Source organism: Pseudomonas sp. NFIX28, from assembly GCF_900107395.1.
GTDB lineage: Bacteria > Pseudomonadota > Gammaproteobacteria > Pseudomonadales > Pseudomonadaceae > Aquipseudomonas.
This window is the reverse complement of sequence record NZ_FNPW01000009.1, coordinates 176,419-230,941: the sequence shown is the minus strand read 5'-3', so window position 1 is coordinate 230,941 and position 54,523 is coordinate 176,419. Positions and strand designations below refer to the sequence as shown.

Below are 54,523 nucleotides of genomic sequence, written 5' to 3'. Positions count from 1 at the left end.
CTGTACGCCGAGGTCGAAGTCGACAAACCCCATGCCCTGCGTTTCGCCGAGTCGGTGTCGATCACCCTCGCGGCCAGCCGCTGATATCATCCGCGCCACATTTGATCGCACAGAGCCGAACATGACCGAGCAACAACGCCTGGAACTCGAAGCCGCCGCCTTCCGCCGCCTGGTCGCGCACCTGGACAGCCGCAAGGACGTGCAGAACATCGACCTGATGAACCTTGCCGGCTTCTGCCGCAACTGCCTGTCCAAGTGGTACAAGGCCGAGGCCGACGAGCGCCAGATCGAGGTCAGCCTCGATGACGCCCGTGAAGTGGTGTACGGCATGCCCTACGCCGAGTGGAAGAATCTCTACCAGAAAGAAGCCAGCGCCGAGCAGCAAGCGGCGTTTGCCAAAGGAAAACCCCATGACTGACCTCAACACCCTGCGCGCCCGCCTCAAGAGCGGCGAGCATGCTTTCGCCGACACCCTGGCCTTTATCGCCGCCGGCTACGACTACCAGCCACAGGCCTTCAACAACGGTGGCGTGGAGAACGCCGCCGGGCAGAACGAAGGTTCGTGCAAGACCCTGGGCCTGGCCCTGCTGGAAGGCTTGAGCGACGAAGAAGCACTGCTGGCGTTCGGCGAGCATTACCGCTCGGTGCTGGCCACCCCTGAAGGCAGCGACCACGGCAACATCCGCGCGCTGATCGCCCATGGCCTGGCAGGCGTGAAGTTTGCGCAGCAGCCACTGACCCGCCGCTGATCTGTAGGAACGAGGCTCGCCCGCGATCCAGACAACGCGGTGCTGCAGGTAGACCGCAGGGTGCCGGATCGCCGCCCGTTCGCTCCGACAGAAACAACAGATACAAAAAAACCGGCCTGGGCCGGTTTTTTCATTTCAACGGTCTCAGAACGAAGCGTTCTGCAAGCCGTCCAGGTAACGCTCGGTGTCCAGCGCGGCCATGCAGCCGGCGCCAGCCGAGGTAATGGCCTGGCGGTAGACGTGGTCGGCCACGTCGCCGGCGGCGAAGATGCCTTCGACGCTGGTGGCGGTGGCGTTGCCTTCACGGCCGCCCTGCACCACCAGGTAGCCGTCCTTCAGCTCCAGCTGGCCTTCGAACAGCGAGGTGTTCGGGGTGTGGCCAATGGCGATGAACACACCATCGACCTTGATTTCGTCGAAGCTGCCATCGTTGTTCTTCAGGCGCGCACCGGTGACACCCATGTTGTCGCCCAGCACTTCGTCCAGGTTGGCGTTCAGCTTGAGCTCGATCTTGCCTTCGGCAACCCGGGCATTGAGCTTGTCGATCAGGATCTTCTCGGCGCGGAAGGTATCGCGACGGTGGATCAGGGTGACCTTGCTGGCGATGTTGGCCAGGTACAGGGCTTCTTCGACAGCGGTGTTGCCGCCACCGACCACGGCCACTGGCTTGTTGCGATAGAAGAAACCGTCGCAGGTCGCGCAGGCCGAGACGCCTTTGCCCATGAACGCTTCTTCCGAAGGCAGGCCCAGGTACCGGGCGCTGGCGCCGGTGGCGATGATCAGGGCGTCGCAGGTGTAGGTCGCGCTGTCGCCGGTCAGGGTGTAAGGCTTGGCGGCAAAGTCCACGGCATTGATGTGGTCGAAGACGATTTCGGTCTCGAAACGCTCGGCGTGTTCGCGCATGCGCTCCATCAGCGCCGGGCCGGTCAGGCCGTGGACGTCGCCCGGCCAGTTGTCGACTTCGGTGGTGGTGGTCAGCTGGCCGCCGGCCTGCATGCCGGTAATCAGCAGCGGCTTCAGGTTGGCGCGGGCGGCATAGACCGCGGCGCTGTAACCGGCAGGGCCGGAACCGAGAATAATCACACGCGAATGACGTACATCAGACATGACTCACTCCTATCGACCGGCCCGGAACACTGGCGCGGAACGCCGGATTGCCGGCTGGAATAAAAAAGGACGGCGAAAGCACTTGGGGAAGGCTTCAGGTTCGCCGGTCCGAAAATAATGGGTGCAGCGTATAGAGGGGGCGAAGATTAAGGAAATACGGTTTAACAATCCAGCTCATAGGAGGTCTCTATTCGGGATCGGTGTATTAACCGGCGCCTTTGTTACAGTTGATGTCGACCTTGCGACCGCGCTTTCGCCTGTAGGGCAAAGCCGGTAAGGTCGGCGCGTTTCCCCCTTGCACGGAGCTCTTTATGCCCGCCCCCGTCCTGTCCGGCCCGCAATACCTGCGCGAAGGCCTCAAGCTGGTGCTCAGCCCCGGCCTGCGTCTGTTCGTCCTTTTGCCCCTGGCCATCAACCTGGTGCTGTTCGTCGGATTGATCTATTTCGCCGGCCATCAGTTCAGCCTGTGGGTCGACACCCTGATGCCTTCCTTGCCGGACTGGCTGAGTTTCCTCAGCTACATCCTCTGGCCGCTGTTCGTGGTGCTGGTGCTGCTGATGGTGTTTTTTACCTTCACCATGCTGGCCAACGTGATCGCCGCGCCGTTCAACGGCTTTCTCGCGGAGAAAGTCGAAGTGGTGGTGCGCGGCACCGATGATTTCCCGCCCTTCAGCTGGGCCGAACTACTGGCCATGATCCCGCGCACCCTGGCCCGGGAAATGCGCAAGCTGGGCTACTTCCTGCCGCGGGCCATCGGCCTGTTCATCCTGTCCTTCATTCCGGTGGTGAACCTGGTGGCCGCGCCGCTGTGGCTGCTGTTCGGCGTGTGGATGATGGCGATCCAGTACATCGACTACCCGGCGGACAACCACAAGCTGGGCTGGAACGAGATGCTCGCCTGGCTGCGGGAAAAGCGCTGGCAGAGCATGAGCTTCGGCGGGATCGTTTATCTGGTGCTGCTGATCCCGGTGGTCAACATCCTGATGATGCCGGCGGCGGTGGCCGGGGCGACGCTGTTCTGGGTGCGTGAGCGCGGCGCGGAAACCCTGGTGACCCAGCAAGGCTGAGCGGGTCACAAATCCATCATCGCAACGTCACAATGACGACATGGCCTCAGCTGACACTGAGGCCATGACGACAGCTCTGCATATCACCCTGATCACCGAAACCTTCCCACCGGAAATCAATGGCGTGGCCAATACCCTTGGCCGCCTGTGCGACGGGTTGCGCGCCCGTGGCCACCAGGTGGAGTTGATCCGTCCGCGCCAGGGCTGCGATCAGAGCCGGGCCAGCGACGACGGCCTGCTGCTATGCCGTGGCTGGCCGCTACCGGGTTATCCCGGGCTGCAATGGGGCCAGTCGTCGATGCACAAGCTGCTGCGGCGCTGGAAACGCCATCGCCCGGATGTGCTGTACATCGCTACCGAAGGCCCGCTGGGCCTGTCCGCTCTGCGGGCGGCGCGGCGCCTGGGGATTTCCGTGGTCAGCGGTTTCCACACCAACTTCCAGCAGTATTCCAGCCAGTACGGGCTGGGCCTGCTGACGCGTCTGCTGACTCATTACCTGCGCTGGTTCCACAACCGTTCCAAGTTGACCCTGGTGCCCAGCGCCAGCCAGCGCCTGGAGCTGGAGCGGCGCAACTTCGAACGCCTGGCGCTGCTGTCGCGCGGGGTCGACAGCCAGTTGTTCCACCCGGCCAAGCGCGGCAACGAATTGCGCCAAGGCTGGGGCCTGGGCAGCGACGATATCGCGGTGATTCACGTTGGGCGCCTGGCGCCGGAAAAGAACCTGGGCCTGCTCAAACGCTGCTTCGCCCAGCTCCAGGTCACTTATCCACAGCAGTCGATGAAATTGATCGTGGTCGGAGATGGCCCGCAACGCGCGGTACTGGAAAAGGAATTGCCGGATGCCGTGTTCTGCGGCTCGCAGCGCGGCGAAGCACTGGCCAGCCACTATGCGTCGGGGGATCTGTTTCTGTTCCCGAGCCTGACCGAGACCTTCGGCAATGTGGTCCTCGAGGCCCTGGCCTCGGGGCTGGCCGTGGTGGCTTACGACCAGGCCGCGGCGGCCCAGCATATTCGCCATGGCTACAACGGAGTACTGGCGATGCCCGGGGACGAATGTGCGTTTTGCGATGCCGCCAGTTGGCTGCTGGAGGAGCGCGAGACCTTGCGCCGGGTGCGCCTCAATGCCCGCCAACATGCCAGCCGCCAGGGCTGGGCGGCGATCATCGAGCAGTTCGAAAACCAGTTGCGCGGCGCCTGCCGGGAAGAAGTGGTGGTGCCTGAGGGGCGTTTGTTGCCCTAGCGCTAGCGGCAAAAGCGTCGCGGGCAAGCCTCGCTCCTACAGGAATGAGGCTTGGGGTTTCCGGATCAGACCAGCGTCATCAAGGCCTCACGGCTAAACGGCAGGATGTCCTGCTCGCGACCGTCACGCACCTTCTGCGCCCAATCCGGGTCCACCAGCAGCGCACGCCCTACCGCTACCAGGTCGAATTCGTCGTTGTTCAGGCGCTCCAGGAGTTTTTCCAGGCTCGCCGGCTGCGCCACCTTGTCGGTGTTGACCATGAACTGCAGGAATTCGCCGTCGAGGCCGACGCTGCCCACGGTGATGGTCGGCTTGCCGGTGAGCTGGCGGGTCCAGCCGGCCAGGTTCAGCTCGGAACCCTCGAACTCCGGCTCCCAGAAGCGGCGGGTCGAGCAATGGAAGATATCCACACCGGCGTCCGCCAGCGGCTTGAGAAACTCGCCCAGTGCCTCGGGGGTTTGTACCAGGCGGGCGCTGTAGTCCTGCTGCTTCCACTGCGAGAAGCGGAAGATGATCGGGAAGTCCGGGCCCACCGCGGCCCGCACCGCCTGGATCAGCTCGACGGCAAACCGCGAACGCTGGGCCAGGTCGCCGCCGTATTCGTCGGTGCGCTGGTTGCTGCCTGCCCAGAAGAACTGGTCGATCAGGTAACCGTGGGCGCCGTGGATCTCCACGCCGTCCATGCCGATGCTCTGGGCATCCTTGGCAGCCTGGGCGAAGGCGGCGATCACTTCGCCGATGTCGTCCCGGGTCATGCCGTGGACCACCACCTGGCCGTCCTTGAGTTTCTCCGACGGGCCGTAACCCGGCACGCTGGCGTCCGGCTCGGTGCCCAGGCGACGCACATTGCCCACGTGCCACAGTTGCGGAACGATCTTGCCGCCCTCGGCGTGCACTGCGTCCACCACTTTTTTCCAGCCGGCCAGGGCCGCTTCGCCATAAAAGCACGGCACGTTCGGATAACCGTTGGAAGCCTTGTGCCCGACGGTGGTGCCTTCGGTGATGATCAGGCCGACCCCGGCCGCGGCGCGACGACGGTAGTACTCGATGACTTTCGAGTTCGGTACCCCGCCCGGGGAAAACGAACGGGTCATCGGCGCCATCACCACGCGGGTCGACAGCTCCAGGGCACCCAGCTGAAAGGGTTTGAACAAGGCTTGAACGGGCATGCTGTAACTCCAGGGCTGACGGTCTGAATCGCGGGAATCGGCAGATCGGACGACTGTGCCGACGGCCTTATGATGGCGATAATATTCCGTACCCCAGACGACGCCCAGCACTATTGATCAGGGTGATTAAGGTGCCAAAGCGCAGAGAAGCGAGGGTGCGCGAACGCGCGGTAAAACCAGCCGGGCAGCGGCGCCCGGCATAAAGATTCAGCTCAAGGCTTTTTCGATGGCCTGGACCACAGTCGGATCATCGGGCGCGGTGCGCGGGGAGAAACGCGCCAGGACGCGGCCGTCCTTGCCCAACAGGAACTTCTCGAAATTCCAGGTAATGTCGCCGGGAAATTCCGCCCCTTCACCCGCCAGCAGACGGTACAACTGATGGCGCTCCGGACCGTTGACTTCCAGCTTGCTGCTCAACGGGAAAGTCACCCCGTAATTCAGGCTGCAAAATTCCTGGATTTCCTGTTCAGAGCCCGGCTCCTGCCCGGCGAACTGATTGCACGGCAGGCCCAGCACACTGAATCCCTGGCCTTTGTATTGCTGGTAGAGGTTCTCCAGCGCCGCGTATTGTGGTGTCAGACCACACTTGGAGGCGACGTTGACCACCAGCACGACGTGCCCCTTGAAAGGCGCGAGCGGTAGCTCCTGACCATCCAGGGCTTTCAATTTAAGGTCGTGAAAAGCACTCATGACGAACTCCAAATTCCCGTGTTCTTACAGAAAACAGCCATCCGACCGTATCGCCCGTTGCCCGGCGATAAAAGCCGCTGACTAAAAAGGCGCCCTAGGGCGCCTCTCCAGTCAGATTTGAGCTTAGCGCAGAAATCAGTGGTGATGGCCACCTTCGCCATGGACGTGACCATGAGCGATTTCTTCCTGGCTGGCGTCACGGATGTCGACGACCTTGACCTTGAAGTTCAGGCGCTGGCCAGCCAGCGGGTGGTTGCCGTCGACGGTCACGTCGTCGCCGTCCAGATCACGGATGGTAACGATTTGCATCTGACCGTCCGGAGCGGAAGCGTGGAACTGCATGCCCACTTCCAGTTCGTCGACGCCTTCGAACATGCTGCGGCTCAGGGTGCTGACCAGTTCAGCGGCGTATTCGCCGTAGGCATCTTCCGGCTCAACGGCAACGCTCAGCTCGTCGCCGACGCTCTTGCCTTCCAGGGCCTTTTCCAGGCCTGGAATGATGTTCCCTGCGCCATGCAGGTAGACCAGCGGCGCGCCGCCGGCTGAGCTGTCGATGACCTCACCAGCGTCGTTGGTCAGGGTATAGTCGATGGAGACAGCCTTATTGGCGGCGATCAGCATGGGGCGAGACCTTTTGCATAAGAATGAAGAACGTCCAAGTTTAGCGAAGCAATCGCCCGAAAGCGAACGGAACCCGGATAAACGGAGTGCGGCGCCAGGCTCGACGATCATCGGTTTTCATCAGGACGAAGACGGCCATTGGGTGGTCGAGCTGTCCTGCGGCCATACCCAGCACCTGCGCCACCAGCCGCCCTGGCAATCGCGGGCGTGGATCCTGGATCCGCGCCAACGCATGGAAAAAATAGGCCAGCCCTTTGCCTGCGGTTGGTGCGCACAAGGCTCGGTTAGCGCTAACCTTGGCGCCTGAATTTTCGGTAGAGCAGTAAACATAAGCCACTCACCGTCGCCATGCACCCGTCGAGAATCCGCATGCAAACTTTTTTTATCGCGCCCACCGATTTTGGCGTGGGCCTGACCTCCATCAGCCTCGGGCTGGTGCGCACCCTGGAACGGGCCGGCCTCAAGGTCGGCTTCTTCAAGCCCATTGCCCAGCCTCACCCTGGCGATACCGGCCCTGAACGCTCGACCGAACTGGTGGCCCGCACCCATGGCCTGAAACCGCCGCAACCGCTGGGCCTGGCCCATGTCGAACGGATGCTCGGCGACGGTCAGCTGGACGAGTTGCTGGAAGAAATCATCACCCTCTACCAGCAGGCAGCCGTCGGCAAGGACGTGCTGGTGGTCGAAGGCATGGTGCCGACCCGCAGCGCCAGCTATGCCGCGCGGGTCAACCTGCACCTGGCGAAAAGCCTGGATGCCGAGGTGATCCTGGTGTCCGCCCCGGAAAACGAAGTGCTCACCGAGCTGTCCGGCCGCGTGGAGTTGCAGGCGCAGCTGTTCGGCGGTCCGCGCGATCCGAAAGTGCTGGGGGTGATCCTCAACAAGGTGCGGACCGACGAAAGCATGGATGCCTTTTCCGCTCGTCTGAAAGAGCATTCGCCCCTGCTGCGCAGCGGCGATTTCCGCCTGCTCGGCTGCATCCCTTTCCAGCCGGAACTGAACGCGCCGCGCACCCGCGATGTCGCCGACCTGATGGGCGCCCAGGTGCTCAATGCTGGCGACTACGAAAGCCGGCGCATGACCAAGATCATCATCTGCGCGCGCACCATGCGTAACACCGTGGAGCTGCTCAAGCCCGGCGTGCTGGTGGTGACACCCGGCGATCGCGACGACATCATCCTCGCCGTGAGCCTGGCGGCGATCAACGGCGTGCCCCTGGCCGGGCTGCTGCTGACCAGCGATACCCTGCCCGACCCACGGATCATGGACTTGTGCCGGGGCGCCTTGAATGCCGGCCTGCCGGTGCTGTCGGTGAGCACCGGATCCTACGACACCGCCAACCAGCTGAACGGCCTGAACAAGGAAATCCCCATCGATGACCGCGAACGCGCGGAGATCATCACCGACTTCGTCGCCAGCCACCTGGACGCCAAATGGCTGCACCAGCGCTGCGGCACGCCGCGGGAAATGCGCCTGTCGCCGGCGGTGTTCCGCTACCAGTTGATCCAGCGCGCCCAGGAAGCCAACAAGCGCATCGTCCTGCCCGAAGGTAGCGAACCGTTGACCGTGCAGGCCGCGGCGATCTGCCAGGCGCGCGGTATCGCCCGTTGCGTGTTGCTGGCCAAGCCGGCGGACGTCGAGGCGGTCGCCCGGGCCCAGGGCATCGAGTTGCCGCCCGGCCTGGAAGTGATCGACCCGGACCTGATCCGCGAACGCTACGTCGAGCCGATGGTGGCGCTGCGCAAGAGCAAGAGCCTCAACGCGCCAATGGCCGAACAGCAACTGGAAGACCCGGTGGTGATCGGCACCATGATGCTGGCCCTGGACGAAGTCGACGGCCTGGTGTCCGGCCTGATCCACTCCACCGCCAATACCATTCGCCCGGCCCTGCAGCTGATCAAGACCGCGCCGGGCTGCACCCTGGTGTCGTCGGTGTTTTTCATGCTGTTCCCCGAGCAGGTGCTGGTCTACGGCGACTGCGTGATGAACCCGCACCCAAGCGCCAGCGAGCTGGCCGAGATCGCCCTGCAAAGCGCCGACTCGGCGGCCGCGTTCGGCATCACCCCGCGGGTGGCGATGATCAGTTACTCCAGCGGCGAGTCGGCCAGCGGTGAAGAAGTGGAGAAAGTCCGCGAAGCCACCTTGCTGGCCCATGAGGCGCAGAACTCGCTGCTGATCGATGGCCCCCTGCAATACGACGCCGCGGCCAACGAGGCCGTGGCCCAGCAACTGGCGCCCAACAGCCAGGTCGCGGGCAAGGCCACGGTATTCGTGTTCCCCGACCTGAACACCGGCAACACCACCCATAAGGCGGTGCAGCGCAGCGCCGATTGCGTCAGCCTCGGCCCGATGCTGCAAGGCCTGCGCAAGCCGGTGAACGACCTGCCGCGCGGCGCCCAGGTCGACGATATCGTCTACACCATCGCCCTGACCGCGATTCAAGCCGCCAACCGACCTCTGGATGTGTAAATGCTGGATTTTCTACCTGCACCGCTGCGAGGCGTGATCGCCTCGCTGTTGTTGGCGCTCAACACCATCGTCTGCTGCACCCCGCTGTTCGTGGTGGCGATCTTCAAGCTGCTGCTGCCCTTCCCCGCTGCCCAGCGCTTCACCGACTGGCTGATGAGCCATATCCATGAAGCCTGGATCAGCAACAACAAGGCCTGGATGAACCTGCTCGGGCACACCCGCTGGCACCTCAGCGGGCTTGAAGACCTGGACTACCGGCATTCGTACCTGATCACCAGCAACCACCAGAGCTGGGTCGATATCATGGTCCTGCAATACGTGCTCAACCGGCGCATCCGCCCGCTGAAGTTCTTCCTCAAGCAGGAGCTGATCTGGGTGCCGGTGATCGGCCTCGCCTGGTGGGCCCTGGGCTTTCCGTTCATGAAGCGCTACTCCAAGGCCTACCTGGAAAAACATCCGGAGAAAAAGGGCAAGGACCTGGAGACCACCCGCAAGACCTGTGCGAAATTCCGCGACAACCCGGTGGGCATCTTCAACTTCGTCGAGGGCACCCGCTTCACCCAGGCCAAGCACGCGCAACAGGCCTCGCCGTTTCGCTACCTGCTCAAGCCCAAGGCCGGCGGCATTGCTTTCGTGCTGGACGCCATGGGCGAGCAACTGGAATCCATCGTCAACGTCACCATCCACTACCCGGCAGGCCAGCCCGGTTATTGGGACCTGCTGTGCGGCAAGGTCAACGAGGTGGTGGTGCATTTTCAGGAGCTGCCGATTCCACCGCAGTTCATCGGCAAGAACTATGACCAGGACGGCGCGTACCGCCTGGAGTTCCAGGGCTGGATCAACCAGCTGTGGCACGACAAGGATGCGCTGCTGGGGCAGATGCACCGGGAGTATCCGGGGAAGTAACGGGGGCGCCTGCAAGGGCCTTATCGCGGGCAAGCCTCGCTCCTACGCAAGGGGCTCTTCGTAGGAGCGAGGCTTGCCCGCGACAGCTTTCTCAAGGCCACAAAAAAAAGCCCGCCGTCGATCACTCGACGGCGGGCTTTTTTGTGGCCACCAAGGCTTAGATCAGGCCACGCGTGCGCAGCAGTTCCAGCACTTGCTTGACGCCTTCTTCCAGCGACACGGACTGGGTGTCGACCACCAGGTCGGCATCCAGCGGCACGTCGTACGGGAAGGACTCGCCCGGGATGTTATCTCCACCGGCGGCGTACAGCCCTTGCGGGTCACGCTCGGCGCAGACCGCCGGCGAAGCCTGGACGTAGACCGTCAGCAGACGCTCCTTGCCGATCAGCTCCCTGGCCTGTTCACGACCCTCCGCACTCGGCGCGACGAACGCCGCCAGGGTCAGCAGGCCGGCTTCGTTGAACTGACGCGCCACGTGCGCGGCACGACGCCAGTTCTCGGTGCGCCCGGCGCGATCCTGCGGCAGCCCCTTGTTCAGGTCATGGCGCAGGTTTTGGCCGTCGAGGACGAACACCGCACGGCCCATGTCGAACAGCTTGCGCTCCACGGCATAGGCCAGGGTGCTCTTGCCAGCGCCGGACAGGCCGCTGAACAGCACGGTGGCCGGCTGCTGGCCGAAGCGCTGGGCACGCTCTTCAGTGGCGACATGGGCCAGCTTGCCATGGTGCGCGCTGCTGCCATGCACCACCGGCTGGGCGACGATCATGCCGGCGCCGACAGTGCCGTTGGTCAAGCGGTCGATGACGATGAAGGCCCCGGTGGTGCGGTTGCTTTCATAACCGTCGAGGGCGATCGGCGCGTCGAGGGCGATCTTGACCTTGCCGATCTCGTTCAGCTGCAGAGCGCTGCCCGGACCTTCTTCAAGGGTGTTCACATCAACCTTGTTGACGATGCTGGCGATGGAGCCCGGCACGTAACTGGTGGCGCGCTTGATGTCGTATTTCTTGCCCGGCAGCATCGGCTCTTCAGCCATCCAGACCAGCATGGCTTCGAAGCTGTCGGTCACCGGCGGTACGTTGTCGGCATGCACCAGCAGGTCGCCACGGGAGATGTCGATCTCGTCTTCCATGGTCAGGGTCACGGCCTGGCCCGGGCCGGCATGCTCCAGCTCGCCTTCGAAGGTGACGATGGACTTCACCCGGCTGCTCTTGCCCGACGGCAGCACCACGACTTCGTCGCCCTTGTGCACGATGCCGCTGGCCAGGGTGCCGGCAAAACCGCGGAAGTTCAGGTTCGGGCGGTTGACGTACTGCACCGGGAAGCGCAGGTCGGTGAAGTTGCGGTCGCCCGCCACTTCCACGGTCTCGAGGATTTCCATCAGCGACTGGCCGGTGTACCACGGCGAGCGCTCGGACTTGTTCACCACGTTGTCGCCCTTGAGGGCCGACATCGGCACGAAGTGCAGGCTGGTGGTCTGCATCTTCAGGCCTTCGGCGAACTTCAGGTAGTCGGCCTTGATCGACTCGAACACGCCCTGGTCGAAGTCCTTGAGGTCCATCTTGTTGATGGCCACGACTATGTGCTTGATGCCCAGCAGCGAGGCGATGAAGCTGTGGCGACGGGTCTGGGTCTGCACGCCGTAGCGGGCATCCACCAGGATGATCGCCAGGTCGCAGGTGGAGGCACCGGTGGCCATGTTGCGGGTGTACTGCTCATGGCCGGGGGTGTCGGCGATGATGAATTTGCGCTTGGCGGTGGAGAAGTAGCGGTAGGCGACATCGATGGTGATGCCCTGCTCACGCTCGGCCTGCAAGCCATCGACCAGCAGCGCCAGGTCGATGTCGTCGCCGGTGGTGCCGACTTTTTTCGAGTCGCGGGTAATGGCTTCCAGATGGTCTTCGTAGATCATCTTCGAGTCGTGCAGCAGGCGCCCGATCAGGGTGCTCTTGCCGTCGTCGACGTTACCGCAGGTCAAGAAGCGCAGCAGTTCTTTGCGTTCGTGCTGGGCCAGGTAGGCGAGGATGTCCTCGCTGATCAATTCGGATTGATGCGACATGTTAGACCCTACTTAGAAATAGCCCTGGCGTTTCTTGTCTTCCATGGAACCGGCGCCATCGTGATCGATGACCCGGCCCTGGCGCTCGGAAGTTCGCGTCAGGAGCATTTCCTGAATGATGTCCGTCAGGCTCTCGGCCTCGGACTCCACCGCGCCCGTCAACGGGTAGCAGCCCAGGGTACGGAAACGCACCTTCTTCTTGACGATGCGGGCCTTCTCCTCGTCGGAGAGATGCTCGAGGATGCGCTCGTCGTCGATCATGATCAGGGTGCCGTTCTTCTCGATCACTTCGCGCTCGGCGGCGAAGTACAGCGGCACGATCGGGATGCCTTCGAGATAGATGTATTGCCAGATATCCAGCTCGGTCCAGTTCGACAGCGGGAAGACGCGGATCGACTCGCCTTTGTTGACCTTGCCGTTGTAGACGTTCCACAGCTCGGGACGCTGGTTTTTCGGGTCCCAGCGGTGCTTGCTGTCGCGGAACGAGTACACGCGCTCCTTGGCGCGGGATTTCTCTTCGTCGCGACGGGCACCGCCGAACGCCGCATCGAAGCCGTACTTGTCCAGCGCCTGCTTGAGGCCCTCGGTCTTCATGATGTCGGTGTGCTTGGCACTGCCGTGGGTGAAGGGGTTGATGCCTTGCGCGACGCCGTCCGGGTTGACGTGGGTGATCAGCTCCAGGCCCAGCTCCTCGACCATGCGATCGCGGAACTTGTACATCTCCTGGAATTTCCACTGGGTGTCGACGTGCATCACCGGAAACGGCAGCTTGCCCGGGAAGAACGCCTTGCGCGCCAGGTGCAGCATCACGGCGGAGTCTTTACCGATGGAGTACAGCATCACCGGGTTGTCGAACTCGGCGGCCACCTCGCGGATGATGTGGATGCTTTCCGCCTCCAGCTGTTTCAGATGCGTCAGTTTGTCGACCATGGCTACTCACGAAAGCTTTCTTATGGACGGCCTGCGGGCCGTGTTCGAGCGGGGCATGCTAGCACAGCGACCTCTTCTAATCAGGACGCCAGCTAGATCGAAACGGTATATGAATATACCCGCCTGTTTGTTGTATTTACGCCTCTCTGTAGCCGCTGGCGCAGGCTGCGATCGACTGCGCGGCAGGCGTGCTCTTGAAGGCCCTGCGGGCTTTGTCGCAGCCTGCGGCAGCGGCTACAGGATCGCCATCAGCAATGGGTCAAATCGGGTTCGGGCAGTCGATGAACAGATGCTCGAGGGCAAAGCGGCGGGCCAGGTAATCTCCCAGCGCCTGCACGCCATAACGCTCGGTGGCGTGATGGCCGGCGGCGATGAAACTGATGTCGTTTTCCCGGGCGCTGTGGAAGGTCTGCTCGGACGCCTCGCCGCTCAGGTACAGGTCGACGCCGGCCAGCACTGCCTGGTCGATGTAACCCTGGCCGCCACCGGTGCACCAGCCGACACGCCGGATCATCTTGCCGCCTTCGACCACCAGCGGCTCGCGCCCCATGGTTTCCTGGACCTTGCGCGCGAAGTCGCGGGCGGTCATGGGTTCGGCCAGGGAACCGACCAGCCCGATAATCTTCAGGTTGTCCGGGTCCAGCGGGCCTTCGACGGTGATATCCAGCTGCCGCGCCAGTTGCACGTTGTTGCCGACGTCCGGGTGCAGGTCCAGCGGCAAGTGATAGGCCAAGAGACTGATATCGTGCTTGAGCAAAGTCTTCAGCCGACGCTGCTTCATGCCAGTGATGCACGGGTTCTCGCCTTTCCAGAAATAGCCGTGGTGCACCAGCACCAGATCGGCATTGGCCTCGACGGCGGCATCGAGCAATGCCTGGCTGGCGGTGACGCCACTGACGATGCGCATCACCTGCGGCCGACCTTCGACCTGCAGGCCATTGGGGCAGTAATCGGCAATTCGCGAACTGCCCAGGTAGCGGTCCGCCTCCTCTACCAGAGTGCTCAGGGCAACGGCCATAAAAGACTCCTAAATATCCCGTTCAGAGGCACGCGCGGCCTCGTATAATGCGCGACATTATGGGCCGTCCCGGGCGGCCTGCAACCTCTCAGGACTTGCTCAATGCTCAAGGCTCTGCGTTTTTTTGGCTGGCCATTACTGGCCGGCGTGCTTATCGCGTTGCTGATAATTCAGCGTTACCCGCAATGGGTCGGCCTGCCCAGCCTGGACGTCAACCTGCAGCAAGCCCCGCAAACCAAGGCGCTCCGGCAAGGCCCGGTGTCCTATGCCGATGCCGTGGCAATCGCTGCGCCGGCGGTGGTCAATCTGTACACCACCAAGGTCATCAATAAACCGGCGCACCCGCTGTTCGAAGACCCGCAGTTTCGCCGCTTCTTCGGCGACAACCTGCCCAAGCAGCAGCGCATGGAGTCGAGCCTGGGTTCCGGGGTGATCATGAGCCCCGAAGGTTATCTGCTGACCAACAACCACGTGACCGCCGGGGCCGAGCAGATTGTGGTAGCGCTCAAGGACGGCCGCGAGACCCTGGCCCACGTCATCGGCAGCGACCCGGAAACCGACCTGGCGGTCCTCAAGATCGACCTGAAGAACCTGCCTTCGATCACCGTCGGACGCTCCGACAGCATTCGCATCGGCGACGTGACCCTGGCCATCGGCAACCCGTTCGGGGTCGGCCAGACCGTGACCATGGGCATCATCAGCGCCACCGGGCGCAATCAGCTGGGCCTGAACAACTACGAAGACTTCATCCAGACCGACGCGGCGATCAACCCGGGCAACTCCGGCGGCGCGCTGGTGGATGCCAACGGCAACCTGACCGGGATCAACACGGCGATCTTCTCCAAGTCCGGCGGTTCCCAGGGCATTGGCTTCGCCATCCCGATCAAGCTGGCGATGGAGGTGATGAAGTCGATCATCGAGCACGGGCAGGTGATTCGTGGCTGGCTGGGCATCGAAGTGCAGCCGCTGACCCAGGAACTGGCCGAGTCGTTCGGCTTGTCCGGGCGCCCGGGTATCGTGGTGGCGGGGATTTTCCGCGACGGTCCGGCGCAAAAGGCCGGCATGCAGTTGGGTGACGTGATTCTCAGCATCGATGGCGAGCCGGCCGGCGATGGCCGTCGCTCGATGAATCAGGTGGCGCGGATCAAACCCAGCGACAAGGTCAGCATCCAGGTCATGCGCAACGGCAAGGAGCTCAAGCTCACCGCCGAAATCGGCCTGCGCCCGCCACCGGCGCCGGTCAAGGAAAAAGAGTAAGAGCATCGCGGGCCAGCTTCGCTCCTTTTGCGAAGCTGGCCCGCGATAGGTTTTACAGCTCGCCCAGGCCGTCGATCAGTGCCTGGTTCTGCTCCGGCGTACCGATACTGATCCGCAGGAACTGGGCAATCCGCTCCTGCTTGAAGTGCCGGACAATCACCCCCTGCTCCCGCAGCTTGGCCGCCAGGCCCGCCGCATCGTGCTGCGGATGACGGGCAAAGATGAAGTTGGCGGCCGATGGCAGCACTTCAAAGCCCTTGGCGCGCAACTGCGCCACCACCTGCTCGCGACTGTCGATCACCAGCTGGCAGGTCTTGGCGAAATACTCGCGATCATCGAACGCCGCCGCGGCGCCGACGATTGCCAGGCGATCCAGCGGATAGGAGTTGAAGCTGTTCTTGATCCGCTCCAGCGCTTCGATCAAGTCCGGGTGCCCCACCGCCAGGCCGACCCGCAGGCCGGCCAGCGAACGGGACTTGGACAAGGTCTGGGTCACCAGCAGGTTCGGATAGCGATCCACCAGGCTGATGGCGGTTTCTCCGCCGAAGTCGATGTACGCCTCGTCCACCACCACGACCGAATCCGGGCTGGCCTTGAGGATCTGCTCGACGGCCTCCAGGGCCAGCAGGCAACCGGTCGGCGCGTTCGGGTTGGGGAAGATGATCCCGCCGTTCGGCCTTGCATAATCGGCTGTGCGGATCTGGAACTGCTCGTCCAGCGGCACGGCCTCGAAGTCGATGCCGTACAAGCCGCAATACACCGGATAAAAGCTGTAGCTGATGTCCGGGAAGAGCAGCGGTTGGTCGTGTTGCAACAAGCCGTGGAAGATATGCGCCAGCACTTCATCGGAACCGTTGCCGAGGAACACCTGATTGCTCTGCACCCCGTAATAGCGGGCCACGGCTTGCTTGAGCAGGTCGCTGTTGGGGTCCGGGTATAGGCGCAGGTTGTCGTTCAGTTCGCCCTGCATTGCGGCCAGCGCCTTGGGCGACGGGCCGTAAGGGTTTTCGTTGGTGTTGAGCTTGACCAGCCTGGTCAGCTTCGGCTGTTCGCCCGGCACGTAGGGCACCAAGTCCTTGACGAACGGACTCCAGAATTTACTCATACGTCTTGCCCCTGTTCCTGGTCAGCGATGATCCGGTATTCCGCACTGCGGGCGTGAGCGCTCAGCGACTCGCCACGGGCCAGCACCGAGGCGGTCTTGCCCAGTTCGGAAGCGCCCTGCTCCGAGCAGAAAATGATCGACGAACGTTTCTGGAAGTCATACACCCCCAGCGGCGAGGAGAATCGCGCCGTGCCGGAAGTCGGCAACACATGGTTCGGGCCCGCGCAATAGTCACCCAGGGCCTCGGAAGTATGACGGCCCATGAAGATCGCGCCAGCGTGACGGATCTGCGGCAACCAGGCCTGGGGATCGGCAACGGACAGCTCGAGGTGCTCCGGAGCGATGCGGTTGGCCACGTCGATGGCCTGCTGCATGTCGCGCACCTGGATCAAGGCGCCACGGCCGTTGATCGAGGTATTGATGATTTCTGCGCGCTCCATGGTCGGCAGCAGCTTGGCGATGCTGGCAGCGACCTGGTCGAGGAAGGCGGCATCCGGGCTGACAAGGATCGCCTGGGCATCTTCGTCGTGCTCGGCCTGGGAAAACAGGTCCATGGCGATCCAGTCCGGATCGGTCTGGCCGTCGCACACCACGAGGATCTCCGAAGGGCCGGCGATCATGTCGATGCCCACCTGGCCAAACACGTGACGCTTGGCGGTGGCCACATAGATGTTGCCCGGGCCGACCACCTTGTCCACCTGCGGCACGCTCTCGGTACCGTAGGCCAGCGCGGCAACGGCCTGGGCGCCACCAATGGTGAACACCCGGTCGACGCCGGCGATGCAGGCCGCCGCCAGCACCAGCTCGTTGACCTCGCCACGCGGGGTCGGCACCACCATCACCACTTCGGTGACGCCAGCGACTTTGGCCGGGATGGCATTCATCAATACCGAGGAGGGATAAGACGCCTTGCCGCCCGGCACATACAGGCCGGCGCGGTCCAGCGGCGTGACCTTCTGGCCCAGCACCGTGCCGTCGGCCTCGGTGTAGGTCCAGGAATCCTGCTTCTGTTTTTCGTGGTAGCTGCGCACCCGCGCCGCGGCTTTTTCCAGGGCTTCGCGCTGGGCCACGGTGATCCGGGTCAGGGCCAGTTCGAGGCGCTCGCGCGGCAGGATCAGGTCGGCCATGGAGGCGACTTGCAGGCCGTCGAAACGCTGGGTGAACTCCACCAGCGCCGCGTCGCCGCGCTCGCGCACCGCCTTGATGATGTCCAGCACCCGCTGATTGACCGAGTCGTCAGACACACTTTCCCAGCTCAGCAGATGATCCAGATGATGCGCGAAATCCGGGTCAGCAGCGTTGAGTCGGCGAATTGCAGTGGGAGCGGTCATAGCGAGGGCCTCATTGAATGGCTAATGCTCAGGCACCCTAAGCTACCAGTCCATTCGCGCGGGCACCTGAGAAAATTGGCTATGACACGGATAGACGGGCGCGGCTCGCGCCGCGCGAGTGAATCAACCGCGGTGTCGCGACTCCACTGCTTTGCGCAGGGTGTCGATCAGTGCCTGGATGCGAGCGTGCTGCATTTTCATGGAGGCCTTGTTGACCACCAGGCGGGAACTGATCATGGAAATCAGCTCCTGGGGCTCCAGGCCATTGGCCCGCAGGGTGTTACCGGTGTCGACCACGTCGATGATCTTGTCCGCCAGGCCAATCAGCGGCGCCAGCTCCATCGAGCCGTACAGCTTGATGATATCGACCTGGCGCCCCTGCTCGGCGTAGTAGCGCTTGGCGACATTGACGAACTTGGTGGCGACGCGCAGGCGGCCCTTGGGTTCGACCGCGCCAATGGCACCGGCGGTCATCAGCTTGCACTGGGCGATCTGCAGGTCCAGCGGCTCGTACAGGCCCTGGCCGCCGTATTCCATCAGCACATCTTTGCCGGCAACGCCGAGGTCGGCGGCACCGTGTTCGACATAGGTCGGCACGTCGGTGGCGCGCACGATCAGCAAGCGCACGTCGGCCTGGGTCGTGGGGATGATCAGCTTGCGGCTCTTGTCCGGATTCTCGGTGGGCACGATGCCGGCTTCAGCCAGAAGCGGCAAGGTGTCATCAAGGATGCGGCCCTTGGACAGTGCGATGGTCAACATGGGAAACGTAAGTCCTTATCAGGATACTCATGCCCGGTCGCGAACGGCGCCAGACACGCATCGAGCCTGAACACAGGCTCGACTTGGAACGAAACCTTCGGGCACGTCCCTGTGCCCATCACGCAAACTAGCCCGGTACGCGGCGGATCTTGGCGCCGAGCATCTGCAGCTTCTCTTCGATGCACTCGTAACCACGGTCGATGTGGTAGATGCGATCGATCAGGGTATCGCCGTCGGCAACCAGCGCCGAGATCACCAGGCTGGCCGAAGCCCGCAGGTCGGTGGCCATCACTGGCGCGCCCTTGAGTTTCTCGGTGCCGGTGACGATGGCGGTGTTGCCTTCGACCTGGATCTTCGCGCCCATGCGATGCAGTTCATAGACGTGCATGAAGCGGTTTTCGAAGATGGTCTCGATCACCGCGCCCGTGCCTTCGGCAATCGCGTTAAGGGAGATGAACTGGGCCTGCATGTCGGTCGGGAACGCCGGGTACGGCGCGGTACGCACGTTGACCGCCTTCGGACGCTTGCCGTGCATGTTCAGCTCGATCCAGTCCTCGCCGGTGGTGACTTCGGCGCCGGATTCCTTGAGTTTTTCCAGGACGGCTTCAAGGATGGTCGGATCGGTGTCCTTGACCTTGACGCGACCGCCAGTCACGGCAGCGGCGACCAGGTAGGTGCCGGTTTCGATACGGTCAGGCATGACTTTGTAGGTCGCCGAGTGCAGACGCTCGACACCTTCGATGGTGATGGTGTCGGTACCGGCACCGGAAACCTTGGCGCCCATGGCATTGAGGAAGTTCGCCAGGTCGACCACTTCAGGTTCGCGGGCGGCGTTCTGCAGCACGCTGCGGCCCTTGGCCAGGGCAGCGGCCATCATGATGTTCTCGGTACCGGTCACACTCACGGTATCGAAGAAGAAGTGTGCGCCGCGCAGGCCGCCTTCAGGCGCCTTGGCCTTGATGTAGCCGCCTTCGACGTCGATTACCGCGCCCATGGCTTCCAGGCCGCGGATGTGCAGGTCGACCGGACGCGAACCGATGGCGCAACCACCCGGCAGCGCGACTTCGGCTTCGCCGAAACGGGCAACCATCGGGCCCAGAACCAGGATCGAGGCACGCATGGTCTTGACCAGCTCATAGGGCGCGACCAAGGTCTTGATGGTGCGAGGGTCGATCTCGACGCTGAGCTTCTCGTCGATCACCGGCTCGATGCCCATGCGCCCGAACAGCTCGATCATGGTGGTGATGTCGTGCAGGTGCGGCAGGTTGGCGACCGTGACCGGGCCATCGCACAGCAGGGTTGCAGCCAGGATCGGCAGGGCAGAGTTCTTTGCCCCGGAAATGCGGATTTCGCCATCAAGACGAACGCCGCCGGTAATAATCAATTTATCCATAAGAATCTCGACGCCCTTGGGCTCAGGTGCGCTCGGCCCAGGCCGCGCTGCTGAAAAATTTCATAGTGACCGCATGGATGCTGCCATCGGCGATCCACGGGTTCAAATGGGCATAGATGCTCTGCTGACGCTTGACCGGACTCAAGGCCACCAGTTCGTCGCTGATCACATTCAGCTGAAAGTTGCAGCCTTCGCCCTCAACTTCTACCTGAACGGATGAAAGAGTCTCGGACAGCTTTCCTTCAAGGAAGCTCTTCACTTCGTTGGCCTGCATGCTCAACCTCAATCGGCGCCCTGTGCGCGCGGGTCGGACATCATACAAAAAAGCCCCGCGCCTGCGAACCCCGCATAGCAGGACTCTGACGGGGGGCTTGCTTGTCGATGGGTTACTAAGGCTGCGCCAGCAGCTCGGTCAGACCGGAAACCTCGGCGATTTCGCGCATGTCTTCAGGCAGTGCACGGATGCTGACCGCCTTCCCGGCTGCCGCGGCATCGCGCATGAAGGCCAGCAGCAGCGACAGACCGACACTGCTGGACTTCTCGACTGCCGAACAGTCGAGCACCAGCGCCGCCGCGGTACTGGATGCGATCAGGGCCTGGCCCTGCTGGCGCAGGCCCGGGCCGGAACGGTAGTCCAGCACACCGCTGATCAGCAGTTCGCCGGCTTCACCCATACGGACGGCCGACTCACTCATTGCACGACCTTCTCTGGCGAGTTTTCGGTCGCTTCCTTGGCCTTGGCGACTTCGCCGGCCCAGTTATTGATGGTCTTGTCCAGGTCGTTGCCGTTGCGCTGCATGGCATCGGCGAACTGATCGCGGAACAGCTTGCCGATATTGATGCCGTTGATGATCACGTTGCGCAGCTTCCACTCGCCGTTGATCTTCTCCAGCGTGTACGACACGGGATAGATCGCGCCATTACTGCCCTTGACGGTCATGCCGACGCTGGTACGGTTTCCCGACTCATCCTTGGCAGGCTCGACGACGATGCCCTGGTTGTTGTACTCCAGCAAGGCGTTGCCGTAGAACTGGAACAGGCCTTTCTTGAAGTTTTCTTCAAAGGTACGCATTTGTTCCGGCGTGGCTTTGCGCGAGTACTTGACCGTCATGATGCTCTTGGAAATACCTTCGGCATCCACGACCGGGCCCACGATGCTGTTCAGCGCCGCATAAAAGTCTTGCGGGTCCTGCTTGTACTTTTCTTTGTTGGCGGCCAGGTCGGCCAGCAAACGGTTGGTGGTGTCCTGTACCAGATCATGCGCGGAAGGCGCCGCCACGGCGTGAGCCATCAACGGCAACGCCGCCAGTAAAACCAACAGGCTACGTCGCAAGGTAGAGATCATGAAAAAATCCTCATTTGGCGTCTTTGCTAACGGTATTGAGCAGGAATTTACCGATCAGGTCCTCAAGCACCAGTGAAGACTGGGTGTCATGGATGGTCCCGCCATCCTTGAGCAACGTGTCTTCGCCGCCGACGCTGATACCAATGTATTTCTCGCCGAGCAGCCCAGCGGTCAGGATAGATGCAGTGGAGTCGGTCGGCAGGTTATCTACGCGCTTTTCCAGCTGCAGCGTGACCCGACCGGTGAAACTGTCGCGGTCCAGATCGATAGCCGTGACCTTGCCGATGGTCACACCGGCCATGGTCACCTTAGCTCTGACCGTCAAACCGGCGATATTGTCGAAATATGCGTAAAGTTTATAAGTATCGGTGCTCGAGGTCGGGGACAAGCCACTGACCCGCAAGGCAAGCAACAGCAAAGCCAGGATGCCAGCCAGCAGGAAAAGGCCGACACCGATTTCCAGGGTGCGGTTTTGCATCAGAAATCTCCAAACATCAAGGCGGTCAGAATAAAGTCCAGGCCGAGTACGGCCAACGAGGCGTACACAACGGTCTTGGTAGTGGCACGACTGATTCCCTCTGAAGTGGGCTCACAGTCATAGCCTTGGAATACGGCGATCCAGGTCACGACAAAGGCGAAAACGATGCTCTTGACGATGCCATTGAGCACATCGTCGACAAACGTCACGCTGTTTTGCATGTTCGACCAGTAGGAACCTTCATAGACCCCCAGCCAGTCGACAGCCACCCACGAACCGCCCCAGATGCCCACCACGCTGAAAATCATCGCCAGCAGCGGCAGGGAAATGAAGCCGGCCCACAGGCGTGGCGCGACGATGTACTTGAGCGGGTCGACGCCGATCATCTCCAGGCTGGAGAGCTGCTCGGTGGCTTTCATGTTGCCGATTTCCGCGGTCAGCGCAGAGCCGGCCCGGCCGGCGAAGAGCAGCGCCGTGACCACCGGCCCCAGTTCACGCAGCAAGGTCAGGGCAACCATCTGCCCCACCGCCTGCTCCGAACCGTAGCTGGAGAGGATATTGAACCCCTGCAACGCCAGCACCATGCCGATGAACACCCCGGAGACCACGATGATCACCAGGGACATCACGCCCACCGAATGCAGTTGCTTGACCAACAGGCCGAAGCCGCCGCCGACACTGCCGCGACCGAACAACACATGAAACAGCATCAGGCTCGAACGCCCGAGCACCGCGAGAACGTCGATGCCCGAGCGGCCGAACAGACGAATTCGCTCCAATAAAGATACTTTGCGCATCAGCGCTTCCCCAGAAGATCTGCGCGGTAGTCCGGCGCTGGAAAGTGAAAGGGTACCGGACCGTCGGGGTCGCCTTTCATGAACTGGCGGATCCGCGGGTTATCGGAGTTCATCAATTCGTCAGGCGTGCCCTGCCCTAATACCTGGCCATCGCCCACCACATAGATGTAGTCGGCGATGCTCGCGGTTTCCGCCAAATCATGGGAAACCACGATGCTGGTGATGCCCAGCGCGTCGTTGAGCAAACGGATCAGGCGCACCAAAACCCCCATGGCGATGGGGTCCTGGCCTACGAATGGCTCGTCGTACATGAGGATCTGCGGATCCAGGGCAATAGCCCGGGCCAGGGCCACACGACGCTTCATGCCGCCAGACAGCTCGTCGGGCATCAGGTCGATAGCGCCGCGCAACCCGACCGCCTGCAACTTGAGCAGGACGATGTCGCGGATCATTTCGTCTGGCAGCTGGGTGTGGACGCGCAACGGAAAGGCGACGTTCTGGAACACATCGAGGTCGGTGAACAGCGCGCCGCTCTGGAACAGCACGCCCATTTGCTTGCGGGCGTCGAACAGATCACCGCGCGACAATTTGGGCAGGTTCTGGCCGTTGACCCAGACTTCCCCGCTGCTGGGGCGCAATTGCGCGCCCATCAACCGCAGGAGCGTGGTCTTGCCGCAACCGGAAGGCCCCATGATGCCGGTGACCTTGCCCCGTGGAATACGGATATCGACATTATTGAAGATGCTGCGCGCACCGCGCTTGAAGGACAGTCCCTTCAGCTCGACCGCGTAGGCGTTATCGGCACTCATCTAAACTCCTTGCGATGCAGCCTCACACTCGGACGCTTGGCTCCCTGCCGGGAGTACATGCACCCAGGGCAGGCCGAACTGGCGGCGAACTATATCACTGCTGATACGGAGCCCCCAAGGCCGAAGCCATCCATGTTCAGGTTGGAGACAGGCCAAAACGGGCTTTACAGACAATTCCAGCCTATAGAAGGACAAAGGCTGACGAACTTGCGTGAGGGAATCGATCATTACCGCTATAATCGCCGCCTTTTCATCAGGCTATACGATTTCAGACATGAGCCAATCCAGCGACCTGATTCAATCAGCACAACGCACCATCCGCCTCGAGATAGAAGCCGTAGAAGGCTTGCTGCCACATATCGACGCTGATTTCGTACGCGCTTGCGAGATGATTCTGGCCAGCAAAGGCCGCGTAGTGGTGGTCGGCATGGGCAAGTCCGGGCACATCGGCAACAAAATCGCCGCCACCCTGGCCAGCACCGGCACCACCGCGTTTTTTGTCCACCCGGCCGAAGCCAGCCATGGCGACATGGGCATGATTACCCGGGACGACGTGATCCTGGCCTTGTCCAACTCCGGCTCGACCAACGAAATCGTGACCTTGCTGCCGCTGATCAAGCGCCTGGGCATCCAGCTGATCAGCATCACCGGCAACCCTGATTCGGCACTGGCCAAGGCCGCCGAAGTCAATCTCAATGTCCAGGTCAAGCAAGAGGCCTGCCCGCTGAACCTGGCCCCGACCTCCTCGACCACCGCGGCCCTGGTCATGGGCGACGCCCTGGCCGTGGCCTTGCTGGAAGCTCGCGGCTTCACCGCCGAAGACTTCGCCTTCTCCCATCCGGGCGGCGCGCTGGGCCGGCGCCTGCTGCTGAAGGTCGAGAATGTCATGCATGCTGGCGAACAGCTGCCACAGGTCCAGCGCGGCACGCTGCTCAAGGACGCCCTGATGGAAATGACCCGCAAAGGCCTGGGCATGACCGTCATTGTCGATACCGACGGTCGCTTGGCGGGAGTCTTCACCGACGGCGACCTGCGTCGCACCCTGGACCGCACCATCGATATTCATCACACCACCATCGATGAAGTCATGACCGTTCACGGCAAGACCGCCCGCGCTGAAATGCTCGCCGCCGAAGCCCTGAAAATCATGGAAGACAATCGAATCAACGCACTGGTCGTGGTGGACAAGGACGATCGCCCGATCGGCGCCTTCAACCTGTCCGACCTGCTGCGCGCGGGAGTCATGTAATGAGCACGGATCTGCTGCAACGCGGCAAGAGCATCAAGCTGGCGGTATTCGACGTGGATGGCGTGCTGACCGACGGTCGCCTGTATTTCCTCGAGGACGGCAGCGAGTTCAAAACCTTCAATACCCTCGACGGCCAGGGCATCAAGATGCTGATGGCCGCGGGCGTACAGACGGCAATCATCAGCGGGCGCAAGACGCCAGTGGTCGAGCGCCGGGCAAAAAACCTGGGGATTCCCCACCTGTTTCAGGGTCGCGAAGACAAACTGGTAGTGCTGGACGGGCTTCTTGCCCAACTGGGCCTAAGCTATGAGCAAGTCGCCTACCTGGGTGACGACCTGCCGGACCTGCCAGTAATCCGTCGAGTCGGCCTGGGCATGGCCGTCGCCAATGCCGCCAGCTTTGTCCGCGAACACGCCCACGGCGTCACCCAGGCACGTGGCGGCGAAGGCGCCGCCCGCGAGTTCTGCGAGTTGATCCTGCGCGCCCAAGGCAGCCTTGAAGCGGCCCACGCCGCCTACTTATAGAGCCTCCCATGCTGAGCAAAAAGATTCGCAACATACTGATCTTCGGCATCATCACCGTGCTGTTCCTGGCGGTGGGCTACTGGAATATCAGCCCGGAACGCTTCCTCGACAAACCGGTCGCGCAAGTCGATGAAAGCGCCATCGACTACTACGCCATCAATGCCCGCAGCGTGCAGTACCTGCCGGACGGCAAGCTGCAGTACGAAATGACCTCCGACAAGGTCGAGCACCTCAAGGCCACCGAGGTGACATTGCTGACCAAGCCGGACCTGCAGATGTATCGCGGCACCGCCTTTCCCTGGCATGTCCAGAGCGAGCGCGGCGAAGTCAACCCGGACGGCACCGAGGTGGAGCTGATCGACTCGGTACGGATTTCCCGCACCGACGAGAAAAATCGCAACCTGCTGATCACCACGACCCGCATGACAGTATTCCCGCAGAAGCAATATGCGCAGACCGATCAAGACGTTAGAATCGACGGCGCCGGCGGCGTGACGACTGGCAAGGGAATGAAAGCGTATTTGAAAGACGGCAGGATGAACCTGCTATCGAACGTAAGAGGACAGTATGAGGCTCGTTAAAACCCTCCCTATTTTGCTCAGTCTGGGCGCAGCACTGGGAAGCGTGAGCGCCTGGGCTCTGCCGAACGATAGCCAGCAACCAATCCGCATCCAGGCCGATGACGCCCAACTGGACGACAAGAATGGCGTAGCCACCTATAGAGGCGACGTGATCATCACCCAAGGCTCGATGAAGGTCACCGGCAATACCGTGACCATCACCCGCACCCAGACCGGTGACATCGACGTGGTGACATCGGTGGGCAACCTGGCCTATTTCGAACAGCTTCAAACCCAGGGCGATACCAAGCCGGTCCAGGGCTACGGCGTGACCATCCAGTACCACGCCGCGCAGAACCGCGTCGTACTGATCGACCGCGCCAAAGTCGTCGACAAGGACGGCAACATCACCCAGGGCGAGAAAATCGTCTACGACACCAACAAGAAGCTGGCCAGCGCCGGTCGCGCCACCGGTAGCAAAGTCACCGAGTCGCGCCCACGGATCGATATGGTCATCCAGCCGAAAAAGAAAACTGACGAGCAAAAGGCCCAGTAATGGCAACTCTGAAAGCTCAGCACCTGGCCAAGAGCTACAAGAGCCGCCAGGTCGTGCGTGACGTCAGCCTGTCCATCGACAGCGGCCAGATCGTCGGCCTGCTCGGCCCCAACGGCGCCGGCAAGACCACCTGCTTCTACATGATCGTCGGCCTGGTCCAGGCCGATCAGGGACGCATCCTGATCGACGACCTGGACGTCAGCCACCAGCCGATGCACGGCCGCGCACGTGCCGGTATCGGCTATCTGCCGCAGGAAGCCTCGATCTTCCGCAAGCTCTCGGTAGCCGACAACATCATGGCCATCCTCGAGACCCGCAAAGAACTCGACAAGGCCGGCCGTCGCCAGGAACTGGAAAGCCTGTTGCAGGAATTCCACATCAACCATATTCGCGACAACCTCGGCATGAGCCTTTCCGGCGGTGAGCGTCGCCGCGTGGAAATTGCTCGCGCACTGGCCACCGCCCCCAAGTTCATCCTGCTCGACGAACCCTTCGCCGGCGTGGACCCGATCTCGGTAGGCGACATCAAGCAGATCATTCACCACCTGAAGGCCAAGGGCATCGGCGTACTCATCACCGACCACAACGTCCGTGAAACCCTGGATATCTGTGAAACCGCCTACATCGTCAATGACGGTCAACTGATCGCCGAAGGCGACGCCGAAACCATCCTCGCCAACGAGCTGGTCAAGGAGGTTTACCTGGGCCATGAGTTCCGCCTGTAAAGCCTGAGGTGTTTGGCTGGTCGCCAGAGCGCCCACTCCAATAAAACCCTGCCGTTTTTATTGTTACAGCGCTCTAGGCAAACACTTCAGTTTCAGGCATATAATTTGCTTATGTTTGGCGCTCACGCGCCCTGTAGTGGATGGCGCATGTGCGCCGGCGAATAAGGTGTTAAGCCCCTGCCATGAAACCATCGCTAGTCCTCAGAATGGGCCAGCAGCTGACGATGACACCGCAGCTGCAACAGGCCATCCGCCTGCTCCAATTGTCGACCCTGGACCTGCAACAGGAAATCCAGGAGGCCCTGGAGTCCAACCCGATGCTCGAGCGCCAGGAAGAAGGCGACGACTTCGATAACACCGATCCGCTGGCCGACAACGCCGAGCAGAAGCCCAACACCGATATCCAGGAAACTTCCTACCAGGAAACCGCCCCGACGGTGGACAACCTCGAAGACGGTGAATGGAACGAACGCATCCCCAACGACCTGCCGGTCGACACCGCCTGGGAAGATGTCTACCAGACCAGCGCCAGCAGCCTGCCTAGCAACGATGACGACGAGTGGGACTTCACCACCCGCACCTCGGCCGGTGAAAGCCTGCAGAGCCACCTGCTCTGGCAATTGAACCTGGCGCCCATGTCCGACACCGATCGCCTGATCGCCGTGACCCTGATCGACTGCATCAACAATCAGGGCTATCTGGACGAAACCCTCGAGGAAATCCTCGACGCCTTCGATCCGGAGCTGGACATCGAACTCGACGAAATCGAGGCGGTCCTGCATCGCATCCAGCAATTCGAACCTGCCGGCATCGGCGCTCGCAACCTCGGCGAGTGCCTACTGTTGCAACTGCGCCAGTTGCCCGCCAAGACCCCTTGGCTGACGGAAGCCAAGCGCCTGGTCACCGACTTCATCGACCTGCTCGGCAGCCGCGACTACAGCCAGCTGATGCGTCGCATGAAGCTCAAGGAAGACGAACTGCGCCAGGTCATCGAACTGGTACAGAGCCTCAATCCACGGCCGGGCTCGCAAATCGAATCCACCGAAGCCGAATATGTGGTCCCAGACGTCATAGTGCGCAAGGACAACGAACGCTGGCTGGTTGAACTGAACCAGGAGTCCGTGCCGCGCCTGCGCGTCAACCCGCAATACGCCGGCTTCGTGCGGCGCGCCGACACCAGCGCCGACAACACCTTCATGCGCAACCAGTTGCAGGAAGCCCGCTGGTTCATCAAGAGCCTGCAGAGCCGCAACGAAACCCTGATGAAGGTTGCCACCCAGATCGTCGAGCACCAGCGCGGCTTCCTCGAGTACGGCGATGAGGCGATGAAACCGCTGGTCCTGCATGACATCGCCGAAGCGGTCGGCATGCACGAGTCGACGATTTCACGGGTGACCACGCAAAAATTCATGCATACCCCACGGGGCATTTATGAACTGAAATACTTTTTCTCCAGCCACGTAAGTACCTCCGAAGGCGGTGAATGCTCGTCCACAGCGATCCGCGCGATCATCAAAAAACTGGTCGCCGCGGAAAATCAGAAAAAGCCGTTGAGTGACAGCAAGATCGCTGGTTTACTGGAGGCACAAGGCATTCAGGTAGCCCGCCGTACCGTCGCCAAGTACCGCGAATCCCTTGGGATCGCACCTTCCAGCGAACGGAAGCGGTTGATGTAGCCGCCGGGCTCGCCACAGCGTTCCAGTGGCAGGTCAATCGACCTGCCGCTTTATGCACTGGCAACGAAGGAGAAGCTGTATGCAAGTCAACATCAGTGGACACCAACTGGAAGTGACCGAACCTCTGCGCGCTTACATCGGCGAAAAACTCGACCGATTGGAGCGGCACTTTGACAAGATTACCAATGTGCAGGTAACGCTGGCCGTCGAGAAACTGAAGCAGAAAATCGAGGCTACGCTGCACATCCACGGTGGGGAAGTCGTCGCCAATGCAGAACATGACGATATGTATGCCGCAATCGACTTGCTCACGGACAAGCTTGACCGCCAACTGAAAAAGCATAAGGAAAAGCAACTCCACCTTCTCCAAGGCACGGGTCGCTAACACTCCCCTCCCATGATCCGACTTGAAAGCATCCTGACCCCCGGCCGTTCCCTGGTGAACGTGCCGGGCGGCAGTAAAAAACGCGCCCTCGAACAAATTGCCAACCTGATCAGCCGCGAAGTGCCCGATCTGGAGATGCAAGATGTCTTCGAAAGCCTGATTGCCCGTGAAAAACTGGGATCTACCGGTTTTGGTAACGGCATCGCCATTCCTCACTGCCGCCTCAAAGGCTGCGAGTCGCCCATCAGTGCCTTGATGCACCTGGACGCTCCCATCGATTTCGACGCCATCGACGGCGCACCGGTCGACCTGCTGTTCGTACTGCTGGTGCCGGAAGCTGCCACCGATGCGCACCTGGAACTGCTCCGGCAGATTGCTAGCATGCTGGACCGCAAAGAAGTACGCGACAAGCTGCGCAGCGCCACCAGTAACGAAGCCCTGTACAAGGTTGTCCTGGAAGAGCAGAACGGTCAGTAATCATGCGTTTGATCATCGTCAGCGGCCGCTCCGGCTCAGGTAAAAGTACCGCCCTCGATGTCCTCGAGGACAATGGCTATTACTGCATCGATAACCTGCCGGCCGGGCTGTTGCCCGAACTGGCCGAGCGAGCGCTGATCCATACCGAATTGACGCAGCCACTGGTCGCCGTATCGATCGACGCCCGCAACCTGCCAAGCCACCTGTCGCGCTTCCCTGAGCTGCTCGAGGAAGTGCGCGGCCGGCATATCCAGTGCGACGTGCTGTACCTGGATGCCGACGAAGAAACCCTGCTCAAGCGCTTTTCCGAAACCCGTCGCCGTCACCCACTGAGCAGCAACAACCGCTCGCTGGCCGAGGCGATCCAGGACGAAAGCCAACTGCTGGGCCCGATTGCCGACCTCGCCGACCTCAAGGTCAACACCACCAACCTGAACCTGTACCAACTGCGCGATACCATCAAGTTGCGCCTGCTGAACCAGCCAGAGCCGGGCACTGCCTTTCTCGTAGAGTCTTTCGGCTTCAAGCGAGGCATGCCGGTCGACGCCGACCTGGTGTTCGATGTGCGCTGCCTGCCCAACCCATACTGGAAACCCGAGCTGCGTGACCAGTCCGGCCTCGACCAGCCGGTTGCCGATTACCTGGCTACCCAGCCGGATGTCGAGGAAATGTTCCAGGACATTTCCAGCTACCTGCTGAAATGGCTGCCACGCTTCGCTGCCAGTAACCGCGCCTACGTCACTATTGCCATTGGTTGCACAGGCGGCCACCACCGCTCGGTCTACCTGACCGAACGCCTGGGCCAAGTTCTGCAAAAGTCCCTGAAGAACGTCCAGGTTCGCCACCGCGACCTTAGCTGAAAGGATCTACCCCGCGATGCCTGCTCTGGAAATTGAAATCATCAACAAACTGGGTTTGCATGCCCGCGCCTCGGCAAAATTCGTTGGCGTGGCCGGTCAGTTTCCTTGCCAGATTCGCGCTGGGAGAACGCCGGAGTCGATGGTCGATGGCAAAAGCATCATGGCGATGATGATGCTGGCGGCTGGCAAAGGCACCAAGATTCATTTGAAGACCGAAGGCGAACAGGAGCAGGAGGCGCTGGAAGCGCTGGTGGCACTGATCAACAACTTCTTCGACGAAGGCGAATAAATTCGGCAGGGCAAACCTGCCGAAAAGGCACTCAAGCGAGTGCCGTATCCATGACCATCATCAGGCAAAAGCCGATACACAAACCAAGGCTGGCCAGCTTTTCATGACCGTTGCGTCGTGATTCGGGGATCACTTCGTGGGTCACCACCAGCAACATGGCCCCCGCCGCCAACGCCAACCCGAGCGGCAACAGCATCTCGGCCAGGCTCACCAGCCACGCGCACAACAACGCGAAGACCGGCTCCACCAGGCCTGAAGCAGCCCCGATCAGGAACGCCTTGACCCTGGACATGCCGGCGCCAGCCAGCACCAGGGCAATTACCAACCCTTCCGGCACATCCTGCAAGGCAATGCCCATGGCCAGGCTGTCCGCCTCCGCCATGCCGCCACCTGCGGAGACACCTACGGCCATTCCTTCAGGAATGTTGTGGGCGATGATGGCAAACACAAACAACCAGATCCGCGGCGGGATGACCGGGTGATCAAGGGTGCCCACCAGTTGTTCCGGGCTTGCCCCCGATACCTTGCGATCCACCAGAAACAACCCCAAGGCACCGAGCATGATGCCGGAGCTGATCAGGCCACTCGACGCCCAGGGCGATAAGCCGAGGTTTTCCGCCGCGGCGATTCCGGGAACGATCAGCGAAAAGGCTGTTGCCGCCAGCATCACCCCGGCACCGAAACCCAGCAGGGAATCACTCAGCGCCAGCGGCATCTTGCGGATGACCAGCACCGGCACTGCACCCAACGCGGTTCCCAAGGCGCAGATCGCTCCACCCTGTAATGCACGCAACAAACGCGGCTCCAGGTGCAGCCAGGACAGGCCTTGGGCCACCAGCAATGCAGTACCCGCCAACAGCAACAGCGAACCGAGCGCATAGCGAAACATCCGTCCGCTGCCAATCGTCAGTGTTTCAGTGCCCATAGTCAGCCTTAGATCTTTTTATAGAGAGGAACTCAAGCCAGTGCGGCCTGGTAGCGCTGAGCCACTTCAGGCCAATTGATCACGTTGTAGAACGCGCTGATGTATTCCGGCCGTCGGTTCTGGTAGCGCAGGTAATACGCGTGCTCCCACACGTCCAGGCCGAGAATCGGAGTGTTGCCGCTCATCAACGGGCTGTCCTGGTTGCCGCTGCTCTCGACGATCAGGGTCTTTTTCGGGGTCACGCTGAGCCAGGCCCAACCGCTACCGAAACGCGTGAGCGCAGCCTTGGTGAAGGCCTCCTTGAAACTCTCGAAACCACCCAGTTGCTCGTCGATTGCCTTGCCCAGCGCACCGTCCGGCTTGCCCCCACCTGCCGGTGCCATTACCGCCCAGAACAATGAATGGTTGGCGTGGCCGCCCCCCTGGTTGATAACTGCGGCACGCAGCTTCTCCGGCAGTTGCTGGACCTCGGCCACCAGTTTTTCCACTGACCAGTCGGCCCATTCAGTGCCTTCCACGGCCGCATTGAGATTATTGATGTAGGTCTGGTGATGCTTGCTGTAATGGATTTCCATGGTCTGCGCATCGATATGCGGCTCCAGGGCGTCGTAGGCGTAGGGCAATGCAGGCAAGGTAAAGGACATATCAATGTGCTCCGTAATGAGGGGCATTCGGGGTCGCGGTGCCGGAGGTCGATGGCGTGACGCTTTCCAGCAGGCGGTGAGTACGGGGGTATTCACCGTGCTCACTGATGAAGTTGAGTAACTCGACATAGGTCTTGCTGCTCTGGCGCAGCGCGGCTTCGCGCAGTGCCGGCGCCAGACGGTTGTCCTGCAGGGTCTGCAACAGCCGCTGGTGGATGGCACAAAGATATTCCGCGCTCTCCTCCGGCTGGTTCAGGCGCAGGTGCAAATCCGCCAGGTTGTGATGGGAGATGACACAGGCCGCCACCGCTTCGTCGGCATCGCTCCAGCGCTCGAACAACACCTGCGCCAAAGCCAGGGCCTGCAAGTAATACTCGCGGGCATCCACCAGGTCGCCCTGCATGAAGAAACGATTTGCCCTTTCGATCGTGCGTTTCCAGTGCTCCATGGTGAACCTCCAAAGCAATGTCGGGCTTTACACGCCGCCCGCGGTGAGTTTTTCCGGATCGAGCAGGATCTCCAGCTGGCTGCGTGGCAGATCAGTGTGCTCGAGGGCCACGTCTATTACCGGACGCCCCTGCTTGTAGGCGGTCTTGGCAATTTCCGCGGCCTTCTGGTAACCGATGATCGGGTTGAGTGCCGTGACCAGGATTGGGTTGCGCGACAACGCCTCCTTGAGCTTGGGCTCGTTGACCTTGAAGCTGGCAATCGCCTTGTCCGCCAAAAGGCGGCTGGAATTGGCCAACAACTCGATGCTGCTCAACAGGTTCTGGGCGATGATCGGCAGCATGACGTTCAGCTCGAAGTTGCCCGACTGCCCCGCCACCGTGATCGTCATGTCATTGCCAATCACCTGGGCCGCCACCATGGCCGTGGCTTCCGGAATTACCGGGTTGACCTTGCCCGGCATGATCGAGGAGCCCGGTTGCAGCCCTTCCAGCTCGATCTCGCCGAGGCCGGCCAATGGCCCGGAGTTCATCCAGCGCAGGTCGTTGGCGATCTTCATCAAGGTGACCGCGATCGCCTTGAGCTGGCCCGACACCGCCACCGCAGTGTCCTGGGAGCCGATCAGGGCGAACAGATTCTTGCCCGGCGTGAACTGCACCTGGGTCAGGCTGCTCAGTTGCCGGCTGAAACCTGCGGCGAATTGAGGATGAGCGTTGATCCCGGTACCCACTGCGGTACCACCTTGCGCCAGGGCTTGCAGGCTCGGCAGCAGATCCTGCAGGTGACCGATATTGGCCTTGAGCTGCTGCGCCCAACCTTCCAATACCTGGCTCATGCGCACCGGCATCGCATCCATCAAGTGAGTGCGCCCGGTCTTGATGAAGGGATGGACTTCGACCGCCTTGCGCTCGATGACCTGCACCAAGTGCACCAACGCCGGCAGCAGTTGTTCGTGCAAACCCAGGGCAGCGCTGACATGGATGGTGGTCGGGATAATGTCGTTGCTGCTCTGCCCACAGTTCACGTGGTCATTGGGGTTGACCGGCTCACCGAGCAGGCGGCTGGCCAGGGTGGCGATGACCTCGTTGGCGTTCATGTTGGAACTGGTGCCGGAACCGGTCTGGAAGATATCCACCGGAAAATGCTGCATGAAGTCGCCTTCCAACAGACCCTGGGCGGCGTCGACGATGGCCTTGCCCTGGGATTCGCTCAGTTGCTTGAGTTCGACGTTGGCCTTGGCCGCGGCCGCCTTGGCCAGGATCAGCGCGCGGATGAACTGCGTCGGCATGCGCTGGTGACTGATGGGAAAGTTATCCACCGCACGCTGGGTTTGTGCGCCATACAGCGCCTGCTCCGGAACATGCAGTTCGCCCATGCTGTCGCGTTCGATACGGGTATTACTCATCGGGAAATCCTTGCACCAGTTCGATAAGGGGAATGGATGGCAGCAACGAGCAGGTCGCCAGTTGCCAGGCATGGCTTTGCCAGCGCTTGAGCCGGCATTTGCAGAAAGACAGGCGTTCCAGGTCGCGCAATGGGCGCCAGGCCTGGTCCAGGCACTGGCTGCGCCAATGCCAGGGCAGCGCAGTATCGGTGGCGGTATCGAGCAACAGGCGAAATGAGGTTTCAGCAATCAGCCAGGGCGAGGTGGCGGTGCAACACGCCAGGTAGCGCCCTTCGGCCAGGTAATGCTCGATCAGGCGCGGCTCATCGGGGTCGAGGGCGCAACGGATCTGGCGACTCATCCAACGCCAGCTTTCGAGATAAGGCTGCTCGTGCAAGGCAGAACTCATGACCCTGGGCTCATTCGATAATGAGATTTATTATTATATGATATTGAGAATCAACACAAGCCCGTCGCCCTCCTTCCCTTTGCAGGAGCGAGGCTCGGTTGTGTACCCGGCAAAACGCTATTGCGAGCAAGCTCGCTCCCACGACAGGCGATTTAATAAAACCCGGGCATTAAAAAAGCGCGCGCCCCAGACGGGACGCGCGCTTTTGGCTAACGGCGGTTGAGAGTCAGCTACCGGCGACCGTCATCCGCTCGATCAATACCGAACCGGTGCGGATGTTGCTGCGCAGCTCCAGATCGTTACCGACGGCGATGATCTGCTTGAACATGTCGCGCATGTTGCCAGCAATGGTCACTTCCTGGACAGCGAACTGGATTTCGCCGTTCTCTACCCAGAAACCGGCCGCGCCCCGGGAGTAATCGCCGGTAACCATGTTCAACCCGTGGCCCATCAACTCGGTGACCAGCAGGCCCCGGCCCATGCGGCGCAACAATGCCGCCTGGTCTTCCTCGCCATGGGTCACGAACAGGTTGTGCACACCACCGGCATTGGCCGTGCTGGGCAGGCCGAGCTTGCGCCCGGAATAAGTCCCCAGCACGTAGGACACCAGCTCGCCGTTCTCGACGAAAGGCTTGGCGTAAGTGGCCAGGCCATCGCCGTCGAACGCTGAGCTGCCCAGCGCCCGCATCAAGTGTGGACGTTCATCGATGGTCAGCCACTCAGGAAACAGCCGCTGCCCCAAGGCACCTTCAAGGAAGGACGACTTGCGGTACAGGTTGCCGCCGGAAATCGCCCCCAGGAAGCTGCCGAACAGGCCGCCGGCCAGTTCCGCGGAAAACAGCACCGGCACTTCGCAGGTCGGCACCGGGCGCGCGCCCAGGCGGCTCGCGGCACGTTGCGCGGCGCGCTGGCCGATGGTCACCGGGTCCGTCAACAGATGGCCCTGGCGATTGACGTCATACCAGTAGTCACGCTGCATCTGGCCGTCGGCCTCGGCGATCATCACGCAACTCAAGCTGTGCCGAGTCGACGCATAACCGCCGATAAAACCGTGGCTGTTGCCATACACACGGCAGCCCTGGTGGGTGCTCAGGGTGGTGCCGTCGGCATTCTTGATCCGGCTGTCGGCGGCAAAGGCCGCGGCTTCACAGGCCAGCGCCTGTTCGATGGCTTGCTCCGGGGTAATGTCCCAGGCGTGGAACAGATCGAAATCCGGCACGTCGCGGGCCATCAGGGCGGCATCGGCCAACCCCGAACTTTCGTCTTCCGAGGTGTGCTTGGCAATGGCCAGGGCCGCGGCAACGGTTTCGCGAATCGCTTCGGGGCCGCTGGCCGAGGTGCTGGCCGAGCCCTTGCGCTGGCCGACGTACAGCGTGATGCCAAAACCCTGGTCGCGATTGAATTCGACGGTTTCCACTTCCCGCTGGCGAACCGAAGTCGACAGGCCCTGCTCCAGAGAAACCGCCACTTCACAGGCACTGGCGCCCTGGCGCTTGGCCTCGGCGATGATCTGCTCGACTTGTTCCTGCAGTGCCGGCAAAGCCTGCGGGCCGACGCTTTCTGCTGCACTCATGGTTTTCTCCACTCAAATTCTGCTTTCGGTTAAGGCCTTCGAGCGACCGGGCCGGACAAGCGGCCCCCGACTGGTTATCATGGCGGCGTTTCTTTGCGGACTGCCACCATGGTTGATTCTTACGACGACTCCCTCGATGGGGAGAAAAGCAAATCCCAGGTCAAACGCGAGCTGCATGCTCTGGTTGACCTCGGCGAGCGCCTTACAACACTCAAGCCCGACTTGCTGAACAAACTGCCATTGACCGACGCCCTGCGCCGAGCCCTGGCGGATGCGCCCAAGCATGTCGCCCATATCGCGCGTAAACGCCACCTGCAATTCATTGGCAAGCTGATGCGCGATCAGGACACCAGCGCGATCCTGGTTCTGCTGGACCAGCTCGACGCCTCAACTCGCCAGTACAACGAACGTTTCCATGGCCTGGAGCGCTGGCGCGATCGCTTGATCGCAGGCGACGACGCCGTCCTGGAAAAATTCGTCAGCGACTATCCGGAAGCGGATCGTCAGCAACTACGCTCCCTGATCCGTCAGGCCCAGCATGAGGTGGCGCATAACAAGCCGCCCGCCTCCAGCCGTAAAATCTTCAAATACATCCGCGAGCTGGACGAGACTCAACGCGGCCTGCGCTGAATCTCGATTCGGGTGGGTTGCCGCGCAACTCACCCGCCGCTTCACTTCTTAAGCGCCCGTGCCACCCACGGTGATCGCATCGATCTTCAAGGTCGGCTGGCCGACACCCACCGGCACCGACTGTCCATCCTTGCCACAGGTCCCCACACCGCTGTCCAGCGCCAGGTCGTTGCCGACCATCGACACCCGGCTCATGGCTTCCGGGCCGTTACCGATCAAGGTCGCGCCCTTGACCGGCGCGGTGATCTTGCCGTCTTCGATCAGATACGCCTCGCTGGTGGAGAACACGAACTTGCCACTGGTGATATCCACCTGGCCGCCGCCCAGGTTGGCGCAGTAGATGCCCTTTTTCACCGAGGCGATGATTTCTGCCGGATCGCTTTCGCCACCCAGCATGTAAGTGTTGGTCATGCGCGGCATCGGCAGGTGCGCATAGGATTCGCGACGACCGTTGCCAGTGCGGGCCACACCCATCAGGCGGGCATTGAGCTTGTCCTGCATGTAGCCCTTGAGCACACCGTTCTCGATCAGGGTGGTGCATTCGGTCGGGGTGCCTTCGTCGTCGATGCTCAACGAACCGCGCCGCCCGGCCAAAGTGCCGTCGTCGACGATGGTGCAGAGTTTCGAGGCCACCATTTCGCCCATGCGGCCGCTGTAGGCCGAACTGCCCTTGCGGTTGAAGTCGCCCTCCAGGCCGTGGCCCACCGCTTCGTGCAACAGCACGCCGGACCAGCCGGAACCGAGCACCACCGGCAAGGTGCCGGCTGGCGCGGGGATGGCTTCCAGGTTGACCAGGGCCTGGCGCAGCGCCTCGCGGGCGTACCCCATGGCGCGGTCCTCACTGAGGAAATAACGGTAATCGGTACGCCCGCCGCCGCCATGGCCGCCACGTTCGCGGCGACCATTCTGTTCGACGATCACGCTGACGTTGAAGCGCACCAAAGGCCGCACATCCGCCGCCAGGCCGCCGTCGGTGGAGGCCACCAGAATGCGCTCCCAGACCCCGGCCATGCTGACACTGACCTGCTGGATACGGGGATCGAGGGCCCGGGTCGCGGCGTCGACACGCTTGAGCAGCTCGACTTTTTCCGCGCGGCTAATGACTTCCAGCGGGTTGTCCGGCGCATACAGCTGGGCCACATCCTGAGTGGTAAAGGCCTGCACGGTGCCGTTCTGCCCGGCACGGGAAATCGAGCGCGCGGCACGGGCGGCCAGGCCGAGCGCTTCCAGGGTGATGGCATTGCTATAGGCAAAGCCGGTTTTCTCTCCCGACTGCGCCCGCACGCCAACGCCCTGGTCCAGATTGAAACTGCCTTCCTTGACGATGCCGTCTTCCAGCGACCAGGACTCGGAAATCTGCCCCTGGAAATACAGGTCGGCAGCGTCGATGCCCGGGCCGGCCAGGTCGCCGAGCACGCCCTGCAGGCTTTCCAGGGTCACGCCACCGGGCGCCAGAAGGTGTTCACTGACTGAAGATAACAACCCGCTCATATGCTTTACGCCTTAAATTCGTCGTTCTTATGCAAGTCGCTGCGCGCCTTGCGAGAAAAAGCGCCGGTGACTGGCCACCGGCATGCGCGCCCGGATGGACGCCTGTTCGCTGCTATCGCGTTCGGCCAGCAGCACGGCCTCGCCTTGATCCTGTTGCGCCAGCACCCGTCCCCAGGGATCGACGATGGCCGCATGGCCAAAGGTCTCCCGCGGCCCCGGATGCGTGCCGCCTTGCGCCGCCGCCAGCAGGTAACACTGGGTTTCGATGGCCCGCGCCCGAATCAGCACCTCCCAGTGGGCGGCTCCGGTCACTGCGGTGAACGCCGAAGGAGCGCTGATCAGCTCGGCCCCGGCGGCGCGCAATTCGCTGTACAGCTCTGGAAAGCGCAAGTCGTAGCACACAGTCAGGCCAACCCGGCCCACCGGCGTATCCGCCACCACCACCTGTTCTCCATGAGCATAGTCATCCGATTCGCGGTAACGGCCACGATTGTCGGCCACGTCCACGTCGAACAGATGCAGCTTGTCGTAACGCGCCACTTGCTCGCCGTGCTCGTCGATCAGCAGCGAGCAGGCTCGAGCCTTGGCGCCCGGCTGGTTCACCGGAGGCAGCGGCAAGGTACCGGCGACTATCCATAACTTGAGGTCGCGTGCGGCCTGTTTCAACCAGGGCAGGATCGGGCCTTCGCCGCCGGCCTCGGCACGGCCGATGGCCGCCGCATCGCGGCGTCCCATGGCGGCGAAATTCTCCGGCAATACGGCCAGCCGTGCACCGCCGGCAGCGGCGTGCTCCAGCAGTTGTCGCGCCTGCTGTAGATTGGCCAGCACGTCGCTCTGGCTGACCATTTGAATCACCGCAAGAGACATGGCGCACTCCAGGTTGGATATGTGGCCATGCTACTCCATAGGCTTGGGCCGCGGTTTTTCAAAAAGGCTTGTCGAAGGTGATTTTCGGGTCCTTCCAGGGACCCTTGACGCTGTACTGGACACTGGCGAAACGCGACACCCGGTCGCCGATCAGCTTGTCGATCAGGAACAGCGCCCCGCCGACCGCCGGCGCCCCGACGATCAATGCGGCGATCGGCAGGTTGTTGGTCACCGGCAGTGTCACCAGCAGCTTCGAATCCACCTGGTCGGCCACCAGGTCCAGGGTGCCGTTGAGCTCCAGGTTGCTCGACGGCCCGGTCAGGGTGATGGGTTCGCGGGTCACGTAGACACCGTTGCTGGCCACCAGCAAACCCTTGACCCGGTCATAGCTCAGGCCCTTGCCGAACAGGTCGGAGAAGTCCAGGCGCAGGCGCCGGCCGATGGAGTTGAAGTTCAGCAAGCCGAACACCCGCAAGGCCTGAGCCCCGCCTTCGACTTCCACGAACTGGCCTTTGCGCAGGGTCGCATCCAGGCTGCCCGAGAAGCGCTTGAGCCCGACCCAGGCCGGCGAGCCGGGCCAGCGGCCGTCCACATCCAAATGGAATTCTTCGCTGGTCACGGTCGGTGCAAAGCCCCAGCCCTTGAGCACATCCGCCAGGTTCTTGCCGCCCAGGCGGCCCTTGTACCAGCTGGTGGTCGCGCCAGGCTCGCCTTCCCAGCCGCCGGCACCTTGCAGGACCATGCCCTTGAGGCCCAGGTCGAGGCTGTTGAAGGCCATGCCCTTGGCGGTCGGGCGCACTTTCAGCGACCAGCCGCCAATCAGGTCGTTGCCCTGGTACAGCTGGTTGATCGAGAGGTCCAGCGCCGGGACTTTCTTCGGGTCTACCGAGGCCAGCGGGTCCGGCGCGTTCTCGTCGGCCTGCACCGTCGGATCGGCCGCCGGCAGCCGCACATATTGCATGTTGATTGCCATCGGCGCGGCCTTGGCATCGGGAATCGCCACATTGCCCTTGGCTTGCTGGCTGTCGAGCTGCAAAGCCCAGGAAGACGGCTTGCGCGTCAACTGCACACGGGCCTCGTCCAGGGTCATGCCGAAGCCGCTGAGCTTGCCCACCCTGAAATCGGCGCCGCTGAGCAGCTGCTTGGCGCTGCCGCCCGCGTCCTGCCCGGCATAACGATCGACCAGCGCCTTCCACGGCTCCACATCCAGTTCCGACAGCACTCCCCGCACCCGCAGGCCCTTGGCCCCAGGCAACACGGCATCGCCTTCGCCGAGGAACAACTCGCCACGACCCTCGGCGAAATTGCCGCTCGGCGCGGCGAAGGTAAAGTTGGCCAGATCGCCGTAGTCGAACCAGTAACGCCGCTCGGCGCCTTGCAGCGTCATGCGGAACACGCTGTCACGCCCCTGGCTCGCCGGTATGCCGAAGGGCGCGGGCAAGTCGACGGCAACACCCTTGAGGCTGGAGCTGACCATCAACTGGCTGTCGGCGCCGTCGAGATTGAGCTGCAGTTGGTAGGGAATATCGCCGGAAACCGGCAGCGGCTGGTTGTATTTCAGCCACTCCGTAAGCTTCTTGACCGACACCTGGCCCTTGGCGACAACCCGGGTATCGAGCTTGCCAGGGCGACCGTCGGCAAAGATCTGCGCGGTCACCGGGCGCTCGAAGACCTGGGCGCTGATGCCCTGGCCACTCAGGCCCTTGGTGCTGTCGAAACGGAAATCGCCCTTGAGCTGGTTCAATTCCAGCTCCGGTTCGCTCAACTTGAGCCGTGACTTGCTGGTCTTGAAGTCCACCAGCACCTTCGGTTCCTCGCCCTTGACCAGCGGGATATCCAGCTTCAGCTTGCCCCGCAGGTCGCCCTCGCCCTGCCAACCGGCAAAGGTCGCGGCCGTGCCGATCGGCGCTTCCTGAAGGATTTTCACGCCATCGCCCAGGCCGCCGGCGAACTCGCCGTCGATGAACATGTGGGTGCTTTGCCCCGCGGGTACATGGGGAATATTGACGTAGACATCGCTCACCTGGGTGTCGAGCAACTGCCCCTGGCTGGCCAGGATGCGCACCCCGCTGTCTTCGATGAACACATCGCCGCTGACTTTGCCGATGTGCGGCCAGCCCGGCTGGAAGGCCAGCTCGGCATCGTGCACCTTGAAGAACAGGCTGATGCTGCGCGCAGTGTCGGCCGCGCCATGGTTCAGCGATCCCTGGTACTGGAAGAAACCTTCATCCACCGCGCCCTTGATGATTGCCGTGCGCAACCACTCGTCCAGCGCCGGGCTGAGCACCTCGGGCAGGTACTTGGCGGTATAGCGACCGTCGCCATCGACCAGGCCGACCCGCAGGTCCATATAGTCTTCCTGGGTGTGGTCGAAATGCAGGCGGATCAGGAAGTCGCCGGCGATCTTGCCCTCTTCGCCCAGGACCTTCAGGTACGGCGCAATCAGGGTGAAGCTCTGTTTGTCGAGCTTCCAGGTCAGTCGGGCATTGGCCTGCAGGTACTGCCAGGGCTTGGCGAAGATCGGGTCCAGGTGCAAGGAAAAATCCTTGCTGTCCATGCGCAACTCACCCTGCCCCAGGTTACCGCTGATACTGCCGCTGACATTACGCGCCGCTGGCGCGCCGCGGTAGGCGTTGAACCCGACCTGCTCCAGGTTGGCGGCAAAACTCAGGCGCTGATCGCCGCTGACTTGCGGCCGGAAGTCGAGCAGGACATTCCGCAAGGCGCCCCTGACCTTGAGGTTGTCGATGATGGCCGCGACGTTATCCGGCAGTGGCGCCCAGGCGTCCAGGACCGGTGTGAGCGGCGTCAGGTCGAGGCGGTCGGCCTGCAAGTGCCAGAGTTCTTCGGCACTGTTGACGGTACCGGTCTGTTGCAGGTGCAGGCGCGACTCCCAACGCGTCTCGCCGATGTTCATGGCCAGCGAGTCGAAGGCGACGCTGAGGCCCTGCTCGTTGCGCTGGAAATAGGCATTGAGCGCCAGGTTCTTCACGGTGACCGGTTTGCGCTCGTCATAGGCCCCGCTGACCTGCGGCGCGTTCAGACGCGCGACCATGCTCTGCAGCAGGCCATCGCCCCAACTGAGCCAGAACTCGCCACCGGCCTTGAGTTCGGAGAACGTCCACTGTTGGGTCACGCGCGGCGGCAGCCATTTCGCCCAGTCGCTTTGCGGCAGGCTCAGGTAGGCGTCGGCCTGCCCTTCGCGCCAGGTGCTGGCGCGGACTCGAGTACGTAAACTGACGGCCAGGGGTTGGCCGTCCGGCAGGGTCAGGCGCGCATCCAGCCGTTGACGGCCAGGGCCGACGCGCAGGTTCAGGCCGACGTAGGTCAAGGCAATCGGGGCATGGTCGAACGGTTGCAACGTCACCTGGCTATCGAGCACCGACAACTCGCTGATCATCTGCATACGGTTGAGCAACTGCTCGGGGTCCAGAGGCTGGTCATCCTGGACCGGCAGGCCTTCAAGCGCCCAGCGCCCATCCGGAGCTTCCTTCAGGCTCAGGTTGAGGCCGCTGAATTCAAGATGCTTGACCCGCAGTTGGCGCGCCAGGGCACTGCCGGGCAGATCGGGTGCCACCCGCACCTGATCCAGGCGCAAGGCGTTGGCGCCCTCGCCGACGATCACGTCGTGAGCCAATAGAATGGGCGAGAAGCCGCTCCAGCTGCCTTCCAGCCGACCGATCTGCACCGGCATGCCCAAGGCTTGCTGGGCCTTGGCCTGGACCTCGGTCCGATATTCAGCCACCAGCGGGGTCAGTTCCCGACCCAGGCTGACGTACAAGGCCGTCAGCACCAGCAGCAATGCACAAAGCCCCAGCCCCCAGCGGGTCAGAGCAGCAAGAAAGCGCATCAGACGCTCCATGTCAGTTGGCCCCCGTGGCAAGAGTCATGAAAAAACCGGGGCCAGCTGTATCCGGTAAATGTAGGGTACGCGGACTCAGAGCAGCACCACGTCGTATTGTTCCTGGGAATACATGGTTTCGACCTGAAAACGGATGGTCCGGCCGATAAAGGCCTCCAGTTCCGCGACGTTGCCCGACTCCTCGTCGAGCAGCCGGTCGACGACCTTCTGGTTCGCCAGGACGCGATAACCTTCGGCCTGATAGGCCCGCGCTTCACGAAGAATTTCACGGAAAATTTCGTAGCAAATGGTTTCCGGGGTTTTCAGTTTGCCGCGCCCCTGGCAGCTGCTGCAGGGTTCGCACAGCACCTGTTCCAGGCTTTCCCGGGTACGCTTGCGGGTCATCTGCACCAGGCCCAGCTCGGTGATGCCGATGATGTTGGTCTTGGCGTGATCGCGCTCCAGCTGTTTTTCCAGGGTGCGCAGCACCTGGCGCTGATGTTCTTCATCTTCCATGTCGATGAAGTCGATGATGATGATCCCGCCCAGGTTGCGCAGGCGCAGCTGGCGGGCAATGGCGGTCGCCGCCTCGAGGTTGGTCTTGAAGATGGTTTCTTCGAGGTTGCGATGACCCACGAAGGCACCGGTGTTGACGTCGATGGTGCTCATCGCTTCCGCCGGGTCGACCACCAGGTAGCCGCCGGACTTGAGCGGCACCTTGCGCTCCAAGGCTTTCTGGATCTCGTCTTCGACGCCATAGAGGTCGAAGATCGGCCGCTCACCCGGATAATGCTCCAGGCGATCGGCGATTTCCGGCATCAGTTCGGCAACGAATTGCGTGGTTTTCTGGAAGGTTTCCCGGGAGTCGATGCGGATTTTCTCGATCTTCGGGCTGACCAGGTCACGCAACGTACGCAGGGCCAGGCCCAGGTCTTCGTAGATAACGCTGGGGGCGCCGATGGTCTTGATCTGCGCGCCGATCTGATCCCACAGGCGGCGCAGATAGCGGATGTCCATCATGATTTCATCGGCACCCGCGCCCTCGGCAGCGGTACGCAGGATAAACCCGCCAGCTTCCTTGATGCCTTCCTGGGCCACGCAATCGCTGACCACCTGCTTCAGGCGCTCGCGCTCGGCCTCGTCCTCGATCTTCAGGGAAATGCCGACATGGGCGGTGCGCGGCATGTACACCAGGTAACGCGAAGGGATCGACAGCTGGGTGGTCAGGCGCGCGCCCTTGGAGCCGATCGGGTCCTTGGTCACCTGCACCACCAGGCTCTGCCCTTCGTGAACCAGGGCACCGATGCTTTCCACCGCCGGCCCTTCGCGCAGGGAAATTTCCGAAGCATGAATGAACGCCGCGCGATCCAGGCCGATATCGACGAATGCCGCCTGCATGCCGGGCAAAACCCGCACAACCTTGCCTTTATAGATGTTGCCGACAATTCCGCGACGCTGCGTACGCTCGACATGGACTTCTTGCAGCACACCGTTTTCGACCACCGCCACGCGCGACTCCATCGGCGTGATGTTGATCAGAATCTCTTCACTCATGGCAGGGTCTCGTTCAGGCATATTCACTATGGATGGCCGCATCAGTCAGGTACGGCGCTTAGCGCACTGCAAGGTTTTGCCAACAGGGTATGCCGAAATGGCCAAGTAGTTCTGCGGTTTCGCATACCGGCAAGCCGACGACAGCGGAATAACTGCCATTGAGCCCTGCCACGAATACCGCCGCAAGTCCCTGGATGCCATAGCCCCCCGCCTTGTCCTGCGGCTCGCCGCTGGCCCAGTAGCGCGCCGCCTCATCAGCGCTGATCGGCCGGAAACGCACCAGGCTGCGTACCAGCCGCGACTCGCAGCGCTGGCCATCGAGCACGGCAATCGCCGTCAGCACTTCGTGTTCACGACCCGACAGGGCCATGAGCATCGACTGCGCATCGGCCTGGTCCAGCGGCTTGCCCAGGATTCGCCCGTCAAGCACCACCGCGGTATCGGCGCCCAGGACACAGGCCGCGAACCGGCCTTCAGCAATCAGCCCATAGCCGGCCGCCGCCTTGCCGCGCGCCAGGCGCTCGACATAGGCCGCGGGGCTTTCATCGGGAAGAGGGGTTTCGTCGATATCCGCGCCGATGGCGGTAAAAGGCACGCCGATCTGCGTGAGCAGTTCGCGTCGACGCGGCGAGCCGGAAGCGAGGTAAAGCGATTTCATCAAGACATCTCCCTGTCGAGGTACGGGCAAATGCCTGACCGAATCAGTTGATTTTGAAACGTCGGCGCAACCCGCGCAAACCGAAGCTGACCCAAGGCCAGAGCAAGGCACTGACCAGTGCCGGCAGCACCAGCGCGAGGGTCGGCTGACGGTTGCCGGTGAGGGCGCTGAGCCACAGCTGAACCAGTTGCGCCAGGCCGAAGATCACCAGGATCACCAGGCTCTGCTGCCACATCGGGAACATGCGCAAGCGCTGTTGCAGCGACAGCACCAGGAAGGTGATCAGGGTCAGGATCAGGGCGTTTTGTCCCAGCAACGTGCCATACAGCACGTCCTCGGCCAGCCCCAGGCACCAGGCGGTGACCATGCCGACTTTATGCGGCAGGGCCAAGGCCCAGAACGCCAGCAGCAAAGCCAGCCAGAGCGGGCGCAGGATTTCCATGAATTGCGGCAAAGGCGACACGCTGAGCAGCATGCCGATAGCGAAAGTCAGCCAGACCATCCAGCCGTTTCGGGACATTATTCTCTTCCTCCCGTGGAAGCCGGGGCCGATGCAGGCGGCTTGGGCGTGGCGGGTCTGGTGGCCGCAGGCTTGACCGGAGCCGGGTGGGCCACGGGTTTTACCGGCGCCGTGGCGGCTGGCGCCACGGGTGTTGCCGCCGATGCCGCAGGCACCGGTGCGGCAGGTAGGGTCGCGGTAGCCGGCATCGCGGGCACGACAGGCTTGCCCAGGGTCGCCGGAACCTGCAGCGTGACGGCACCGCCCTGCTGGTCCTGCGCTTCCTGGGCCTGGGCCGCATCGTTGGCACGCTCTTCGGCGGTGCGGTTATCGCTGAACACCAGCAGCAGGTAACGGCTGCGGTTCAAGGCCGCCGTCGGCACGGCACGCACTATGGCAAATGGCTGGCCGGAGTCATGGATCACTTCCTTGACCGTCGCCACCGGATAGCCCGCCGGGAAACGCTGGCCCAGGCCGGAGCTGACCAGCAGGTCGCCTTCCTTGATGTCCGCGGTGTCGGCCACATGACGCAGCTCAAGGCGCTCCGGGTTGCCGGTACCGCTGGCAATCGCCCGCAGGCCGTTGCGGTTCACCTGGACCGGAATGCTGTGCGTGGTATCGGTGAGCAGCAGCACGCGGGAGGTGTAAGGCATCAACTCGACCACCTGCCCCATCAGTCCACGAGCATCCAGCACCGGCTGCCCGAGCACCACGCCATCGCGCTCGCCCTTGTTGATGATGATGCGATGGGTGAAGGGGTTGGGGTCCATGCCGATCAGCTCGGCCACTTCGACCTTCTCATTGACCAGCGCGGAAGAGTTGAGCAATTCGCGCAGGCGAACGTTCTGCTCGGTCAAGGCGGCGAGCTTTTGCATGCGGCCCTGGAGCAACAGGTTTTCAGTCTTGAGTTTTTCGTTTTCGGCGACCAGCTCGGTGCGGCTGCCAAACTGACTGGCCACGCCCTGCCATAGCCGTTGCGGCAGGTCGGTGATCCAGTAGGACTGCATCAGCACCAGCGACATTTGGCTACGCACTGGCTTGAGCAGTGTGAAGCGGGCATCGACCACCATCAGCGCGACCGATAGCACGGCCAGCACCAACAGGCGTACGCCCAATGAGGGGCCTTTGGCGAAAAGCGGTTTAATAAGCCGCTCCTCCCAGGCAAATGTTCTCTTTATTCATACGGCTTCAAACCGGCCTGGAGCAGAATGACAGAAGATAAACGCCAACAGGCAGCACTGCAAAGTGCTGCCTGCGAGCGGAACACATGGATGCACCCGGCGCGATTATTCGCTGGAGAGCAGGTCCATGGTGTGTTTGTCCATCATTTCCAATGCACGGCCACCGCCGCGGGCTACGCAGGTCAGCGGGTCTTCGGCGACGATCACCGGCAGACCGGTTTCCTGGGCCAGCAACTTGTCCAGGTCACGCAGCAGGGCGCCCCCACCGGTCAGCACCAGGCCGCGCTCGGCGATGTCCGAAGCCAGTTCCGGAGGCGATTGCTCCAGAGCGCTTTTCACCGCCTGAACGATGGTTGCCAGGGACTCTTGCAGAGCTTCCAGCACTTCGTTGGAGTTCAGGGTGAATGCACGTGGCACGCCTTCGGCCAGGTTACGGCCGCGAACGTCGACTTCACGGACTTCGCCGCCCGGGTAGGCAGTACCGATTTCCTGCTTGATGCGCTCGGCGGTGGATTCGCCGATCAGGCTGCCGTAGTTGCGACGCACGTAGGTGATGATCGCTTCGTCGAAACGGTCGCCGCCAACCCGTACGGATTCGGCGTACACCACGCCATTCAGGGAGATCAAGGCGATTTCGGTGGTACCGCCACCGATATCCACGACCATCGAACCGCGAGCTTCTTCAACCGGCAGGCCGGCACCGATCGCGGCCGCCATCGGCTCTTCGATCAGGAATACTTCACGGGCACCGGCGCCGAGGGCCGATTCACGGATGGCGCGACGCTCAACCTGGGTGGACTTGCATGGAACGCAGATCAGCACACGAGGGCTGGGCTGCAGGAAACTGTTTTCGTGAACTTTGTTGATAAAGTATTGCAGCATCTTTTCGCAGACACTGAAGTCGGCGATCACGCCGTCCTTCATCGGACGAATGGCAGCAATGTTGCCCGGAGTACGGCCGAGCATGCGCTTGGCTTCGGTACCGACAGCCACAACACTTTTCTGATTACCGTGGGTCCGAATGGCCACAACCGATGGTTCATTCAGGACAATACCGCGCTCGCGCACGTAAATAAGGGTGTTGGCAGTGCCCAGGTCAATGGAAAGATCGCTGGAAAACATGCCACGCAGTTTCTTGAACATGGGAAAGGGACCCTAGGCAACGCGTGGGTAAAAAAGTGCGGCAAACTCTAACAACGACAGGGATTTTGGGCAAGGCGCCAATATGTTAAATTGGCTGCTTTTCTGTGCACCAACCCCCACAATCGCGGCCTTATGACCGTAGAAATGCGGTAGTGTTCCGACAATCTAACACACGGATGAGATCCGTTCTGTTTTCCACTGGAGAATCCCATGGCGCTTGAACGCTCCGACGTGGAAAAAATCGCTCATCTGGCCAGCCTTGGCCTCAATGATGCCGATCTTCCACACATCACCTCCGCCCTGAACAGCATTCTCGGGCTGGTGGATGAAATGCAGGCAGTCGATACCGACGGTATCGAGCCGCTGGCCCACCCACTGGAAGCCAGCCAGCGCCTGCGCGCAGACGTTGTGACCGAGTCCAATCATCGCGAGGCCTATCAGTCCATCGCACCAGCGGTCGAAAACGGCCTGTACCTGGTTCCGAAAGTCATCGACTAAAGGGAAAGAGCCTGCAATGCATCATATGACTCTGGCTGAGATCGCCCGCGGACTCGCCGACAAGAAGTTTTCCTCCGAAGAGCTGACCAAGACCCTGCTGGCGCGCATCACCCAGCTCGACCCGCAGCTCAACAGCTTCATCAGCCTCACCGAAGATCTCGCGCTGCAGCAGGCCAAGGCCGCTGACGCCCGTCGCGCGAGCGGCGAGAACGGTGCCCTGCTCGGCGCGCCGATCGCCCACAAGGACCTGTTCTGCACCCAGGGCATCCGCACCAGCTGCGGCTCGAAGATGCTCGACAACTTCAAGGCGCCTTACGACGCCACCGTGGTCGCCAAGCTGGCCGCTGCCGGGGCCGTGACCCTGGGCAAGACCAACATGGACGAATTCGCCATGGGCTCGGGCAACGAGACCAGCTATTACGGCGCGGCGAAAAACCCGTGGAACCTGGAACACGTTCCGGGCGGTTCGTCCGGCGGTTCGGCGGCCGCGGTTGCCGCGCGCCTGCTGCCTGCCGCCACCGGCACCGACACCGGCGGCTCGATCCGCCAGCCGGCGGCATTGACCAACCTCACCGGCCTGAAGCCGACCTACGGCCGCGTTTCGCGCTGGGGCATGATCGCCTACGCCTCCAGCCTCGATCAGGGCGGGCCGCTGGCACGCACCGCCGAGGACTGCGCGATCCTGCTGCAAGGCATGGCCGGTTTCGACCCGCAGGACTCCACCAGCATCGACGAACCGGTACCGGACTACAGCGCCAGCCTCAATGGCTCGCTGCAGGGCCTGCGCATCGGCGTACCCAAGGAATACTTCAGCGCCGGCCTCGACCCGCGTATCGCCGACCTGGTCCATAACAGCGTCAAGGAGCTGGAAAAGCTCGGCGCCGTGATCAAGGAAATCAGCCTGCCGAACATGCAGCACGCCATTCCGGCGTACTACGTGATCGCCCCGGCGGAAGCCTCCTCCAACCTGTCGCGTTTCGACGGCGTGCGGTTCGGCTATCGCTGCGAAGAGCCGAAGAACCTCACCGACCTGTACAAGCGTTCCCGTGGCGAAGGTTTCGGCACCGAAGTGCAGCGCCGGATCATGGTTGGCGCCTATGCGCTGTCGGCCGGCTATTACGATGCCTATTACCTGAAGGCCCAAAAGATCCGTCGCCTGATCAAGAACGACTTCATGGCTGCCTTTAATGAAGTCGACATCATCCTTGGCCCGACCACGCCGAACCCGGCCTGGAAAATCGGCGACAAGAGCAGCGACCCGGTCGCTGCGTATCTGGAAGACGTCTACACCATCACCGCCAACCTCGCGGGCCTGCCGGGCTTGTCCATGCCCGCCGGCTTCGTCGATGGCTTGCCGGTCGGCGTGCAGTTGCTCGCCCCGTATTTCCAGGAAGGCCGCTTGCTCAACGTTGCGCACCAGTATCAGTTACACACTGACTGGCACACCCGCACCCCAACCGGCTTCTGAGGAGACACACATGCAATGGGAAGTCGTGATCGGGCTGGAGATCCATACCCAGCTCACCACCAAATCGAAGATTTTCTCCGGTAGCTCCACCGCCTTCGGTGCCGAGCCCAACACCCAGGCGAGCCTGGTGGACCTGGGCATGCCCGGCGTTCTGCCGGTGCTGAACCAGGAAGCGGTGCGCATGGCGGTCATGTTCGGCCTGGCCATCGACGCCGAGATCGGCCAGCACAACGTGTTCGCACGCAAGAACTACTTCTATCCGGACCTGCCCAAGGGCTACCAGATCAGCCAGATGGAATTGCCGATCGTCGGCAAGGGCCACCTGGACATCCCACTGGAAGACGGCACGGTCAAACGCGTCGGCATCACCCGCGCGCACCTGGAAGAAGACGCCGGCAAGAGCCTGCACGAAGAGTTCAACGGCGCCAGCGGCATCGACCTGAACCGTGCCGGCACCCCGCTGCTGGAAATCGTTTCCGAGCCGGACATGCGCAGCGCCAAGGAAGCCGTGGCCTACGTCAAGTCGATCCACGCGCTGGTGCGCTACCTGGGGATCTGTGACGGCAACATGGCCGAAGGCTCCCTGCGTTGCGACTGCAACGTCTCGGTACGCCCCAAAGGCCAGGCCGAGTTCGGCACTCGTTGCGAGATCAAGAACGTCAACTCGTTCCGCTTCATCGAGAAAGCCATCAACTCGGAAGTCCAGCGTCAGATCGAACTGATCGAGGACGGCGGCAAGGTGATCCAGCAGACCCGCCTGTACGACCCGAACAAGGACGAGACCCGTCCGATGCGCAGCAAGGAAGAAGCCAACGACTACCGCTACTTCCCCGACCCGGACCTGCTGCCAGTGGTCATCGAGGACTCGTTCCTCGACCAGGTACGCGCCACCCTGCCCGAGCTGCCACCGCAGAAACGCGAGCGTTTCCAGGAACAGTTCGGCCTGTCGGTCTACGACGCCAGCGTGCTGGCCTCGAGCCGCGAACAGGCGGACTACTTCGAAAAAGTCGCGAGCATCGCCGGTGATGCCAAGCTCGCCGCCAACTGGGTCATGGTCGAGTTGGGCAGCCTGCTGAACAAGCAGGGCCTGGAAATCGACGAGGCGCCGGTCTCTGCCGAACAGCTGGGCGGCATGCTGCTGCGCATCAAGGACAACACCATCTCCGGCAAGATCGCCAAGACCGTGTTCGAAGCCATGGCCAATGGCGAAGGCAGCGCCGACGAGATCATCGACAAGCGCGGCCTCAAGCAGGTCACCGACACCGGCGCCATCTCCGCCGTGCTGGACGAGATGCTGGCGGCCAACGCCGAGCAGGTCGAACAGTACCGCGCCGCCGATGAAGCCAAGCGCGGCAAGATGTTCGGCTTCTTCGTCGGCCAGGCGATGAAGGCCTCCAAAGGCAAAGCCAACCCGCAGCAAGTGAACGAATTGCTGAAAAGCAAACTCGAAGGCTGACTGCAGTGTTGATGGCGGAGTTCGAATATTCCGCCCCTGTAGGAGCGAGCCTGCCCGCGATTGCGTTGTCCCAGACAAGACGCAAGCGCGGGCAGGCTCGCTCCTATTCTTGTATCTGGGGTCCCGTATCGATGAAACGCTTGCTGGGCTGCCTGGCCCTTTTCTCACTGCTGGCCGGTTGCGCCAGCCATGTCATCGACCCTCGGGGTTATGACAAGTCCGGCGTCGCCTCCTATTACGGCGCCAAACACCACGGCAAACGCACCGCCAGTGGCGAACCCTTCAACCAGCACGGCATGACCGCCGCCCATCGCGAGCTGCCATTCGGCACCCGGGTCAAAGTCACCAACCTCAATAACGACAAAAGCGTCGTGGTCCGGATCAACGACCGTGGCCCGCATATCCGTGGTCGCCTGATCGATTTGTCGCGTGCCGCCGCGCAACAGTTGGGTATGATCAGGAGCGGCACCGCCAAGGTGCGCGTGCAAGCCATCAGCGACTGAACCCGGAGCCCTGATCATTTTCGGATTAACCGATTTACCGCTACTCAGCGTCCTCCAGTTGTTCAGTGGCCTGGCCCTGCTGGTCGCCGGCGCCGAGTTGCTGGTACGCGGCGCGGTCCGCCTGGCCGCCCGCCTGCATGTAAGAGCGCTGATCATCGGCCTGAGCATCGTCGCCTTCGGCAGCAGCGCGCCGCAGATGGCGGTCAGCCTGCAAGCCACCCTGGCGGAAAACAGCGATATCGCCGTCGGCAGTGTGATCGGCAGCGGCATCTTCAACATCCTGGTCACCCTTGGCCTGTCTGCCCTGATCATTCCGCTGCGGGTATCTCGCCAGCTGGTGCGGCTGGATATTCCGTTGATGATCCTCGCCAGCCTGCTGGTGTTCGCCCTGGCCTATAACGAAGAACTGACGCCCCTCGACGGCCTGATCCTGCTGGCCACCCTGGTCCTGTACCTGGGGTTGCTGCTGCGCCAGTCACGGCATTCGGCGCGCCCGCATTCCCCGCAAAGCTGCGAAACGCCGCAGGCGCACTGGCTGAGCAGCCTGCTGTGGATGATCGGCGGCCTGCTCCTGCTGGTGTTCGCTGGCCATCTGCTGCTCAGGGCGGCAGTGGAAGTCGCCACCGACCTCGGGCTGTCCGAACGCATCATCGGCCTGACTATCGTCGCCGTCGGCACGTCCCTGCCGGCCCTGGCCACCTCGCTGATCGCAGCGTTGCGGGGCCAGCGCGACATTGCCGTGGGCAACGTCATCGGCAGCAACCTGTTCAATCTGCTGGGGGTCCTGGGGTTCACCGCCCTGGTGGCGCCGACGCCCTTGTCGGTATCGCCCAATGCCCTGGATTTCGACCTGCCGGTAATGCTCGGCGTCGCGGTGCTGTGCCTGCCGGTGTTCTATTCGGGTTACCGGGTCACCCGCGCCGAAGGCCTGCTATTTCTCGGCCTGTACCTGGCCTACGGGCTGCACGTGGTGTCCTTCACCACCGGCATGCCGCTGGCCGCCAAGCTGGAAGAGCTGATGCTGTTTTTCGTCCTGCCAGTGCTGGTGGCGTTCCTGCTGTTCAGTTCGCTGCGGGCCTGGCGCCGCCAACACAAAAAAGGGGAAGCGCAATGACCGAGAATAAAAAGCAGGGCGTGGAAATGCGCCGTCAGGTGATGGGCGATGCCTTCGTCGATCGCGCGCTGGGCAACGCCACCGAGTTCAGCCAGCCGTTGCAGGAGTTCGTCAACGAGCATGCCTGGGGAGGTGTCTGGAACCGCGAAGGCCTGCCGCTGAAAACCCGCAGCCTGATCACCCTCGCCGCCCTGACCGCGCTCAAGTGCCCGCAGGAACTCAAGGGCCATGTCCGTGGTGCCCTGAATAATGGCTGCACCGTGGAGGAAATCCGCGAAGCGCTACTGCATTGCGCGGTATACGCCGGCGTACCGGCGGCAATCGATGCATTCCGCGCCGCCCAGGAAGTGATCGACACTTACCAGAAAGCGGAATGATTCCCTTGTAGGAGCGGCCGACCGACGCTCGATTGCCCGCGATGGCGGTGTGTCAGGCAGGTCGCTATCGCCGGCAAGTCGGATCGCCGCCCACTCGCTCCTACAGAGCCCCGATCAGATCCACCCGCCCCACTGCAGCAGGAAGATGCCGATATTGGTGGTCACCGCCGCCATCAATGTGGTGATGACGATGATCGCGGCGGCCAACTCATGATTGCCATTGGCCGCCCGGGCCATGACAAAACTCGCCGCCGCGGTCGGGCTGCCGAAATACAGGAACAGAATCCCCAACTCCGCTCCGCGAAACCCGCAGAGCCAGGCCCCGAAAGTGGTCAGAATCGGCAGGCCGAGCATTTTCACCAGGCTCGAACTCAACGCCAGATCGCCACTCTTGCGCAGCGCCGCCAGGGACAGGGTGCCGCCGATGCAGATCAATGCCAGCGGCAAGGTCATCTGCGCCAGGTACTGGCCGGAGGTTTCCAGCCAGGCCGGCAGGCCGATCTGGAACACCGCGAAAGGCGTTGCCGCCAGCACGCTGATGATCAACGGATTGCTGACCACGCTTTTGCAAATGCTCCACGGATCGGACTTGATCACCGGGCTGTACACCGCCAGGACGATGGTCGACAGGGTGTTGTAGAAGAGGATCACCAGCGCCGCGAGAATCGCCCCGAGGGAAATCCCGTAGTCGCCATACATGCTGGCCGCTAGCGCCAGGCCAATGACCCCGTTATTGCCGCGAAACGCGCCCTGGGTGTAGATGCCGCGGTCTTCCCGCGGGCAGCGCCAGATCGCCCAACCCCAGGCGAAGGCAAAGCTGAACAGCGTGGCCACGGCAAAATAGATCAGCAACCCGGGCTTGAGCGCCGAATGCAGGTCGGCATGCAGAATCCCGAGAATCAGCAGCGCCGGCATGGTGACGTTGAAAACCAGAGACGACGCCGTGTGGATAAAACCGTCGTTGATCCAGTCGATGCGCTTAAGCAGCACACCGAGAAACAACATGGCAAATACCGGCGCAGTGATATTCAGCGTTTCGAGAAAAATGGCCAGCATGCCGGGTCAACCTTGAGCCTGTCGTTAGGCGGCTAATGATAAGCCAGCCCGAGCCCTGAAGCCCGACGGATTTGCCCGGAGCGCAAGCTGATCCATCGGGCCGCAGGAGTTCGAGGCCATCAAAGGCCACGCCCGCTCCGCGGTCGAGCGCAGCCTGCGGCAGCGGCTACCCGGATTGCGACCGGCCATTCAACCGAGCCCAACACAA

The 54,523-nt window shown here is 62.2% G+C and carries 58 protein-coding genes (1 of these 58 cut by a window edge); 26 read left to right on the top strand and 32 right to left on the bottom strand.

The features are described from left to right. The 3 genes in view from folX to BLV20_RS18785 are tightly spaced (at most 37 nt apart) and all read left to right on the top strand, a layout consistent with a single transcriptional unit that may run on beyond the window. A protein-coding gene (folX, locus tag BLV20_RS18795; RefSeq protein WP_007929829.1) for a dihydroneopterin triphosphate 2'-epimerase crosses the window boundary here: on the top strand, positions 1-84 show its final stretch. The gene continues 288 nt to the left of window position 1, outside the view; the window shows 84 of its 372 coding nt (coding positions 289-372); its start codon lies off the left edge, out of view; its stop codon occupies positions 82-84. Between the two features lie 37 nt (positions 85-121). Next, the gene (locus BLV20_RS18790) at positions 122-418 is read left to right on the top strand and encodes a DUF1244 domain-containing protein (RefSeq protein ID WP_007929830.1); all 297 of its coding nucleotides are present in this window, start codon (positions 122-124) and stop codon (positions 416-418) included. Next, positions 411-749 (top strand): HopJ type III effector protein, encoded by a 339-nt coding sequence (locus BLV20_RS18785; protein ID WP_092303965.1) that lies wholly within the window; start codon positions 411-413, stop codon positions 747-749. Before BLV20_RS18790 ends, BLV20_RS18785 begins: the two co-directional genes overlap by 8 nt. A gap of 144 nt (positions 750-893) precedes the next feature. Here the strand turns inward: BLV20_RS18785 and trxB are convergent, their stop codons facing one another. Then, positions 894-1,856, bottom strand: coding sequence for a thioredoxin-disulfide reductase (trxB, locus tag BLV20_RS18780; RefSeq protein ID WP_092303963.1), 963 nt, complete (start codon positions 1,854-1,856; stop codon positions 894-896). Between the two features lie 311 nt (positions 1,857-2,167). Here trxB and cysZ point away from each other — a divergent pair, with 311 nt between their 5' ends. Next, positions 2,168-2,923, top strand: coding sequence for a sulfate transporter CysZ (cysZ, locus tag BLV20_RS18770; protein ID WP_092303961.1), 756 nt, complete (start codon positions 2,168-2,170; stop codon positions 2,921-2,923). A 40-nt stretch (positions 2,924-2,963) separates the two neighbouring features. Continuing rightward, positions 2,964-4,163: a glycosyltransferase family 4 protein gene (locus BLV20_RS18765; protein ID WP_092303959.1), complete on the top strand. Its 1,200-nt coding sequence runs from the start codon at positions 2,964-2,966 to the stop codon at positions 4,161-4,163. Positions 4,164-4,228: 65 nt separating this feature from the next. Here BLV20_RS18765 and BLV20_RS18760 read toward each other — a convergent pair whose 3' ends face one another. From BLV20_RS18760 to BLV20_RS18750, 3 genes are all read right to left on the bottom strand, one after another. After that, on the bottom strand, positions 4,229-5,332 hold the full coding sequence (locus BLV20_RS18760) for an NADH:flavin oxidoreductase (protein ID WP_092303956.1): 1,104 nt from the start codon (positions 5,330-5,332) through the stop codon (positions 4,229-4,231). Positions 5,333-5,539: 207 nt separating this feature from the next. After that, entirely contained in the window at positions 5,540-6,022 is a 483-nt protein-coding gene (locus BLV20_RS18755) for a glutathione peroxidase (RefSeq protein ID WP_009047015.1), read from the bottom strand. A gap of 135 nt (positions 6,023-6,157) precedes the next feature. Next, a complete protein-coding gene (locus tag BLV20_RS18750; protein WP_092303954.1) occupies positions 6,158-6,643 on the bottom strand; it encodes an FKBP-type peptidyl-prolyl cis-trans isomerase in 486 nt (161 codons plus the stop codon). Here BLV20_RS18750 and BLV20_RS18745 point away from each other — a divergent pair. The 3 genes from BLV20_RS18745 to BLV20_RS18735 all read left to right on the top strand — a co-directional run bounded on the left by BLV20_RS18745 (position 6,612) and on the right by BLV20_RS18735 (position 10,018). Then, on the top strand, positions 6,612-6,950 hold the full coding sequence (locus BLV20_RS18745) for a DUF3565 domain-containing protein (RefSeq protein WP_092303952.1): 339 nt from the start codon (positions 6,612-6,614) through the stop codon (positions 6,948-6,950). The genes BLV20_RS18750 and BLV20_RS18745 overlap by 32 nt on opposite strands. A gap of 62 nt (positions 6,951-7,012) precedes the next feature. After that, the gene (gene pta / locus BLV20_RS18740) at positions 7,013-9,112 is read left to right on the top strand and encodes a phosphate acetyltransferase (protein ID WP_092303950.1); all 2,100 of its coding nucleotides are present in this window, start codon (positions 7,013-7,015) and stop codon (positions 9,110-9,112) included. Then, entirely contained in the window at positions 9,113-10,018 is a 906-nt protein-coding gene (locus BLV20_RS18735; RefSeq protein WP_092303948.1) for an acyltransferase, read from the top strand. Between the two features lie 157 nt (positions 10,019-10,175). On the opposite strand, the gene cysN is transcribed toward BLV20_RS18735, so the two are convergent. The 3 genes from cysN to BLV20_RS18720 all read right to left on the bottom strand — a co-directional run bounded on the left by cysN (position 10,176) and on the right by BLV20_RS18720 (position 14,022). Then, positions 10,176-12,074 carry a sulfate adenylyltransferase subunit CysN gene (gene cysN / locus BLV20_RS18730; protein WP_092303946.1) on the bottom strand — a complete coding sequence of 633 codons (1,899 nt, stop codon included), beginning with the start codon at positions 12,072-12,074 and terminating at the stop codon, positions 10,176-10,178. Between the two features lie 12 nt (positions 12,075-12,086). Then, on the bottom strand, positions 12,087-13,004 hold the full coding sequence (gene cysD, locus BLV20_RS18725; RefSeq protein WP_092303945.1) for a sulfate adenylyltransferase subunit CysD: 918 nt from the start codon (positions 13,002-13,004) through the stop codon (positions 12,087-12,089). A gap of 259 nt (positions 13,005-13,263) precedes the next feature. Further along, positions 13,264-14,022, bottom strand: a complete 759-nt coding sequence (locus BLV20_RS18720) for a Nif3-like dinuclear metal center hexameric protein (protein WP_092303943.1) — start codon at positions 14,020-14,022, stop codon at positions 13,264-13,266. 102 nt (positions 14,023-14,124) lie between these two features. On the opposite strand from BLV20_RS18720, the gene algW reads away from it, so the two are divergent. Continuing rightward, on the top strand, positions 14,125-15,279 hold the full coding sequence (gene algW, locus BLV20_RS18715) for a Do family serine endopeptidase AlgW (RefSeq protein WP_007929855.1): 1,155 nt from the start codon (positions 14,125-14,127) through the stop codon (positions 15,277-15,279). Positions 15,280-15,331: 52 nt separating this feature from the next. Here algW and hisC read toward each other — a convergent pair whose 3' ends face one another. The 10 genes from hisC to BLV20_RS18665 all read right to left on the bottom strand — a co-directional run bounded on the left by hisC (position 15,332) and on the right by BLV20_RS18665 (position 23,296). Further along, a complete protein-coding gene (gene hisC, locus BLV20_RS18710; protein ID WP_092303941.1) occupies positions 15,332-16,384 on the bottom strand; it encodes a histidinol-phosphate transaminase in 1,053 nt (350 codons plus the stop codon). Beyond that, positions 16,381-17,715 (bottom strand): histidinol dehydrogenase, encoded by a 1,335-nt coding sequence (gene hisD, locus BLV20_RS18705; protein WP_092303939.1) that lies wholly within the window; start codon positions 17,713-17,715, stop codon positions 16,381-16,383. The genes hisC and hisD overlap by 4 nt, the downstream gene beginning before the upstream one ends. A gap of 123 nt (positions 17,716-17,838) precedes the next feature. Then, positions 17,839-18,474 (bottom strand): ATP phosphoribosyltransferase, encoded by a 636-nt coding sequence (gene hisG / locus BLV20_RS18700; RefSeq protein ID WP_007929858.1) that lies wholly within the window; start codon positions 18,472-18,474, stop codon positions 17,839-17,841. A 127-nt stretch (positions 18,475-18,601) separates the two neighbouring features. Beyond that, positions 18,602-19,867, bottom strand: a complete 1,266-nt coding sequence (murA, locus tag BLV20_RS18695; protein ID WP_092303937.1) for a UDP-N-acetylglucosamine 1-carboxyvinyltransferase — start codon at positions 19,865-19,867, stop codon at positions 18,602-18,604. A gap of 22 nt (positions 19,868-19,889) precedes the next feature. Continuing rightward, positions 19,890-20,141, bottom strand: coding sequence for a BolA family protein (locus tag BLV20_RS18690; RefSeq protein WP_007929860.1), 252 nt, complete (start codon positions 20,139-20,141; stop codon positions 19,890-19,892). A 115-nt stretch (positions 20,142-20,256) separates the two neighbouring features. After that, a complete protein-coding gene (locus BLV20_RS18685; protein WP_092303935.1) occupies positions 20,257-20,562 on the bottom strand; it encodes an STAS domain-containing protein in 306 nt (101 codons plus the stop codon). Beyond that, positions 20,559-21,212 (bottom strand): MlaC/ttg2D family ABC transporter substrate-binding protein, encoded by a 654-nt coding sequence (locus tag BLV20_RS18680; protein ID WP_092303933.1) that lies wholly within the window; start codon positions 21,210-21,212, stop codon positions 20,559-20,561. The genes BLV20_RS18685 and BLV20_RS18680 overlap by 4 nt, the downstream gene beginning before the upstream one ends. 10 nt (positions 21,213-21,222) lie before the next feature. Continuing rightward, the gene (mlaD, locus tag BLV20_RS18675; RefSeq protein ID WP_007929863.1) at positions 21,223-21,690 is read right to left on the bottom strand and encodes an outer membrane lipid asymmetry maintenance protein MlaD; all 468 of its coding nucleotides are present in this window, start codon (positions 21,688-21,690) and stop codon (positions 21,223-21,225) included. Continuing rightward, on the bottom strand, positions 21,690-22,487 hold the full coding sequence (mlaE, locus tag BLV20_RS18670) for a lipid asymmetry maintenance ABC transporter permease subunit MlaE (protein ID WP_092303931.1): 798 nt from the start codon (positions 22,485-22,487) through the stop codon (positions 21,690-21,692). Before mlaE ends, mlaD begins: the two co-directional genes overlap by 1 nt. Continuing rightward, positions 22,487-23,296 carry an ATP-binding cassette domain-containing protein gene (locus BLV20_RS18665; RefSeq protein WP_092303929.1) on the bottom strand — a complete coding sequence of 270 codons (810 nt, stop codon included), beginning with the start codon at positions 23,294-23,296 and terminating at the stop codon, positions 22,487-22,489. Before BLV20_RS18665 ends, mlaE begins: the two co-directional genes overlap by 1 nt. 274 nt (positions 23,297-23,570) lie before the next feature. Between BLV20_RS18665 and BLV20_RS18660 the strand changes: the two genes are divergently transcribed. The 10 genes from BLV20_RS18660 to BLV20_RS18615 all read left to right on the top strand — a co-directional run bounded on the left by BLV20_RS18660 (position 23,571) and on the right by BLV20_RS18615 (position 30,597). Then, complete coding sequence (locus BLV20_RS18660; protein ID WP_092303928.1) at positions 23,571-24,545, top strand: KpsF/GutQ family sugar-phosphate isomerase; 975 nt, start codon at positions 23,571-23,573, stop codon at positions 24,543-24,545. Continuing rightward, complete coding sequence (locus BLV20_RS18655; RefSeq protein ID WP_092303926.1) at positions 24,545-25,069, top strand: KdsC family phosphatase; 525 nt, start codon at positions 24,545-24,547, stop codon at positions 25,067-25,069. Before BLV20_RS18660 ends, BLV20_RS18655 begins: the two co-directional genes overlap by 1 nt. An 8-nt stretch (positions 25,070-25,077) precedes the next feature. Continuing rightward, positions 25,078-25,650, top strand: a complete 573-nt coding sequence (lptC, locus tag BLV20_RS18650) for an LPS export ABC transporter periplasmic protein LptC (RefSeq protein ID WP_092303924.1) — start codon at positions 25,078-25,080, stop codon at positions 25,648-25,650. Beyond that, positions 25,637-26,185, top strand: coding sequence for a lipopolysaccharide transport periplasmic protein LptA (lptA, locus tag BLV20_RS18645; protein WP_092303922.1), 549 nt, complete (start codon positions 25,637-25,639; stop codon positions 26,183-26,185). Before lptC ends, lptA begins: the two co-directional genes overlap by 14 nt. Beyond that, positions 26,185-26,910, top strand: a complete 726-nt coding sequence (gene lptB / locus BLV20_RS18640) for an LPS export ABC transporter ATP-binding protein (protein ID WP_007929870.1) — start codon at positions 26,185-26,187, stop codon at positions 26,908-26,910. Before lptA ends, lptB begins: the two co-directional genes overlap by 1 nt. Before the next feature lie 182 nt (positions 26,911-27,092). Next, positions 27,093-28,586 (top strand): RNA polymerase factor sigma-54, encoded by a 1,494-nt coding sequence (locus BLV20_RS18635; protein ID WP_092303920.1) that lies wholly within the window; start codon positions 27,093-27,095, stop codon positions 28,584-28,586. A 79-nt stretch (positions 28,587-28,665) separates the two neighbouring features. Beyond that, the gene (gene hpf, locus BLV20_RS18630) at positions 28,666-28,971 is read left to right on the top strand and encodes a ribosome hibernation-promoting factor, HPF/YfiA family (RefSeq protein WP_007929872.1); all 306 of its coding nucleotides are present in this window, start codon (positions 28,666-28,668) and stop codon (positions 28,969-28,971) included. 12 nt (positions 28,972-28,983) lie between these two features. Next, the gene (gene ptsN, locus BLV20_RS18625; RefSeq protein ID WP_092303918.1) at positions 28,984-29,448 is read left to right on the top strand and encodes a PTS IIA-like nitrogen regulatory protein PtsN; all 465 of its coding nucleotides are present in this window, start codon (positions 28,984-28,986) and stop codon (positions 29,446-29,448) included. A gap of 2 nt (positions 29,449-29,450) precedes the next feature. Then, positions 29,451-30,308 (top strand): RNase adapter RapZ, encoded by an 858-nt coding sequence (rapZ, locus tag BLV20_RS18620; protein ID WP_092303916.1) that lies wholly within the window; start codon positions 29,451-29,453, stop codon positions 30,306-30,308. Between the two features lie 16 nt (positions 30,309-30,324). Next, positions 30,325-30,597, top strand: coding sequence for an HPr family phosphocarrier protein (locus BLV20_RS18615; protein WP_009046999.1), 273 nt, complete (start codon positions 30,325-30,327; stop codon positions 30,595-30,597). 31 nt (positions 30,598-30,628) lie between these two features. Here BLV20_RS18615 and BLV20_RS18610 read toward each other — a convergent pair whose 3' ends face one another. The 6 genes from BLV20_RS18610 to pmbA all read right to left on the bottom strand — a co-directional run bounded on the left by BLV20_RS18610 (position 30,629) and on the right by pmbA (position 35,979). Then, positions 30,629-31,522, bottom strand: a complete 894-nt coding sequence (locus BLV20_RS18610) for a ZIP family metal transporter (protein ID WP_092303914.1) — start codon at positions 31,520-31,522, stop codon at positions 30,629-30,631. 32 nt (positions 31,523-31,554) lie between these two features. Beyond that, on the bottom strand, positions 31,555-32,166 hold the full coding sequence (locus BLV20_RS18605) for a superoxide dismutase (RefSeq protein ID WP_092303912.1): 612 nt from the start codon (positions 32,164-32,166) through the stop codon (positions 31,555-31,557). Between the two features lies 1 nt (position 32,167). Then, complete coding sequence (locus tag BLV20_RS18600) at positions 32,168-32,614, bottom strand: hypothetical protein (RefSeq protein WP_092303910.1); 447 nt, start codon at positions 32,612-32,614, stop codon at positions 32,168-32,170. A gap of 27 nt (positions 32,615-32,641) precedes the next feature. Further along, positions 32,642-34,018: a class II fumarate hydratase gene (locus BLV20_RS18595; RefSeq protein WP_092303908.1), complete on the bottom strand. Its 1,377-nt coding sequence runs from the start codon at positions 34,016-34,018 to the stop codon at positions 32,642-32,644. Next, positions 34,011-34,406, bottom strand: a complete 396-nt coding sequence (locus tag BLV20_RS18590; RefSeq protein ID WP_007929895.1) for a hypothetical protein — start codon at positions 34,404-34,406, stop codon at positions 34,011-34,013. Before BLV20_RS18590 ends, BLV20_RS18595 begins: the two co-directional genes overlap by 8 nt. Before the next feature lie 226 nt (positions 34,407-34,632). After that, positions 34,633-35,979 (bottom strand): metalloprotease PmbA, encoded by a 1,347-nt coding sequence (gene pmbA / locus BLV20_RS18585; protein WP_092303906.1) that lies wholly within the window; start codon positions 35,977-35,979, stop codon positions 34,633-34,635. Between the two features lie 108 nt (positions 35,980-36,087). On the opposite strand from pmbA, the gene yjgA reads away from it, so the two are divergent. Continuing rightward, positions 36,088-36,609, top strand: coding sequence for a ribosome biogenesis factor YjgA (yjgA, locus tag BLV20_RS18580; protein WP_092303904.1), 522 nt, complete (start codon positions 36,088-36,090; stop codon positions 36,607-36,609). Positions 36,610-36,657: 48 nt separating this feature from the next. Here the strand turns inward: yjgA and tldD are convergent, their stop codons facing one another. The 8 genes from tldD to mreB form a co-directional block, all read right to left on the bottom strand. Then, positions 36,658-38,100: a metalloprotease TldD gene (tldD, locus tag BLV20_RS18575; RefSeq protein WP_007929903.1), complete on the bottom strand. Its 1,443-nt coding sequence runs from the start codon at positions 38,098-38,100 to the stop codon at positions 36,658-36,660. Between the two features lie 27 nt (positions 38,101-38,127). Further along, complete coding sequence (locus BLV20_RS18570; RefSeq protein ID WP_092303903.1) at positions 38,128-38,967, bottom strand: carbon-nitrogen hydrolase family protein; 840 nt, start codon at positions 38,965-38,967, stop codon at positions 38,128-38,130. A 58-nt stretch (positions 38,968-39,025) separates the two neighbouring features. Further along, a complete protein-coding gene (locus BLV20_RS18565; RefSeq protein WP_092303901.1) occupies positions 39,026-42,829 on the bottom strand; it encodes a YhdP family protein in 3,804 nt (1,267 codons plus the stop codon). A 75-nt stretch (positions 42,830-42,904) separates the two neighbouring features. Further along, positions 42,905-44,362 carry a ribonuclease G gene (rng, locus tag BLV20_RS18560; protein ID WP_007929907.1) on the bottom strand — a complete coding sequence of 486 codons (1,458 nt, stop codon included), beginning with the start codon at positions 44,360-44,362 and terminating at the stop codon, positions 42,905-42,907. Positions 44,363-44,420: 58 nt separating this feature from the next. Beyond that, positions 44,421-45,020 carry a Maf family protein gene (locus BLV20_RS18555; protein WP_092303899.1) on the bottom strand — a complete coding sequence of 200 codons (600 nt, stop codon included), beginning with the start codon at positions 45,018-45,020 and terminating at the stop codon, positions 44,421-44,423. 43 nt (positions 45,021-45,063) lie between these two features. Beyond that, positions 45,064-45,540 carry a rod shape-determining protein MreD gene (mreD, locus tag BLV20_RS18550; RefSeq protein ID WP_009042183.1) on the bottom strand — a complete coding sequence of 159 codons (477 nt, stop codon included), beginning with the start codon at positions 45,538-45,540 and terminating at the stop codon, positions 45,064-45,066. After that, entirely contained in the window at positions 45,540-46,616 is a 1,077-nt protein-coding gene (gene mreC, locus BLV20_RS18545) for a rod shape-determining protein MreC (protein WP_371914328.1), read from the bottom strand. The genes mreD and mreC overlap by 1 nt, the downstream gene beginning before the upstream one ends. 189 nt (positions 46,617-46,805) lie before the next feature. Continuing rightward, on the bottom strand, positions 46,806-47,843 hold the full coding sequence (gene mreB, locus BLV20_RS18540) for a rod shape-determining protein MreB (protein ID WP_002555108.1): 1,038 nt from the start codon (positions 47,841-47,843) through the stop codon (positions 46,806-46,808). 210 nt (positions 47,844-48,053) lie between these two features. On the opposite strand from mreB, the gene gatC reads away from it, so the two are divergent. From gatC to BLV20_RS18510, 6 genes are all read left to right on the top strand, one after another. Beyond that, on the top strand, positions 48,054-48,341 hold the full coding sequence (gene gatC, locus BLV20_RS18535; RefSeq protein WP_044461215.1) for an Asp-tRNA(Asn)/Glu-tRNA(Gln) amidotransferase subunit GatC: 288 nt from the start codon (positions 48,054-48,056) through the stop codon (positions 48,339-48,341). 16 nt (positions 48,342-48,357) lie between these two features. Then, the gene (gene gatA, locus BLV20_RS18530) at positions 48,358-49,809 is read left to right on the top strand and encodes an Asp-tRNA(Asn)/Glu-tRNA(Gln) amidotransferase subunit GatA (RefSeq protein WP_092303895.1); all 1,452 of its coding nucleotides are present in this window, start codon (positions 48,358-48,360) and stop codon (positions 49,807-49,809) included. A 10-nt stretch (positions 49,810-49,819) separates the two neighbouring features. After that, complete coding sequence (gene gatB / locus BLV20_RS18525) at positions 49,820-51,265, top strand: Asp-tRNA(Asn)/Glu-tRNA(Gln) amidotransferase subunit GatB (protein WP_062823667.1); 1,446 nt, start codon at positions 49,820-49,822, stop codon at positions 51,263-51,265. A 131-nt stretch (positions 51,266-51,396) separates the two neighbouring features. After that, positions 51,397-51,768 (top strand): septal ring lytic transglycosylase RlpA family protein, encoded by a 372-nt coding sequence (locus tag BLV20_RS18520; RefSeq protein ID WP_092303892.1) that lies wholly within the window; start codon positions 51,397-51,399, stop codon positions 51,766-51,768. 16 nt (positions 51,769-51,784) lie between these two features. After that, positions 51,785-52,882: a calcium/sodium antiporter gene (locus tag BLV20_RS18515; protein WP_256577828.1), complete on the top strand. Its 1,098-nt coding sequence runs from the start codon at positions 51,785-51,787 to the stop codon at positions 52,880-52,882. Beyond that, positions 52,879-53,259 (top strand): carboxymuconolactone decarboxylase family protein, encoded by a 381-nt coding sequence (locus BLV20_RS18510; RefSeq protein WP_092303888.1) that lies wholly within the window; start codon positions 52,879-52,881, stop codon positions 53,257-53,259. Before BLV20_RS18515 ends, BLV20_RS18510 begins: the two co-directional genes overlap by 4 nt. Before the next feature lie 114 nt (positions 53,260-53,373). Here the strand turns inward: BLV20_RS18510 and BLV20_RS18505 are convergent, their stop codons facing one another. Further along, positions 53,374-54,315, bottom strand: a complete 942-nt coding sequence (locus BLV20_RS18505; protein WP_092303886.1) for an AEC family transporter — start codon at positions 54,313-54,315, stop codon at positions 53,374-53,376. Between the last annotated feature and the right edge of the window lie 208 nt (positions 54,316-54,523).

What these genes read in the sequence shown, in the direction of transcription:
- BLV20_RS18790 (WP_007929830.1), top strand. Translation starts at nt 122, where the DNA reads ATGACCGAGCAACAACGCCTGGAACTCGAAGCCGCCGCCTTCCGCCGC.
- BLV20_RS18785 (WP_092303965.1), top strand. Translation starts at nt 411, where the DNA reads ATGACTGACCTCAACACCCTGCGCGCCCGCCTCAAGAGCGGCGAGCAT.
- trxB (WP_092303963.1), bottom strand. Translation starts at nt 1,856, where the DNA reads ATGTCTGATGTACGTCATTCGCGTGTGATTATTCTCGGTTCCGGCCCT.
- cysZ (WP_092303961.1), top strand. Translation starts at nt 2,168, where the DNA reads ATGCCCGCCCCCGTCCTGTCCGGCCCGCAATACCTGCGCGAAGGCCTC.
- BLV20_RS18765 (WP_092303959.1), top strand. Translation starts at nt 2,964, where the DNA reads ATGGCCTCAGCTGACACTGAGGCCATGACGACAGCTCTGCATATCACC.
- BLV20_RS18760 (WP_092303956.1), bottom strand. Translation starts at nt 5,332, where the DNA reads ATGCCCGTTCAAGCCTTGTTCAAACCCTTTCAGCTGGGTGCCCTGGAG.
- BLV20_RS18755 (WP_009047015.1), bottom strand. Translation starts at nt 6,022, where the DNA reads ATGAGTGCTTTTCACGACCTTAAATTGAAAGCCCTGGATGGTCAGGAG.
- BLV20_RS18745 (WP_092303952.1), top strand. Translation starts at nt 6,612, where the DNA reads ATGGAGACAGCCTTATTGGCGGCGATCAGCATGGGGCGAGACCTTTTG.
- BLV20_RS18750 (WP_092303954.1), bottom strand. Translation starts at nt 6,643, where the DNA reads ATGCTGATCGCCGCCAATAAGGCTGTCTCCATCGACTATACCCTGACC.
- pta (WP_092303950.1), top strand. Translation starts at nt 7,013, where the DNA reads ATGCAAACTTTTTTTATCGCGCCCACCGATTTTGGCGTGGGCCTGACC.
- BLV20_RS18735 (WP_092303948.1), top strand. Translation starts at nt 9,113, where the DNA reads ATGCTGGATTTTCTACCTGCACCGCTGCGAGGCGTGATCGCCTCGCTG.
- cysN (WP_092303946.1), bottom strand. Translation starts at nt 12,074, where the DNA reads ATGTCGCATCAATCCGAATTGATCAGCGAGGACATCCTCGCCTACCTG.
- cysD (WP_092303945.1), bottom strand. Translation starts at nt 13,004, where the DNA reads ATGGTCGACAAACTGACGCATCTGAAACAGCTGGAGGCGGAAAGCATC.
- BLV20_RS18720 (WP_092303943.1), bottom strand. Translation starts at nt 14,022, where the DNA reads ATGGCCGTTGCCCTGAGCACTCTGGTAGAGGAGGCGGACCGCTACCTG.
- algW (WP_007929855.1), top strand. Translation starts at nt 14,125, where the DNA reads ATGCTCAAGGCTCTGCGTTTTTTTGGCTGGCCATTACTGGCCGGCGTG.
- hisC (WP_092303941.1), bottom strand. Translation starts at nt 16,384, where the DNA reads ATGAGTAAATTCTGGAGTCCGTTCGTCAAGGACTTGGTGCCCTACGTG.
- hisD (WP_092303939.1), bottom strand. Translation starts at nt 17,715, where the DNA reads ATGACCGCTCCCACTGCAATTCGCCGACTCAACGCTGCTGACCCGGAT.
- hisG (WP_007929858.1), bottom strand. Translation starts at nt 18,474, where the DNA reads ATGTTGACCATCGCACTGTCCAAGGGCCGCATCCTTGATGACACCTTG.
- murA (WP_092303937.1), bottom strand. Translation starts at nt 19,867, where the DNA reads ATGGATAAATTGATTATTACCGGCGGCGTTCGTCTTGATGGCGAAATC.
- BLV20_RS18690 (WP_007929860.1), bottom strand. Translation starts at nt 20,141, where the DNA reads ATGCAGGCCAACGAAGTGAAGAGCTTCCTTGAAGGAAAGCTGTCCGAG.
- BLV20_RS18685 (WP_092303935.1), bottom strand. Translation starts at nt 20,562, where the DNA reads ATGAGTGAGTCGGCCGTCCGTATGGGTGAAGCCGGCGAACTGCTGATC.
- BLV20_RS18680 (WP_092303933.1), bottom strand. Translation starts at nt 21,212, where the DNA reads ATGATCTCTACCTTGCGACGTAGCCTGTTGGTTTTACTGGCGGCGTTG.
- mlaD (WP_007929863.1), bottom strand. Translation starts at nt 21,690, where the DNA reads ATGCAAAACCGCACCCTGGAAATCGGTGTCGGCCTTTTCCTGCTGGCT.
- mlaE (WP_092303931.1), bottom strand. Translation starts at nt 22,487, where the DNA reads ATGCGCAAAGTATCTTTATTGGAGCGAATTCGTCTGTTCGGCCGCTCG.
- BLV20_RS18665 (WP_092303929.1), bottom strand. Translation starts at nt 23,296, where the DNA reads ATGAGTGCCGATAACGCCTACGCGGTCGAGCTGAAGGGACTGTCCTTC.
- BLV20_RS18660 (WP_092303928.1), top strand. Translation starts at nt 23,571, where the DNA reads ATGAGCCAATCCAGCGACCTGATTCAATCAGCACAACGCACCATCCGC.
- BLV20_RS18655 (WP_092303926.1), top strand. Translation starts at nt 24,545, where the DNA reads ATGAGCACGGATCTGCTGCAACGCGGCAAGAGCATCAAGCTGGCGGTA.
- lptC (WP_092303924.1), top strand. Translation starts at nt 25,078, where the DNA reads ATGCTGAGCAAAAAGATTCGCAACATACTGATCTTCGGCATCATCACC.
- lptA (WP_092303922.1), top strand. Translation starts at nt 25,637, where the DNA reads ATGAGGCTCGTTAAAACCCTCCCTATTTTGCTCAGTCTGGGCGCAGCA.
- lptB (WP_007929870.1), top strand. Translation starts at nt 26,185, where the DNA reads ATGGCAACTCTGAAAGCTCAGCACCTGGCCAAGAGCTACAAGAGCCGC.
- BLV20_RS18635 (WP_092303920.1), top strand. Translation starts at nt 27,093, where the DNA reads ATGAAACCATCGCTAGTCCTCAGAATGGGCCAGCAGCTGACGATGACA.
- hpf (WP_007929872.1), top strand. Translation starts at nt 28,666, where the DNA reads ATGCAAGTCAACATCAGTGGACACCAACTGGAAGTGACCGAACCTCTG.
- ptsN (WP_092303918.1), top strand. Translation starts at nt 28,984, where the DNA reads ATGATCCGACTTGAAAGCATCCTGACCCCCGGCCGTTCCCTGGTGAAC.
- rapZ (WP_092303916.1), top strand. Translation starts at nt 29,451, where the DNA reads ATGCGTTTGATCATCGTCAGCGGCCGCTCCGGCTCAGGTAAAAGTACC.
- BLV20_RS18615 (WP_009046999.1), top strand. Translation starts at nt 30,325, where the DNA reads ATGCCTGCTCTGGAAATTGAAATCATCAACAAACTGGGTTTGCATGCC.
- BLV20_RS18610 (WP_092303914.1), bottom strand. Translation starts at nt 31,522, where the DNA reads ATGGGCACTGAAACACTGACGATTGGCAGCGGACGGATGTTTCGCTAT.
- BLV20_RS18605 (WP_092303912.1), bottom strand. Translation starts at nt 32,166, where the DNA reads ATGTCCTTTACCTTGCCTGCATTGCCCTACGCCTACGACGCCCTGGAG.
- BLV20_RS18600 (WP_092303910.1), bottom strand. Translation starts at nt 32,614, where the DNA reads ATGGAGCACTGGAAACGCACGATCGAAAGGGCAAATCGTTTCTTCATG.
- BLV20_RS18595 (WP_092303908.1), bottom strand. Translation starts at nt 34,018, where the DNA reads ATGAGTAATACCCGTATCGAACGCGACAGCATGGGCGAACTGCATGTT.
- BLV20_RS18590 (WP_007929895.1), bottom strand. Translation starts at nt 34,406, where the DNA reads ATGAGTTCTGCCTTGCACGAGCAGCCTTATCTCGAAAGCTGGCGTTGG.
- pmbA (WP_092303906.1), bottom strand. Translation starts at nt 35,979, where the DNA reads ATGAGTGCAGCAGAAAGCGTCGGCCCGCAGGCTTTGCCGGCACTGCAG.
- yjgA (WP_092303904.1), top strand. Translation starts at nt 36,088, where the DNA reads ATGGTTGATTCTTACGACGACTCCCTCGATGGGGAGAAAAGCAAATCC.
- tldD (WP_007929903.1), bottom strand. Translation starts at nt 38,100, where the DNA reads ATGAGCGGGTTGTTATCTTCAGTCAGTGAACACCTTCTGGCGCCCGGT.
- BLV20_RS18570 (WP_092303903.1), bottom strand. Translation starts at nt 38,967, where the DNA reads ATGTCTCTTGCGGTGATTCAAATGGTCAGCCAGAGCGACGTGCTGGCC.
- BLV20_RS18565 (WP_092303901.1), bottom strand. Translation starts at nt 42,829, where the DNA reads ATGGAGCGTCTGATGCGCTTTCTTGCTGCTCTGACCCGCTGGGGGCTG.
- rng (WP_007929907.1), bottom strand. Translation starts at nt 44,362, where the DNA reads ATGAGTGAAGAGATTCTGATCAACATCACGCCGATGGAGTCGCGCGTG.
- BLV20_RS18555 (WP_092303899.1), bottom strand. Translation starts at nt 45,020, where the DNA reads ATGAAATCGCTTTACCTCGCTTCCGGCTCGCCGCGTCGACGCGAACTG.
- mreD (WP_009042183.1), bottom strand. Translation starts at nt 45,540, where the DNA reads ATGTCCCGAAACGGCTGGATGGTCTGGCTGACTTTCGCTATCGGCATG.
- mreB (WP_002555108.1), bottom strand. Translation starts at nt 47,843, where the DNA reads ATGTTCAAGAAACTGCGTGGCATGTTTTCCAGCGATCTTTCCATTGAC.
- gatC (WP_044461215.1), top strand. Translation starts at nt 48,054, where the DNA reads ATGGCGCTTGAACGCTCCGACGTGGAAAAAATCGCTCATCTGGCCAGC.
- gatA (WP_092303895.1), top strand. Translation starts at nt 48,358, where the DNA reads ATGCATCATATGACTCTGGCTGAGATCGCCCGCGGACTCGCCGACAAG.
- gatB (WP_062823667.1), top strand. Translation starts at nt 49,820, where the DNA reads ATGCAATGGGAAGTCGTGATCGGGCTGGAGATCCATACCCAGCTCACC.
- BLV20_RS18520 (WP_092303892.1), top strand. Translation starts at nt 51,397, where the DNA reads ATGAAACGCTTGCTGGGCTGCCTGGCCCTTTTCTCACTGCTGGCCGGT.
- BLV20_RS18510 (WP_092303888.1), top strand. Translation starts at nt 52,879, where the DNA reads ATGACCGAGAATAAAAAGCAGGGCGTGGAAATGCGCCGTCAGGTGATG.
- BLV20_RS18505 (WP_092303886.1), bottom strand. Translation starts at nt 54,315, where the DNA reads ATGCTGGCCATTTTTCTCGAAACGCTGAATATCACTGCGCCGGTATTT.